Consider the following 48,419-nt stretch of genomic DNA (forward strand, 5'->3'; position numbering starts at 1 on the left):
TTAATCAGATCAAATTTCGTTGAAGAGGTACTTCCAGTAAAACAAGGATTGAAACGCTTTACAAATGTTGCGAAGGCGCTATTTGAACTTAAGTTGAAGAGGTACTTCCAGTAAAACAAGGATTGAAACCAAGACTTGCTGGGGCAATAAATAAAACCCCTGGTGATTGAAGAGGTACTTCCAGTAAAACAAGGATTGAAACTTAACTATTAATCTAATAGCACTAATTTTATATTTTGTTGAAGAGGTACTTCCAGTAAAACAAGGTTGGAACATAATTATAGCTCTATTATTAAACATAAACGTTAAAGAGGAGCCTATGGCAAATCAAATATTAAGACACCTTAAGCCACCACAACAACTAACCTTGTGAGGAGGTACAAAATGAAGCTGATTTTGAATACACCCGGGCTTTACCTTTGCAAAAGGGGAGAATGCTTTCAGATTCAGAGCGAAAATGAAAAAAGAGAAATAGCTGCAACCAAAGTCGACCAAATAATGATTACTACTCATGCAGCTCTTACAACGGATGCAATTGAGTTAGCTCTTGAATATAATATTGACATAATATTTTTAAAAAGTACGGGACAACCAATGGGGCGCGTATGGCATTCTAAGCTCGGAAGCATCAGTACAATTCGAAGAAAGCAGTTATTCCTCCAGGATAGTCCCTTTGGCCTTCAACTTGTAAAAGAGTGGATCTTAGAAAAGATGGATAATCAAATACGGCTGCTAAAAAAATTGGAGGTTAACCGCAGAGATGATGAAAAACGCGCAATAATTAAAGATGCTTTGGAAAAGATTGAAAAGCAAAAAACTAACATTATGTCGATTAATCATAATGAAACAATAAACAATGTAAGAAACATGCTTCTCGGCTATGAAGGAACTGCCGGAAGAGTATATTTTGAAACTCTTGGCAAGTTGATTCCGGAAAAATATGCTTTTGAGGTGAGAAGCCGAAATCCCGCCAAAGATCCTTTCAATTGTATGCTCAACTATTCCTACGGTATTTTATATTCCAGTGTTGAAAAAGCCTGCATAATTGCAGGGTTGGATCCATATATAGGTATCATGCATACCGACAATTATAATAAAAAGGCCCTTGTATATGATATGGTTGAGATGTACAGAGGCTATATGGATGAAATAGTTTTCCGGCTGTTTAGCACAAAGAAAATTCAGGATGATTTTTTTGACAATGTTGAAGATGGCTTCTACCTAAATAAAGAAGGAAAGCAGTTACTAATATCCGAGTATAACAAAGAATTGGAAGTTAAAATGAATTACAGGGGAAGAAGAATAGAGTTTGCCAACATTATTCAGTATGACTGCCATCAGATTGCAAACCGCATACTGAAGGAGAATATGCTATGTTGACATGGGTAATTTATGATATTGTCTCCAATAAGACAAGAAACAACATAATAAAGAAGTGTAAAAATGCCGGACTTTACCGTGTGCAAAAAAGTGTATTTCTCGGTGACCTTGAGAGCAATAAGTTTGACGAACTTAAATTGGTGCTTGACAGCATAATAGACAAGGAAGTCGATTCTGTTTATGTGTTTACAATGAGCAAGGCTGAGCTGAATAAAGCAGGTTTGTTGGGACAGGCATTTGACAAGGAGTTGGTAACTGATGAAATCATCTCAAAGTTTTTTTAATGAGAACCAATGCTATATCACACCTTCAGACATGATTGAATTCCTTTACTGCAAGAGATATATTTATTATATGAAATGCCTTGGAATTGACCAGAATGAGGAAAAACGGTTTAAAGTTATGATGGGAAGAGAAATACATAAAAAGAGAGGAGAGCAGAACAAGAATTACTTGCCGAAGAAAATTGGTTCGATGGGTAAAATGATAGGAGTAAACTTGGTTTCTGAAAAGTATGGAATAAGGGGAAGTGCAGACGAAGTCCATACGCTTGCGGATGGAACAATGGCACCATTGGATTATAAATTTGCTACATATGATGAAAGACTTTTCAAGACCTATAAGAATCAGCTTGTCATGTATGCAATAATGATAGAAGAAACTTTTGGCAAAAAAGTTCATAAGGGATATTTAGTGTATTGCAGGGAAGAAAACAGACTGGTGGAAGTTTGCGTGACAGATGAAGATAAGGACAAAATTTGTCAATATATAGATGAATACAGAAAGGTCTTGGATGGATATTATCCTGAAGCAACAAAGCAAAAAAGTAAATGCCTAGATTGTTGCTATAAAAATATTTGCATAAAAATATAAAGGAAGGAACAGAACCCGAAAGATATACAAAGAAGAGGAATATAACCACGTCAAAAATGATACATACATAAAAACGACATGGAGGACTGATATGAAAAAAGCATTAGTATTTGGGGGAAGTATTTTTGTTGGAAAGGCAATAGCAGAGAAGCTCCTGGAAATGGGATATGCGGTATATGTGTTAAATCGCGGAAATCACTCCAACCCAAAGGGGACAATACATTTAAAAGCAGACAGAAACAGTTTGGAAGAGGTTTCTAATGTATGTAAAGGAATTAATTTTGATATTGTTGCGGATTGTTCCGCGTATACTCCCAATCAAACAAAAATCGCTATTCAAGCAATTAATCATAATATAAAACATTATATACATATTAGCAGTGCAGCAGTATATATTGATGAAAATATTTATCCGTATACTGAGGAGAGTAAACGCGGCACATGTCCTGTATGGGGCGATTATTCAACGAATAAATATTTGTGCGAAGAAGTATTGTTTAAAGAGTATAAAGAAAATGGATTTCCCGTTACAATTTTAAGACCGTTTTATTTATACGGCCCTGAAACAATCTGGATAGAGAAACTTATGTAATAAGAAGATTGCTTACAGGAAATCAAATAATTGTTCCCGGAAGGGGTCTTCCGTTAATACAATTCGGATATATTGATGATTTATGTTCTGCCATCCGGCTTATTTGCGAGAATAATATTTGCTTCGGAAAGGCTTATAACATTTCCGGAAAAGAACACATATCGCTTAAAGGCTGGGTTGAGATTTGTGCGAAAGTATTAAATGTCGAACCGAAGATTGTTTTGGTGGATACGAGCAGTACCGGCTTTAAAGCAAGAGAGTGGTTCCCGTTTCGTGATGTGACTATGATAGGAAACTGCGATCGAATAAAACAAGACATTGGATTTGAACCTCAATATACGTTTGAGCAAGGAATGAAAAAAATTGTTGAATTTATTGATTTGAACCGGCTCATAGATGGGTTTGAAATTAGTGATATAGAGAAAAGCATTTTAAGCAAATTATCATAATTGCTCGTAGAAGATAGGAAATTACAAATCGTATATTGAAGGGAATGTGGGAATATACAATATTTGTATCAAAAAATAAATAGATAAAAATAAAAAGCCACTGCGAAAAAGTATCGCAATGGCTTTTTTGCATCTTATAAAGTAACTAGTTACCGTAATAATACCTAAAGGTAAAGTTTATTTGATCCTGTTCGATAACGTTAACGAGCATGCCCTGCTTGAAAACTTCCAATTCAAGATTCTTTGAGTCGGCTTCATATGTAGTATAAAGTCTGTAATACATTTTATTGTCATAAACAAAAGATGCTTCAACAGTGTCACATCCCAATACCGAACCGTAGTTTTCCTGAACAACTCTATTTAAATAATCGATTTTATCCTCCTTGCTCAATGCTCTAAAGAGATTCAAATTCTCTTCACTTTTGGCAACAAAAATCATTTTTGCTTCGTTAGGCTCAATGCCGTAAGGTTCGGGAAACATACCGTCTATCGGAAGTATGTCGAGGGATGCATCCAATTTTTCAATAATGGCTTCTCTTGAAAGTCCGGTGTTATTTGTGTTTTCTTCCTGAGAAGCAACATAAACGGTTTTGGTATCATGGTCCCAGTCCACATCGGCACCAAAGGATTCCGATACAAATCTCACCGGTACAAGAGTTCGGCCGTTGACTATTTTGCCTGGTACATCAAGGGTCACTTCTTTTCCGTTTACAAGGGCTGTTTTCGAGCCTATTTGAAGTGAAAGTGAAGTGTTACCCAATTGGCCTTTTACAGTTTTGGTAGAATCTATCCATTCTATAGATGCCCCCAAAGCTTCGAATACTATTCTCAAAGGCAGAAGAACTCTTCCTTCCTCAATAGTAGGAGGAACATCGAATTCCATAAATTTTCCGTCTACATAAACACCTACTCCTGTCAATGCCTTGAAAGTACTTGAATTTCTAATATTATCAAAGTCTTTGTCATTTATTGCTAGAACTTTATATCTGGGTGCCAATTGAATGGCTTTTTTAAGATTAACGAGGGCCTCATCTGTTCTTCCCCAAAAAGAATATACGCATGCAGTATTGTAAAAGGCTCCTGCATTATAAGGGTCAAGTTCAATTGTTTTTTTTAGGCACTCCATTGCTTCGTTAATGTTGTTTACATTAAATTGGAGGTCGCTTAACGTGATATAGAAGGATAATTCCTTCGGATTGTTCTTTATTCCGAGTTTGTAGCATTCGATAGCTTCGTAGATTCTATTCATTTCAAGCAAGGCGCCTGCTTTGAATACATATAAGGGTATATGGTTTGGTGATGCAGCAATTCCTTGGTCAAAAGTACTTAGCATTTCGTCTTTTTTGTTGAGCTCTGAATAAATAAATGCTTTTCTTATGTATCCATCTCCATAGGAAGGGGAAATGGATAATGCTTGTTCGATAGCATTTAAAGCTTCCTGATATTTTTTCTGGTATTGCAATATTTCAGCTTTTAAGCAATATAATTCCGGTTCGGGTTGAATGTTAATAGCTTTGTTGCAATAATCAAGTGCCAAGTCATAATTATCCTGGGCAATAGCACTGTAGGCTTTTATAGCATAATGGTCTGCTTCGGCAGAATTTGAGCTGTTGGCCAAAACCGGTATACCGGAACCAAGGATTGATATAGTAATGCAGATAACTAATAGGATTTTGATACTGAAGGCAATTTTCTTTTTCATTTCTTTCCCTCCAAAATTATTTTGCGGTAATGAATGAAAATTATTATAACATATTTCATAAAAACTTGTATTATATTGAATGATAAAATTACCGCAAAATATTAATTTATTCTCATTCGTAAATTACTTTTGTTGTTGGAATATAGTTGCATTTTTTGGCTTCTTTGGTATGATATTAATATGGACTAGTGTAACGCAGGAAATAAGCATGTTAGACTTCACACCTATACCGTTAAAGTGCTATTGAATTGTATGAGATTTGTGTAAATAGTATTAGTGCCAAAAATCCGGGATGATTATTTATGAATAAAGTTGTGTTTTGAAGAGGATTATTTGATTACCAACCTATATTTTAGCATGGAATTAAAAGTAGATAGTGTTCTAAGAAAACAAGACTTTAGCTATTTTAAAAATTTGGGCGAGGTGTTGTAAATGATACCGGCAGAATGAATGACGTGGTATGGGGAAATGTACTATGGCTTTGGCAATGATTGCATATATGTCCATAATGACTAAAATTGTGTGGTGATGGCAAATGAAGAGATGCATATTTCTTTTATTTATTTTACTGAGTGTAGCAATTGGTAATGTGTATGCCGATGAAACCGGAAAGAATGTGTTGAATTTTAGAAAGATTAATAAAGAACATAAAACATATTTTTGTGCGGTTGGCATTTCGGCAAACTCTTTAGGCGACGTTGCTATAGGATTTAGTGATGATTATATTAATGTCTATGATAAACATGGCAATTTTAAATATTCCTTTGCTTTTAAAGTGGATGGCAGTTATTTGTTTGAGTTTGATAATCAAAACAATATTATAATTTTTACGGCTAGAGACGGTATGCGTTATTATTTTAGCGCTGACGCAAAATTAATAAGGACAGAAAAAATCTCTGATCCGGTTGAAAGAGAACGCTATTATGAAAATCATTCAAACAAAAGAAATTTAGATGTTGATGGGATTAGTTACTCGATGAGACAGGCCTTTGGTATATGAAATTTATAAAAACAGATGCTGATGGTAATGAATTGGTAATATATGAAACCGGTTCACAGTACATCTTTAAGATATTGATTGCATTAATAATTCTGGCATTAGTCGCGTTAGTAATATGCGGATTAATTAAGACTATATCAACAGAAATGAAGAAGTATATGGAAACGTAAAACTGAATATCGAAAGCTTTAGGATGGCATTGATGCGAAGTTTTAAGTATAATGTGGTTGTATAATAAAGTTAATGTATAATTTAGTAACAAAACGGAATTCAAAAATAACTTAAAAATTGCAGGGGGAATTGATCTGTGAAGAAAATAGCGTTGGTATTGGCAATAATGAGCGTTTTAATGATGTTGACATCTTTTGCGGGTGCAGTAGAATTACCGCTAAGGGTGGAGGTAAACGGTGAAAGATTGTATTTTCCGGATGAACAGCCGTTTATTGATTCAAATGGAAGAACTCAAACACCGGCAAGATTTATAGCGGAGAAGTTGGGAGCAAATGTGACCTGGGATGGCAAAGAGCAGAAGGCAGTATTTGAGAAAGGCAACAAGAAACTTGTTTTGCATATAGGGAAAACAGAGTATGAATTAAACGGCGAAAAGAAGAAAATGGATACAGCTGCATTGTTGATATCGGGAAGGACTTTTGTACCTGCAAGATATGTGGCAGAGGCATTTGATGCTGTAGTAAGTTGGGATCCGGATATAAGGACTGTATACATAAATACGAATGTTAAACCGGCTGATAAGAGGGAAGGGACTGAGATAGTAGCTGGATTTGAGGTGCCTTTGGATACTAATTTGATTGCAATAGAGGAAGAATGGGGAGGTAGGACAGAAGCTTGTTTTGAAGTAAATTTACTAAGAGCAGATGTAGAAGGGCAGCTGAAAGATTTAAGACAAATACTTTTGCAAAGTGTGATAGTAGCACAGTGGATCAGGTTATAGCTTATGTTTCGCAGAAGAAGGAAAGAACATATTATTTACCTGATAAATACATATATGACAATAAAAGTGGAAGATATATATGGATAAAGGAATCATTTTTAGAAGATATCAATGTATTTTACTGTGCTGAAGATTTTTAAAGTGAAGTATAAAAATAAAGTGTATTTTTATGTAAATTAAGTGTTCTTATGCTGATTATGCAAGTTATATTTGCTCGAAATATATATGAGTTAAATATAGAAATTACGCAAAGAAAAATTTGAAAACCTCAAGATAAGATTGAAATAGGGTTTAAGGTAAAATATAATTGAATAATAAAGAATTATATAATTGAGTAAAAAGCTAGATTAATTATACAAGGGAGGAGTTTATTAATGAAGAAAATAGCGTTGGTATTGGCAATAATGAGCGTTTTAATGATGTTGACATCTATTGCGGGTGCAGTAGAATTACCGCTAAGGGTAGAGGTAAACGGTGAAAGATTGTATTTTCCGGATGAACAGCCGTTTATTGATTCAAATGGAAGGACTCAAACACCGGCAAGATTTATAGCGGAGAAGTTGGGAGCAAATGTGACCTGGGATGGCAAAGAGCAGAAGGCAGTATTTGAGAAAGGCAGCAAGAAACTTGTTTTGTATATAGGGAAAACAGAGTATGAATTAAACGGTGAAAAGAAGAAAATGGATACAGCTGCATTGTTGATATCGGGAAGGACTTTTGTACCTGCAAGATATGTGGCAGAGGCATTTGATGCTGTAGTAAGTTGGGATCCGGATATAAGGACTGTATACATAAATACCAATGTTAAACCGGCTGATAAGAAAGAAGGAATTGAGATAGTAGCAGGATTTGAGGTGCCTTTGGATACTAATTTGATTGCTGTAGAGGAAGACTGGGGCGGAAAAACAGAGGCTTGTTTTGAGATTAATTTGTTACGAGCAGATGTAGAAGGGCAATTGGAAGATTTAAGACAAATACTTTTGCAAAAATGTGATAGAAGTACAGTTGATGAAGTTATTGCTTATGTTTCACAGAAAAAAGAACGGAAATATTATTTGCCTGAAAAATATATATATGACAGTAAAAGTAGAAGGTATATTTGGATAAGTGAGTCCTTTATGGAGGATATATCTATATTTTACTGCTCTGCTACCTATAAACGGAGTAACGATTGAGAGGTATAAAAGAATGAAACGAATCAATAGTATTTTGATTGTTTTAATATTAATTTTGCAAATTTTTTTTATTAACGAAATTTATGCAAATGCAATTTTGTTGGAAAAAGAGGTATTAGATTCCTTGGCGAAAGCAAACCAATTTATGGTAGATAAATACAACTATGTAGGCGATTATTTTGATGAAAAATCATATTATAAAGAAAGACCATTAAATAAAAAATTAGCTGTTAGTGGCAATGAGTTAAAAGCATTCCAAGGGTTACCTATTTTTGTATATGGCTCTATAGAAGAAGGAGCTAATGAAGGTACAAAGTATGGAAATGATAGAAGAGTAAAAGATTCAGATGGTGATTACAGAGCTCTTGGATTCTCTTATATTGATGAGCCGTATCCCAATCCGGATTTTGACATCGATGAAATTACTTATGTACGTAGATGGATTAGAGAACCATGGGAGCTGCCTGATAGCGATGTGAAGGGGATTACTAAGGAATTGTCGCCAGATGATCCTAGAGATACACATAAAAACCAATATCTAGAGTATGAACCGGATAAATTTGCATCAACGTATAGTGTTATTAGACAATGGGTAAAAAACTCAAAAACCTTTTTACCCTATATGGTTGAAAAAAATACAGGCAACCGCAAATTCTTCAACAGATGTATTGAGGGACCGTTGCCCCCGGGCATAGCAGAAAATCCTGAGGACTACATATATATAATTCAACCCCCAACATATGAATCCTGGGGTGTTGGAATAGCATTCTATTATTACGGCGGAACCGGACCGGATAATATGAGTAAGCCAAACTATTATTCATACTACCAGTATTTTAGGTACAAACCTTTTATTTTGCTGGCGGATGACATTATGCCGTTATTTGAAACAATGCAATCAAGTGCTGTACCTGGCACTCAAGTGCAGATATCAGTAAAAATAGATTCAACTTTTGACAAGGTCTTAGAAAACGTGACGTATAAATGGGAGATTACATCCGGCGGCAAACCGATTGAAAATGTGATATATCTGGGGAAAAATACAGTGGATGTTGGTACTGTTAATTTGGCAGCCGATAAAACATTTAGTAATATGAAAGTAGAAGAGACATGCGGAGAAGAAGGAGAAGAAGCTGAAGAAAAAACAGAGGTAATGGGAGCTCCTGTACTCTATGCAAGCTTTACAATGCCTGAGGGAGATGTTGACATACGTTTTGAAGTGAATACAGACGAAAGCGTCAAAGAGTATAACGGTATCCATGAATCTGAGAACAGAAAAATATATGAAAGAGATTATTCAAATAATGTTATCACAAGAACGATTAAGGCTGTTAAACCAATAAATACAACAGGAGAAGCTACACTGGACTATAACGTATTAAGTAAAAAGATAAATATACCTTTACCTGACAAGAATGGTATGACTGCAGAATTGGATTTGGGTAATGGATGGCTGGTTAGCAATGTGAGCGGTAAAATAAATGTAACAAATGAGACTCCAAGATTATATAATCCGTTTGAAGTTACAGGAAATATAATACCGAGTGGAACACGTCGGGACAAAATTACCTTGAATCCTGAGTTCAGTACAACAATACACAGAAAAGATGTTACGTATGATTCGGCAACAGGACTTTATGACAATCCGGAAGAGAAAAAGTATCTTGACGGACCGGCAATGAAGGCAAAAACAGGGACTGTAAAAGCTGAAGGTACGGCAAATGCAACACGCAGATATTATTGTGGAGGATGTAAGTGGATTCCAAATAATTCTGAGGATAGCACGGATGGTACTTGGGAGTGTCCGGGACATAATGAGGATATTTCAGCTACATTTGGACATGTTACGGACCAAAGGGCAATTACGGCGAAAATATATAATGGAATGGAGTTTGTTCCACAAAAGAAGTATTTGGATGAAATAAGATCCAATACTACAAACAGCCTTTCAAAAGAAATGTTCTGGACTAGTGAGCCGTATAAGTTTAATGTGGTAAGGTGGATGGCTCATGAAAATGAAATGGGTGAACTATATGGTTGGACTGCTGTACCTGGCCGATATCAAAGAATTTTTACTCAGCAGGATAAGGCTGAAATTAAATGGGGTACTGTAAGGACAATGCAAATGGACTATGAAAAGAGCAGAGAAGCGGCAAGAAACAGAAATTATAACAAAGAAAGCTATGACAAAGCAGTTTTCGCATCGGACGAGAGCTTGAAAAGCTATCGTTATCCTATAAAGTCAGGATATTATTTCAATCCAACCGGCACTTATACATTTGAAGTAAAGACAGAAATATATAAGCCTGAAATGAAACCTACTGCCGAGCACAGAGACATTGTACAGAGCTTGATTGATTCTTTTAGATATGAGTCAAATTTGATTTATATCGATAATAACAATAGGGCAGTTAATATTCAAAATCAACCTGTGCCGGTATATGGAGGAAAACTATCGAGTGTTCCTGTTGCACTTACAGCAAAAGATCCTACCGGGGTCAATGATGCTATGCTTTTATATACAGAAAAGGAAATTGCTGTACCGGTATATGAGAAATTAGAACATAGCCAAGAAAGCGGAAAATATACTGATCCTCGATTGCTGGCAATCCTTGAAGGATATAGCGAGTCGGGAACGCAATCAAGTAAAGATAAATATAAATATCGGGAGTATATTAAAGATGGTCAAAGCATGTATAAAATAACAGAAACAACAAAGGTGACTATAAAAATTAATCCTGATAATGTTCGGTTATATACCAACCCATATATGCCTGATGGAAACTATGTTGTAAGGGTATATTTTGACAATATTAACCTTGCACGAAGCGGAAATGAATACAAAAAGCTTGGCGAGCTAAAAGGAATTGAGAATCTTGACAGAATAGAAATCACTGTTAAAGGTTCGATATTTGATGATATAAGTTGATTTTATACTGTGCTAAACAGACAGGAATGAACAAGAGGCTGACAGATATTTTGCCGAGCAAAAGGGAATTTGATTGTCGGTCTCTTTTATTTTATCACAAAGAGAGTACGGTGATTTCATATTCAAAAATAGCTGAAAGAATAAATAAAACCGGAGTTAGAGAGTTTATTGATTTTAAAAATTGCTGATGGTATAATTTACATAATTGATATCGAATCGGTTTTGAAAGTAGAGGGCTGAAGATAAATATGCAGATAAAGATAACACCGGAGCAGATGACAAGGGTAGCAGGCAAGGTGAAAGAAATATCAAAGGAATTTGATGATATTGCGCTGGAAATAAAAAGGATAACAAGCTCCATTGATTGGGAGCTTAGAAGTAAAGAGGGAATAGATTGGAAAGTATCGAGGGCACAAGATGCAGCAAGAAAGATAGCCAAGGGATTGGATGGAATGTCCCAAGACCTTATAATGGCAAGAGACAAAATGATAGATGCTGACAATAAAGCCTCGGCCACGGCGAGAAAGATGAAGACTGCAAGCTTTAAAAGTTTAGTTGCTTCTGTGGTATTGAGAAAAGGTATATCTTCAGCCATACGTGCAGGCTATTCATTATGGAACCGGCTTGTAGGCCCCGGAACTGCAAACTGCCCGAATACGTTTGCGGGAGACCCTGTAAACGTAGTATCGGGAAATTTTTATTTAACAAGAAGAGATATAACCATACCTTCGAGGGGTATGAGTCTTGAGATAACCAGATATTACAACTCCATGGACAATACGGAAGGTATATTCGGAAAAGGCTGGAGAATAGATTATGAAACATGCCTAAATAAGAAGGAAGACAGTGAGGACATAATAGTAGTGTACCCGGAAGGGAACATAAGGGTATTTGAGCATACCGGTACGGGAAGTTTCAAATCTCCCAAGGGTGTATACGACACACTTTTTAAGACCGAGGACGATATATACATATTAAAGGTTCAAAAAGGAATTACATACAAGTATGACCACGCGGGGAGCCTTATATCAATTTCCGACTCAAACGGTAACGAGATACAGTTTAAGTACAACCGGGAGGGCCTGCTGTCTTCCGTGGTGTCACCCGGCGGAAAGCTTTTGATGTTTTCCTATGAAGGCAGCAAAGTTAGCTGTATAACTGACCACACAGACAGGAAAATAAGGTACAAATACGACGAAAAAGGAAACCTCACGCAGGTGATATACAGACGGGGGAAAAATAAATCTATGCCTATGATGACATAGGACTAATTTCAATAACCGACCAGAACGGCAACACCTATGTCCAAAACACCTATGATGAAAGCGGCAGAGTGGTAAAGCAGCTTGATCATGAAAACAATGAGTTAATTATAGAATATAATGAAGAGAATCATGAAAACACCTTCAAATGGATAAAGAGCGGTATAACCCGTGTATATAAATACAATTCGGACATGCTCCTTACGGAAGTAAGATATGATGACGGAAGCGTGCAAAGATATACCTATGATGAAAACCTTAACAGGAACAGCGAGACCGACAGAAACGGCAACACAACATATAAAAAATACGATGATAAAGGTAATTTAATAGAAATAATTGCACCTAAGCCCTTCAGCTTCAAAACAAAATATAGCTACAATGAGGATAACAAACTGATAAAAGCAATTTCACCGGGCGGTGGAGAGGCGGCCTTTGAATATGATGAAAAGGGCAACCTCTTAAAACGTATCATAAAAACCGGAAGCAAAAGCTATTCGGAGTGGTCATATAGTTATGACGAGTACGGAAGAATGACAGCCTCAAAGGATGCGGAGAACAATACAACAAGCTTTGAGTACGGAGAAGATGATGTAAATAAACCGACCTTAATAAAGGATGCGGTAGGAAATACATTCAAATACGAATTTGACAAAGTAGGCCGGGTAACAGCAATAACTACAAGCTATGGCACAGCGAGACTAGAATACAATGACTGTGACCGTATAACCCACATAACCGATACAGAAGGAAATACCACAAGACTTAGCTACGACAAAGCCGGAAACATGACAGGCATTATAGCAGCGAAGCAATACGCAGAAAAAGGCACGGACGGAGCAGGGTATGCCTTTAAATATGATGCAATGGATAAGCTAATAAAGACCATAGATCCGTTGGGCAATGTCTTCTCGGTAAAATATGACGAAAACGGCAACAAGATAAAAGAAATCAACCCGAACTATTACAACCACACGGAAGATGACGGCGTAGGAATAGAATACAAATATGACACCAACCACAGAAGAGTGAAAACAATATTCCCGGATGGAAGTATGTCTAGGATAAAGTATGACCCACAGGGTAATATAGTAAAGACTATATCCTGGAAGGACTACGATAAGACTTTGGATGACGGTCCGGGTATGAGGTACACCTATGATGAAATGAACAGGCTTACATCAATAATAGACCCTGATGGAAACGTCATCAAGAAATACATATACGACGAAGACGGAAGAATAGTAAAGGAGATAGATGCGAAAGGCTACATTAGTGCAGATAATGACGAAGAGCGGTGGGGGACAATATATAAGTACAACCTTGCCGGCTGGCTTGTCGAGAAGAGGACACCATTACAGCGGAAAGACGGAGAAGTATGCTATAACATAATAGAATATGTGCATGACAGAAACGGAAGAGTAGTGCAGGAGAAAAAATCTCCGGAGTATGTGACAAAGACAGGATATCCGAAGAAATGGAACATAATAAACTACAAATACGACCCGAAGGGAAATCTGATAGAAGTAGCCGACAGCCTTGGAGCATCTGTAACCTTTGAATATGACTGTTTTGGCAAAAGGACTTTGGAGAAAATCAAGATAAATGATAAAAAACAAAGGGTAACCCGGTATGAATATAACGGTATGGGAAAACCGGTAAAAGTAATACGGGAATTGGATGGAGAAGACCTTTCCGGCTTTAGTGACGAGAAAGTTTTAGCCGAGACATTATGCAAATACGACCAAAACGGCAACCTTGTCGAAGTAATATCTCCGGAAGGCTATCTGACTGTGTTCAAATATGACGATGCCAACAGGAGAATAAAAAGCACATTGTATCAGCCGCAGAACGGGGTAAAACTAACCGGTAGTGCGTACTGTGCCCTTTTAAACACAAGAGCTAGAAGCATAAGTTATGAGTATGACCGTGCAGGTAATCTCATAAAGCAGATTTTGCCTAATGGAGGCATTATAATAAACGAGTATGATGAAATGAACAGAAAGATAAGGGTCACCGATCCTGACGGAAACACCGCCAGGGTTTTCTACGACAATTCGGGAAATGTGGTAAAATACGTTGATCCGGAGAACTATGACCCTAAGAAAGATGACGGAGCGGGCACTACATACCTTTATGACTCGATGAACCGTCTCATTGAGATAACAAATGCAGCAGGAATAGTAGTCGAAAAGAATATATACAATACCGCAGGAGAAATAATCAAGAGGATTGACTCAACAGGCTATAAATCAGCAGATAATGACAATGACAGATACGGAGTGGAATTTGGTTATGACCTGGCAAAACGTTTAGTGGATATAACAACTCCGGAAGCAAAGCTCCAAGAAAAAAAGAGCCAGCAATATACCTATGATGCGGAAGGAAACATAACCGGAATAGTTGACGGAAACGGAAACAGCACAAAGTACACTCTGGATTTGTGGGGGAAAATAACAAGCATCACAGAGCCCGACGGAACCAACATAAAATACGGTTACGACTATGCAGGAAACCTCATATCCAGCACCGACGGCAAAGGGAACACCACCCGGTACACATACAACAGCTTAAACCTCCTGTCTGAGATAATAGACCCGGATGGAAGGAAAATAACCTTTAAATACGACAGACAGGGAAGAATGGTGCAAAGGATAGGAAAGGACGGACGCAGCACATATTACACCTACAACGCGGACAATAATGTTACCAGCCGTTGGGAAGAAGAAGGACAGTTGGAAAAATACGAGTATAATATTGACGGAAGCCTAGCCGCATCAATAAGCGGTACCACTATACATACTTATACATATACCTTGGGAGGAAGACTAAAAAGCAAGGCAACAAATGGCCAAAAGGTACTCGAATATGACTACAATAAAAACGGACTTATATCCAGACTCACCGATATAAGCGGAACTCCGGTGGAGTATACATATGATATGCTGGGAAGGGTAACTGCGGTATCGAACGGAGATAAAATTTCCGCAAAATACGAATACAATATTGACAACACCATATCCCGGATACTGTACGGAAGCGGAGTATCTGCAAAATATGAATACAACCTGGATAAGAATATAACCAGGCTCTTAAATATAGATCCGTCAGGCAAAGAAATGTTTACGTACAGATATGCCTATGACGGGAACGGAAACCGGATTTTGAAGGAAGAAAACGAGAAAGTTACAGCCTACAGCTATGATGCATTAAACCGCTTACAGGAAGTAATATATCCGGGGAATATAAAAGAGAGATTTACCTATGATGCCAACGGCAACAGGCTTAGAAGAGAATTTGGAGACATACTGGAGCAGTATGAGTATGATAATTGCAATAGATTAATCCAAAGGCTTAAAAACGGACTCAATAACAGAGTATGAGTATGACGAAAGAGGAAATCTGATAAGAGAGAAAGAAGGTGGGTTAAGCAAATTATACAGCTATGACGGATTTAACAGATTGATACGTGTCCAAAACCCCGACGGAACATATATGGAAAACATATATGATGCGGAGAATTTGAGATCGATATCGATAGAAAACGGAAGATACAACAGGTATGTATACAGCGGAAGAAACATAGCATGCGAGGTGGACGAGGATTGGGGATTGAAGGACAGGATAGTCCGGGGCCATACGATATTGCAGAAGGAAGATAGCAACAAAGGTATCTACTATTATATCCACAATGCCCATGGAGACATTACTGCGCTTACCGACGGAAGAGGGGAGGTGGTAAACAGCTACAGCTATGACGCTTTCGGTAATATGTTAGAAAGTGTTGAAAAAGTAGACAACAGATTCAAGTATTCGGGAGAAGTGCATGACCCTGTGACAGGCCAATATTACTTGAGGGCAAGGTACTATAACCCAAGTGTAGGAAGGTTTATGCAGGAAGACACCTTCCGAGGCGACGGACTTAACTTATATACCTATGTTGCCAACAATCCGATAAAATACATTGACCCAACCGGACACTGTAAAGAGGGGGTCGGCTTTAATGATGTAATTAGCGATATTTTAGGTGGCAATTCGGATGGTATTATCAAAAAAATTCCGGGGTTAAATTGGATTTTAGACTATTTTAATAATGAAGGAATAGAGAAAATTGGCAATATTGAATCTGAATTTTTAACGGATGAATATTTTTATGAGTTAAATGCTTTATATAGCAAGGTTAAAAAAGAGAATAGTAAGTGGTGGGATATCTTTGGCAATGGAAAAAAAGCTGCGGCAGAAGCAGTAATAAATCGAATGATGGATGATTTGGAGGCAAATCCTGATGCTTTAGTAGATAATCCAAACTATAAGCTATTCTTTGATACCTTTGACAAAAATATCAGGCAATTAGATAGTATTACAGAACGGATGCATTACTTTAGAAATACATTGAATTCTTATAGCGGAGCGCCTACTGACTTGGATGATATGATAGACATGGCTGCTGGGGGAGAATGGAAATTGTTTTCAACCATAGGAACTGCATATCATAGATATGATTATGGTGATATTGACGGAGCTCTAAACGTTAAGTTTGTATCTGCAGATGGCAGATTTGAAGCTGTTTATAATACAGGTACCGGTAAGATAGTTACAGACCCAGCCAATATGGGTACTTATAACTATGTTCCGGGCTCGATAACCGGATTCTTTAAGCATGATAAATATGATGTGAAACCTTTTGAAAAGTGGGGGAATACTTCAGAGCTTTCATATAAAGATATCATGAATCTGCAATCGGGACACATGACTATAAAAGCACAAGTAAATTATTTTGTTGTAAAAAATTTAATAGAAATTAGAAAAACAGAATTGGAAACGAAAGGGAAATAAGAAAGGAGATTTGTATGGATATACGAAATATGTTAATTAAATTCAAGGTATATTACATAGTAGTATTGTTTACTACACTTTATTGGATTTTTGCACTAACTGCAGTATTTTATCCGAGCATTTTTATGTATGGAGGTATTTTGAGATCTATTCATGTAAAATTAATAATGGCTGCAATTATTATTAATATAATAAACTTAATACTTTTAGTAGTCATGATATGTTTTAAAGCATGGAATTTAAAACATTTGCTGATTTTATTAGGTATAAATATTTTAACTGCTATTGTAGGAATATTTTTTATAAGTTTTCCTATCAGGATGATGTAGTGAATTGAGTGTATGTATTTATCCGGGACCAGAATACAAAGAAATTAGGAAAACGCAATAAAATCTAATTAAGAAAATAGATAATATTCCCCCAAATTAAATGCGGCACTACTATTACCCCATATGCGAGTTTATTTGACGCTTACAGACAATTTACAGAGGGGGATTAAAATATGGGTAAATTTTTAGAATACATAGGTTCACAATTTGGAAATCCACGGGGGTTCGTCGGCAAATGCTGTTGTATTATTATGAATGTGATAAACAAAGCGATGTATCGTAGGGTTGTTTTAATGGTGAATTTGACAAAAGAGTCAAAGGTACTTGATATCGGGTACGGAAATGGCTATTTGTTGGAGCTAATTTACAAGCGCTTTCAGCCTCATCTGTTTGGAATAGATATATCCGAAGATATGAAGTTGAACGCGGAAAAAAGAAATATCCAGGCATTAAAGGATGGCAAATTAAATCTCATAGTGGGAGATTGCTGTGCATTGCCTTATGACAAGGACTTTTTTGATGTGGTTTCATCCATAAATACGATTTACTTTTGGAAAGATACCATAGGAGTGTTAAAAAAGATACACTGTTGTTTGAAACCCGATGGAACATTCTACAATGTGGTTTATACAAAGAAATGGTTAAAAAAATTTTTTCTACAACGAAAGGTTTTAAACTCTTTGAACCGGAAGATTTTATTGAGCTGGGCAAACAAGCCGGTTTTTCAAAGGTAACAATTGAAGATATTGTAAAAGGAAAAAGTTTTGTTGTTGTGTATAAAAAATAGCCTGCGACATTCTATTTTTTCTCATTATTTGCGAGATATCAGCAGGAAAGTCGGGAATGGAGTATGTAAATGCTCAAAATAGTTTGGAATTAAAAGGCTGGGGGAATCTGACCCTTTTTCTTGATATGAACATAAAAATGCTTTTGAATTTGCTATAAATGTGTTATTATATATGCTGTGTTTGCGTTTTGGCAAATTGATTGTATACAAAATGCAAAAAGAATAGGGAATAGTAAGAGAGGTTTATTTATGAATGTTCACTCAGGACCGAAAGCTTTAACGGAGTACATACTGTATTTAAGCAAGCATAAGGCCAATAAGCGGTTTATTATCTTGCTTGTGCAGGGGTTTCTTGCCGGATTGTATATTGCCATTGGTGCAATAGGAAGCCTTAAGGTTTCGGCAAGCGTTACAACCCCTGGGCTAGGCAATTTCTTGGGAGCAGTGGTTTTCCCTGTAGGAATTATTGCAATAATCTTAATGCAGGCTGAGCTGTTTACCAGCGACTGCATGGTTATGGTTGCTGTCTATGCAGGCCGTACAAAAATCAATAAAACCATCAGGATTTTATTTTTGATTGTATTTGCAAATTTACTTGGAGCAATTTTTGCAGCTTTTTTAACTCAAGCCTCGGGGATTTTTGACGAAGCGGTAACCAATCTGGTAATTGCTAAAGCGATTCATAAAGTGCATATGCCAATAGGCCAGTTGCTTGTAAGTTCCGTTCTATGTAATATTATCGTTTGCACCGGTGTATGCTTGGCTTACAGTTGCAAAGAAGAAATTACGAAGATTGTTGTTTTGTGGCTTACAATTAGTGTATTTATATTAAGCGGAACAGAGCACATTGTAGCTAATATGTATTACTTGTTCGCAGCATTATTTCATGGTGCAGAACTTACAGCCCAAGGTATTGCTTATCATTTAGCGGTATCCGGTGTCGGGAATTTTATCGGTGGAGGCATCATTGTATCGGGCATTAATTATTTACTGGCTTACAGGGATATAGAAAAAGTAAAAAAATAAAAATATAAAGCAAAGATTACTTGAAGTATATTTAATAAATATTACTTTTAATACCAATGGAGTATTTATCGGACTTTTCCTCTCTAAATTCTTTTAGGGGAAAGTCCGGTATATTTTTTAAATTGGGTACAAAAGTAGCATTTACTTAGTTCTACATGTTTTGCGACGGCTTCTAAAGTCAAATCTTTTCCTAAATGGTCATAAATATAGTCAATGGCCTTTCTTATATAAATATTTCGAATAGGATTTTTATTACGTTTAAGTTGCTCAATATATCTTTCAATTATTAGCCTTGCGAGTATTTTATATTCCCAAAATTCTTTATTCCAGTCAAGAATTTTTATAACAGGGGACAGTTCTCTGTTTGAATTATTCTATTGTTATTATACATTAATGGTCAGAGATTTCTTAGAATAGGGTATGATTTGATAATGCAGAAATCCACTCCAAAAAACGTTTAATTTTCGTATTAGTATAATAAATTATAAGTTTAAATAAAAAATAGATAATGGGGAGGGTTTATTTGTGGTAAACAGGGTTCTTAAATTTACTTTATTGCTTTTTGCGGTGATACTGTCAACTATTTTAGTGTGTTATTCAAGTACAACAATAATAAAAGCAAAACTTCAATCCTATAATTATCCCAATATGTACATAAGACATGCAAATTTTGATGCAAGGATAGACGAGAATGTCACGCCGGAAACGGATTCCGAGTGGGAGTTGGTTCCGGGTCTTGCCAATACCGAAGAAGGGTATGTTTCTATTCAATCGGTAAATTATCCGGGATACTACTTAAGACATTCAAATTATGATTTAAGCTTGGAAAAAAACGACGGAACTTCACTTTTCGCGGAGAATGCAACATTTAAAATAGTACCCGGACTTGCGGATTCTTCATATATTTCTTTTCAGTCCTATAATTATCCTACCAGATATATTAGGCATTATAATTATTTATTAAGATTGGATGAAATTGTGACAGTTCTTGACAGACAGGATGCAACTTTTAAAATAATCAGCGATGATACCCAAACACCTACACCAACACCTCCACCGGTACTTATAGGTGATGTAAATGCCGATGGGAAGATTGATTCGACAGACTTTACATTACTCAAAAGGTATTTGCTTAAAAGTATAACGCTTACAGAAGAGAAGATTTTAAATGCGGATACTGACGGAAACGGTGCGGTTAATTCAACAGACTTAAATTATCTGAAAAAATATATACTAAAGATTATATCTGTGTTTCCGGCACAGGGCAATAATTCCCCAAGTCCAACTCCATCAAAAACACCGGCGGCAACCCCAACACCAACACAACCATTGTTTACACCGAGCTTTAAAGATGTATCGGTGCATGACCCTTCGGTGATAAAAACCAATGGAACTTACTATGTTATCGGTTCGCACCTTGCCTTTGCCAAAACCAATGACCTAATCCAATGGCAGCAAATAAACTCCAGTGTCCGTACAGGCAATCCTTTAATACCGAATGTATTTGATGAGTTGAAAGAAGCTTTTGACTGGGCAAAAACCGATACAATGTGGGCTGGGGATATAATTCAGCTTCGGGACGGCAAGTATTACATGTACTATTGTATGTGCAAAGGAGATTCTCCGCTATCTGCTCGGTGTTGCCAGAGCTGATAAAGTGGAAGGCCCTTATAAGAATTTGGGAATTCTATTAAGATCCGGTTCGGGAAGAGGTGAGGACGGAACAAATTATAATGCCACAATACATCCTAATGCAGTTGATCCGCATACCTTCTTCGATAAAAACGGCGATTTGTGGATGGTTTACGGTTCTTATTCCGGCGGCATTTATATTCTGAAGATGGATCCTTCCACAGGTAAGCAATATTCCGGACAAGGATACGGAAAGAAATTGCTGGGTGCAAACCATAGCAGGATTGAGGGCCCATATATCCAATACAGTCCGGATACTGGCTATTATTACCTGTTCTTGAGCTTCGGAGGATTAACTGCCGATGGCGGCTATAATATCAGGGTTGCCAGATCCAAAAATCCTGATGGGCCTTATTATGATGCTGAAGGCAATAATATGATTGATTGCCGCGGCCCGGCAGGATCTTTCTTTGATGATAGAGCTATTGAACCCTATGGTGTTAAGCTAATGGGCAACTTCCGGTTTGTTGACAGCGGTATCGGCTATGTTTCACCGGGGCATAATTCAACATATTATGATGAAGAGTCGAGGAAATATTTTATTATTTTCCACACCCGTTTTCCCGGTCATGGAGAGATGCATCAGGTGAGGGTGCACCAAATGTTTATAAACGAAGATGGTTGGCCTGTAGTAGCACCCCACCGTTATGCGGGGGAAACCAAAAGACGGTATTCTCCTGAGGAAGTCATCGGCACTTATGCTATGTAAATCATGGCAAGGATATATCCGCTAATATAAAAAATTCTGTAAGAATATACCTGAATAATGACGGAACGGTTAGCGGAAGCGGTATAAACGGAAAATGGGAACTAAACGGTGAAAATTATATCAGATTGACTGTTAACGGCACGAATTATACGGGTATTGTACTAAAGCAGTGGGATGCAGGCCTTAAGAAGTATGTTATGACTTTTAGCGCAATATCTAAGAATGGAAATGTTGCAATTTGGGGTAGTCAACTATAGACAGCGAAACTAAAAAATTTTTGATTGTGGTATATGAATTGGTGGTATATAAATATATAGACATGAATATAAGGATGGTTTTATTGATAAAATATATTCGATACGCAATAATAGTAACAATAGATACAGATAAAGGATAACGGGAGGATGAAAGATGAGTAAACTATATGATAACCTAAACGAGCAAATGAATTTTGAACTGGAGTCTGCTTACATATATGCGACTATGTCTGCATATTTGGATGGACTAAACATGAGGGGGATGACACACTTTTTTGATGCGCAGGTAAAAGAGGAAATGGAACATGCAGGGAAAATTAAGAAATTTCTGCAAGATACAGGCTATGGTATAAAATATAGGCCCCTAAATCCTGGAGACGGTAAATTTGATTCTATCGAAGATGCATTCAAAAAAGCTCTTGCCCATGAGAAAACGGTAACTTCCCGTATTAATGATTTGGTAAAGCAAGCAAGGGAAGAAGGAGACCAAAGAGTACTGAATCTCTTGGCTTGGTTTGTGGACGAGCAGATTGAAGAAGAAAATATGTTTGGTGTAATTGTGGAAAGGCTAGAAAGAATTAATGGACAATGGAATGGCTTGTATATTCTTGACAATGAACTCGGTCAAAGGTAAAATAGAAATATAAAAAGATATAGGGCAAAGACGCTGTGGAATAACTGGTGTTCTTTGCCTTTCAAATTTTGAATGGCAGAAAAATCTTTTCACACAAAACACATTCAGGAAATAAAATGCATAGTACAAATACTTTAAAACTATGATATAATATAAGAAAGAATTTTTAAATATTAATTATGAATGTCCACAAATTGAAAAAATTAAAGAATACATTAATAAAATTGCTGAAAGTAATTTTATAATTGTAAAAACGTCAGATTTATTTTATTCTTTAACTAGTTAATTTATCAAAAGGTAATAAAGAAAAAAACGGTCTATACTCTCAAAAACAAAAGCTCTGAGAGAATAAGCTTTGGAATGCTGTGAAAAAATAAAGTCTCGGTCAACGAATGCTGCATATAAAAAAATATATGGAAAATATAGTGATAGTTCTTCTGCCTAAAAGGATGAAGAGACTGAAAATTTCTTTGTATGTAAAACTGGAGAGAGAAAAAAATTTTTGATTTTTCATGATTGATTTACTTGTATGTTCAATTAACTGTTAGATGGGAGAATGTGATGAATAGATTAAACCTAAAAAGTAAACTCGTTATTTTTGCCACAACATTAAAAGAAGTTTTTATATCTTCGCTGCCCCTTGCAGCAATTATGATTATTGTTTGCGGTTTTATTGCGCCCTTAGACAGCGTATCGGATTATATTAAATTATTTGTCGGTTATGCCAGTGTGGTATTTGGTCAGACATTGTTTTTGGACGGATTGAATACTAGTATTCTTCCCATAGGGAAGTTGGTAGGGGGTTCGCTGATAAAGCTTAAGAAATCAATATTTGTTATTTTCTTCGGACTTCTTTTTGGCCTGCTTGCTACTGTTGCTGAGCCTGCGCTGACTGTTTTGGCTAAACAGACAAACATGATTATGCCGATTATCAACGAAACCCTGTTTATCTGGATTATGGGTGCCGGAATTGGTGTAATGGTAGCATTTTCCCTTTTCCGAATTATGAAAGACTTAAACATTAAAATAGTTTTTGCCATATTGTATGTCATTACTTTTATATTGATTATATTTGTTCCGAATGAATTTGTTGCTTTGGCTTTTGATGGCAGCGGTGCGACCACAGGAGATATATCCGTTCCCTTTATTTTGGCTTTGGGTATGGGGGTTTCTGCTACTATGTCAAAACACAAAAGCAATGACGACAGTTTTGGTATTATCGGTCTTGCTCGGTAGGCCCAATTATTTCATTGGCCATCTACGGCATAGTTATTAATTTTCTTCATAATGGTGTACTTCCTCCCGAGCAGGTGTATGCACCGAAACTATGGGAACCATGGGGGAGATAATTTCCGGTAACCTATTGGGAGTTACCTTGCACTTTTGCCTGTTATCATAGTATTTTTACCCTTTCAGTTTTTCTTAATAAAGCAGCCGAAAAAGGAATTTGTAAAAATTTTATTGGGTACTGTTGTTGTGTTTATAGGTTTGTTGATTTTCCTGGCAGGTATTGATTATGGATTTGCATTTGCCGGCAAATATATTGGAGAGGTCTTCTTGGAACCTTCTCGACCTGGCTGGTTTAGGTGGCTGCTTCTTATTGTTGCATTTATTTTGGGTGCCGCCATTACCTTGTCGGAGCCTGCTGTTACGGTGCTGGGAGAACAGTTGGAGGAGATAACCAACGGGCACATTAGAAAGTTTACAATTCGCATGACCCTCGCTATAGGTATTGGTTTTGCCTCTTTGCTCGGGATGTTAAAGATATTGACAGAGATTAATATATTGTGGTTTTTGATACCCCTTTATGCTATTGCCCTTATTATGATGATATTTGCACCGAATCTTTTTGTAGGGCTTGCCTTTGACTCGGGAGGCGTATCCGGCGGAGCTTTAACATCTGCTTTCCTGACACCTCTCACTCTTGGAGTAGCTCAGGCTGTGGCAGCAACATCTTCTTCCGGGGGACAGTCAATTTTAGTTAATGGTTTTGGAATTATTGCATTTATTTCAGTTACCCCATTGATTGCTGTACAATTTTTAGGTATAGTGTATAATATAAATATTAAGAAGGCGGAAAAATCTCTGAAAGATGCAGAATTGAACGATATAAAAGAGTTGGCATCTCTTGCAGGTTTAGTTGAAGAACCGGACGTAGAAGCGCCAAATGTAATAGAACCAAATGTAGAAGAACCAAATATAGAAGAATCAAATATGGAACTTGAAGAGAAAAATATTGCCGAGGACATGGAAGAAATGCAGCTTGAGGTTGAGGCGGAAAAAAGCAGTTCAAAATAGAATATTTTAGAGGAGGAAAATATAGCCTTGGCTGAATATAAATTTGGTGTTGATTTTTTAACCTTAATAGCGGACAGAAAGTATAAAAAGGAAATCTTAAAACTTTTATTTGACTGTAGATGTCATCTGATTGATGTGATCTATGTTAAAGGCACAGTGAAGTCGGAATATTTTAGGGATATGTTGGGACTTGTTCCCGAGGAGAAAAGAGTAATGATTACCGGATTGATTGCAGGTAATTTATCCGGCCAATTGCTTGAGCAATTAGTTACAAAATTGAATTTTGAGAAACCAAATACAGGGATTGCGTTTGTTGTCCCCGTGGATAAGTTATCAGTATAATTGTAGGAGGATTAAAATGGACAATACTAATATGAAAGCATTGTATATTGTTGTTAATGCAGGCTTTGCCGAGCAAGTGGTTGAATATATACGTTCTCAAGGTTCTACCGGAGCCACCATAATTAATGCAAGAGGAGTAAGCGCGCTGCAAAAAGAAATTATGGGAATTAGTGTTGACAGGGAAAAAGAAGTGGTATTGACTATTACCGAAAGCGAAATTGCCGACAAAATTATGGAGGCAATAAAACTAAATACGTCATTTAAAACTGAGGCCCAAGGTATTTGCTTTGCTTTACCGGTGTCAAAGGTGGTTGGTTTGAGAAAAATTTCATCATCAGATTAAATATGCAATATCTGTGCTTTCGAGTGCCGACAGATATCCAACTCCAAGACCTTCGGGTCGGAAGTATTATGCTCGTGAAGGTAGCTCTACCTGTTCATAGAGGCATTTCTCGTATCTTTCTGAAATATTAACGAAATTTAATAATACTTGGAAAATAACGGCAGACCGAGTATTTTTTTAAAGGCTGCCGGATGAGATTTTGCTTTTTAATTGTCAACCTAAAATTCAAACTAGGTTGACAACTGATTTTTGTATGGATATAATGTGAAATGAAGTGTTATAAAGGGGGAATAGGGGCTTTATGGATTTTTATCGGAGATTGAGAATAAATTGGCCAAAGATGAGATGATTACCTTTGAGGAAGCAATGGAGCTTTCAAAAGGGAAGGTTGAAGACCAAAAGTTGTTTTTGCTGGCCGACAAGCTGTGCAAGAAGAATATGGGCTACAAGGTGGACCTTTGCTCGATAATTAATGCAAAATCGGGAGGATGTTCGGAGAACTGCAAATTTTGTGCCCAGTCGGGGCATTTCAATACAGGAGTTAAAATCTATCCATTGATTGACATTGATGATGTCTTAAAAGAGGCAAAGGAAAATGAAAAAGAAGGTGTGCACCGTTTCTCGCTTGTAACTAGCGGAAAAATCGTTTCAGATGAGGAATTTGAAAAGATTCTTAGAATATATTCGGTATTGAGAAAAGAGACAAATTTAAAGCTTTGTGCTTCGTTGGGAAGCCTAAGTTATGAGCGGGCAAAAAGGCTAAAAGAGGCGGGAGTATCCATGTACACCACAATATCGAAACTTGCAGGGAATATTATAGGGAAATCTGTAATACTCATACATACGATGACAGAATAAGTACTATAAAAAATGCGGCAAAGGCAGGGCTTGAGGTTTGCTGTGGCGGAATAATCGGTATGGGGGAGAGCATGGATCAGAGAATTAAGATGGCATTTGAGATAAGGGAGCTTGGTATCAAATCGGTTCCGATCAATGTATTAAACCCCATAAAGGGTACACCTTTGGAGAACGTAAAAAGTCTTTCTCCCAACGAGATACTTAGAACCATAGCCCTTTTCAGGCTGATAATGCCCTATGCCCACATTAGATATGCCGGAGGAAGGATGTGTTTGGGAGAACATCAGTCAAAAGGCTTTAAGGCCGGTGTCAGTGCAATGCTGGTGGGTAACTATCTAACGACGGTGGGCAATAAAATTTCGGATGACCTTGAAATGATTCAAAGCATGGGGCTTGAAGTATGAGCGGTGCTAAAGGAATATACATTATCGGTACAGATACCGATGTGGGCAAGACCGTTGTTTGTGCAGGGCTAATGTATTTATTGAAGTCGAAAGGATATGATCCCTGCTATTTTAAGCCTGTATCCAGCGGCGGCAGGGATACGGAAAATGGCTTTTTCTCTTATGATGCTTCTTTTGTAAAAGCGGTTTCAGGGTTTGATGAAGATGATAACATGATAAATCCTTTTAGATTCAGAATACCGGTTTCACCGCATCTGGCATCGGAGATGGAGGGCTTTGCGGTTGATAAAGAAATTATCCGCGATAGGTACAATAAGCTTATTGAAAAGTACCGGTATATTGTGGTTGAAGGATGCGGCGGGCTTGCTGTGCCTTTGACCAAGGATGGATATTTGCAGTTTCAACTTGTAAAAGAGATGGGGCTTGGTTGTATCCTGATTTCCCGAACCACTCTTGGCACTATAAACCATACCCTGCTTACCGTTTCTTTTGCCCAAAATGCCGGTATTCCAATTAAGGGTATAGTTTTCAGTGGTTTTTCAGGAGATGATGCGGAACGGGACAATATAGAAACAATAAGGCATTTGACCAAAGTGCCGGTGATAGGAGTTATTCCTAAAATAGAAGGAATTAATGTTGAGGATAAGGCTTTGGGAGAACTAAAATCTGTTTTTGAAAAACAATAGATATTGAAGAGTTGTTGGCAAATGTATGATTTTGAGGGTGTTTTGAAAGATATAAAAGACAAGGGACTATACAGGGAACTTCGCAGTGTTGAGGCTTCCCAAGGTACGTATACCGTTATTGACGGAAGAAAAATGCTTATTCTATCCTCAAACAATTATCTGGGATTGTGTGATGATAGTAGGCTTAAAAATGCTGCAATAGAAGCTATTCGTAAATATGGCGTGGGAGCCGGCGGCTCGAGGCTGACTTGCGGAAACTTTGTGCTGCACAGAGAGCTGGAAGAAAGGCTTGCCGGATTTAAGGAAGCGGAAGGCTGTATTGTTTTTGGAAGCGGATATGCTGCAAATATAGGAACAATATCGGGGATTGCGGACAAAAGTTGGGTCATATTCTGCGACCGCCTGAACCATGCCAGCATTGTGGACGGCATTCGCCTAAGCGGTGCAAAGCTTGTGGTGTATAAACACTGCGACATGGAGGACCTTGAAAGCAAGATTGTGCGCTACCATACCGGCAAAAGTCTTATAGTAACGGATGGGGTGTTCAGCATGGACGGGGATATGCGCCGGTAGATAGAATTGTGGAATTGGCGAAAAAATACAATCTCATGACGATGGTGGATGATGCCCATGCCACAGGTGTTTTGGGAGAGAAGGGAAAGGGGACATTGGAGTATTTCGGTGTTAAAGATGATGTTGATATTAACATGGGTACTTTGAGCAAGGCTTTTGGTGTAGAAGGGGGATTTGTCACAGGAAAGAAGAAACTTATTGATTTTCTCCGCCACAAGGCCAAAAGCTTTATTTACTCTACTGCTCCGCCGCCTCATAATATGGCTGCGGCGTTAGAGGCTTTGAATATCATAGAAACGGAGCCGCAGGCAAGAAAAGAATTGGCTGAAAAATCTGTGTGGTTAAGAAACAGGTTGATAGAAAAAGGCTTTAACGTCCCAAAAGGTATGACGCCGATAATACCGCTTATGGTGGGAGATGCGAAAATTGCAGTAGAATTTAGTATGCTGCTTTATAACGAAGGGATATATATTCCGGCTATCAGACCCCCGACAGTCCCCAAAGGAACAAGCAGGCTTAGGATTTCTATAATGGCTTCCCATTCCTATGAAGACATGGAGTTTGCCCTTAAAAATCTTGTACGTTTTGGAAGGGAGCTGGGGATAATAGCATAATGGTGACAGGGGAGGATAATGTTTTGGAAAAACGAAAGCTTGTCATGCTGCCCGGGTGGAGTATGGATTCTTCAGTGTGGAAGCCCGTTGCTCCGGTTTTAAGTGAATATTTTCAGCTTGTTTTCTGTGAATGGCATGACATAAACACCATGGAGGGCTATACCGAAAGGGTATGTAAGTTGATTGAGAAGGAGAAGGGAAATTTGTGCCTTCTGGGATGGTCTTTAGGAAGTTTGCTTGCGGTTGATGCTGCCGTCAGATACAAAGCAAGGGTTGAAAAGCTAGTTCTTGTAGGCGGGACAGCTCGGTTTACAAGGGATAAAGAGACTGGGTACTTTTGCGGCTGGCATAAAAGTGCGGTTAAGAAGATGAAAGAAGCTGTAAAAGTTGACAGGGAAAAAGCGATGGATTCCTTTTATTCTTCTCTTTTTTCTTCGAAGGAGCAGGAAAGCAAGGAATATGTGGCGTTGTTCAAAGCTGATATCGATGCAAATACAGCTTCTTTTAAGGAGCTTGAGGCCGGGCTTGACTACCTTTTGGCTGCTGATATGAGGATGCAGTTGGAAAGTATAAAAGCGGATACGCTTATCATTCATGGCGAAATGGACGCCATATGTTCCAAAGAAGCGGCTTTGTATATGGCGCAGAGGATGAAAGACAAAGCGCAAGTCTTTATCATGGAAGGCATAGGTCACGTCCCTTTTTATTCTCTACCGGAGGAATTTACAAGATTGATTTTGGAATTTATGGAGCAAGGTGATAAAAAGTGATAGATAAAAAGATTCTTCAAATGCATTTTAGCCGTAATGCAAAAAACTATGATTCATACGCGAAAGTTCAAAAGAAGATGGCAGATACTCTGCTGTGTATGCTGGACTTGGATTCAAAAAGCAGATTGGATATTCTGGATGTGGGCTGTGGCACAGGGTATCTTACGAAGCTTTTGCTTGACCGTTGGCCGAATGCCCGGATAACGGCAGTAGATATTGCACCGGGATGATTGAATATGCAAGGGACAGATTTAAGGAGAACAATGTGGAGTTTGCCTGCCTTGATATTGAGGAAGCTGAACTTAACAAAAAATATGACCTCGTAATTTCAAATGCTACCTTTCAATGGTTTAACGACTTGGGAGGTACTGTCAATAAGCTTGTCCAAAGTCTTAAAAATGACGGAGTACTTGCCTTTTCCACTTTTGGGCATATGACTTTTAACGAACTTCATTTTTCATATGAAACTGCCCGCAAAAAACTTAAAATAGGTGAAGAATTTCCGCCAAGCCAAAAATTCTGTAACGCAAAAGAGATACTTAAGATTTGCAGTGAGACATTTGAAGGGCTTGAGAGCTTTGAATTTGATACGGTCAAAAAAGAAAGCCTCGAATATGAGTATTTTTACACGGTAAGAGAATTTTTAGATTCCGTGAAAAAAATCGGAGCGAACAACAGCAACAAAGAAAGAAAGGTAAATACCGCACTTACGAAAGAAATGATACGGGTTTACGAGGAGATGTTTAAAGCAAATGGATTGGTGAGAGCAACCTATCATTGCATCTTCATAACAGCAAGAAAGAAACTTGCGGCAAATACAAGAAGGCTGGTGAATGCAGTTGTATGACTTGCAGAAAAAAGACTTGGAATATATTTGGCACCCTTGTTCGCAGATGAAGGATTATGAAGACTTTCCTCCCATTGTTATTGAGAGGGGAGAGGGACCATACATTTTTGATGTTATGGGCAATCGGTATATTGACGCGGTATCCTCTTGGTGGGTGAATCTTTTCGGACACTGCAACAAAAGAATCAATGATGCAGTCAAAAAACAACTTGACAGCCTTGAACATGTGATATTTGCAAATTTTTCCCACAGGCCTGCCATTGAGTTGGCCGAGAAAATCGTTGAAATTACCCCGCAAGGGCTAAACAAGGTGTTTTTTGCAGATAACGGTTCTTCGGCCGTTGAAATTGCGCTAAAGCTTAGTTTTCAATATCACTTGCAAACCGGAAGCTGTGAAAAGAAAAGATTTGTTGCCCTGTCCGATGCCTATCACGGGGAAACTCTTGGAGCTTTGGCAGTAGGTGGGCTGGACCTGTACAGTAAAATCTACAAGCCTCTGATTATGAGTACTATAAAAGTGTCCGGGCCTGACTGTTACCGGTGCAAATATGGAAAGGAACGCACCTCTTGTGAAGCTGAATGTTTTTGTGAAATGGAAAAGGTATTGGAAGAAAAACACAGGGAAATTTGCGGAGTAATAATTGAGCCGATGGTTCAAGCGGCGGCGGGAATGAAAATATATTCTGCCAAGTATCTCATTAAGCTTAGGGAGGCGTGTTCTTATTACAACATCCACTTGATTGCCGATGAAATCGCAGTAGGATTTGGAAGAACGGGAAAAATGTTTGCCTGTGAGCACGGCGGTATAAGTCCCGATATCATGTGCCTGTCGAAAGGGCTTACCGCAGGCTATATGCCTCTTTCGCTGGTTGTTACCACTCAGAAGATTTACAATGCTTTTTACAGCGATTATATTGAGCTTAAGGCATTTCTACACAGCCACAGTTATACCGGAAATCCTCTGGCTTGTGCCGCAGCCTTGGAATCGCTGAAAATTTTTGAGGATGACGATATTTTAAACACGAACAGGGAAAAATCCGAGTTGTTCAGAATGCTGGCAGAACCCCTTGCCCATAGCCATACCTATGTGGGAGAATTTCGGCAGATAGGATGATTGCCGCACTGGAGCTTGTTGAAAACAAGGCCCAAAAGAAGGGATTTGATTGGAAAAAACGTGTGGGATACAATATTTACAAGCTGGCTTTAAAAAAGGGTTTGCTGCTTCGGCCTTTGGGAAATGTTTTATATTTTATGCCGCCGTATGTTGTCGGTAAAAAGGATATTGAGGACATTGTAAATGGTGCTTTTCATGCGATAAACGAATATTTTGGACTTGAAGTATAAAAAGATGTTCCCATAAAAGTTATAACCTGATATAATTATTTGAAATTATATTTTATCAGGGGTATAACGATGCAAAATGAAGTATTTATTAAAAAAGAGATAGAAACTTCGAAAAGCGCCGTAGAAATTTTTAAGCTATTTTATGAGGTTCCATACAGCATTTTTTTGGACAGTTCGTTAAACAATAATGAATTGGGTGAAAATTCCATAATTGTTTTTAACCCTTTTTTGGTGTTTGTGTCAAAGGGGGACAGGATAAAACTCATAAAAGGTACTCATATCGAAGAGTATACGGAAGACCCGTTATTGCTTTTAAGAAAGCTACTTCGTAGATATAAAAATACATATGTGTCCGATTTGCCGTTTTTTAGCGGGGCAGTGGGGTATTTCTCCTACGATTTGTGTCACCGGATAGAAACGTTTAAAGATCACGGAAAAGATGATATGAACATACCCGACATGATTTTTGGGTTTTATAACAATGCAATTATTGTAGACCATAAATGCAATAAAGTATATGCCGCAGTGTCTTCAATAGGGCTTGAAGACAGAGAGGATATTAATCAAGTTTTAGAGAGAAAAATAAGCGGGATAATAAAGAGAGTATGTGAGAGCAATGTAAGAAGTACAACCGCAAAAAAAGCAACGGAATGCCAAAGTTCTGTATCTTCCAATTTTACTTTGGAAGAGTATTGCAGTATGATTGGGAAAGCGAAAGAATATATCAGAAACGGTGACATATATCAGGCTAATTTGTCCCAGCAGTTTAGGACGAATATTGGAGATTCCGAACCCTTTGATATATATGTTGATTTGCGAAAGTCAAATCCCGCGCCTTTTTCGGCGTACATGAATTTTGAGGAAATAAAGGTCTTAAGTAGTTCCCCGGAAAGATTTCTGAAAATAAACGGAAAGACTATTGAAACCCGCCCGATAAAAGGCACAAGGCCCAGGGGAAAAAGCAAAGAGGAAGATAACGAGCTTAAACATGAGCTTTTAAACAGCGAAAAAGACAGGGCAGAGCATATAATGATTGTCGATCTTGAGCGCAACGATTTGGGCAGGGTGTGCAAAATAGGAAGCGTTCATGTTGAGAAATTGCTTCAAATAGAAGAGTATTCTACGGTCCTTCATCTTGTCTCCACAGTAAAAGGGGAATTGTTGGATGATGTTGATATAATAGACTGTATTAAAGCAACGTTTCCCGGAGGTTCGATAACCGGAGCGCCCAAGATTCGGTCTATGGAGATAATAGATGAGCTGGAGCCTGTAAAAAGAAACATATACACCGGTTCAATAGGCTATATGGATTTTAACGGCAATTGTGACTTGAATATAGCCATAAGGACTATTGTCATAAAAGATAATGAAGCTTTTTTCAATGTAGGCGGAGGTATAGTGTGGGATTCCGTTCCCGAGGATGAATACCGGGAAACCCTTGACAAAGGAAGGGCTTTGCTAAAGGTTTTGACAGGGAGGTAGCAGGTGGAATGGAGTGTTTTAACGGTATCAAAATAGAGGATTTTGCGGTTTTATATGGTTTTAGTTTGTTTGAGACTTTTTTTGTAGATGAATACGGAAGGGTATTCTTACTTGAAAAGCATATTGACAGGCTGTTTAATTCAATGGCGCATTTCGGGTTTGAGACTGGTTTTACAAAAGACAATTTAATGTCCATGGTAATGGATTATATAAAAAAGTATGACTTAAAAAACGTTATACTAAGACTTACTGTCACCTATGGCAATAAGAATAAAGGTATAGAACCTGCCGTCTTTTTTTCAACGAGGGAAAACACGTATAAAAAAGCTATTTATGAGAAGGGCTTTAAACTTATGGTGTCGGGGCTTGTGAAAAATGCCGGTTCCCCTGTCATAGCCCATAAAACGGGAAACTATCTTGAGAATTATATGGAAGGCCAAAGAGCGTTAAAAAATGGTTTTGATGATGTGATTTTTTTAAATACAAAATCGGAAATAACGGAGACATCAAAGAGCAATATATTTTTTGTCCGTGACGGCAAATTATATACTCCCCACGTAAGCAGCGGGCTGCTGCCGGGGATTATAAGGCAGTGGGTGCTGAAAAAATCCAAAGAGATAGGCGTTATTTGTGAGGAGGGCCGTTATTCATTGGAATTGCTTCTTTCTGCAGAAGAAGTATTTGTCACCAACTCCGTTATCGGCATTGTGCCTGTAAATAGCATAGAAAATAAAGGGATTGGAAGTGAAATTCCGGGGAAGCTAACCGGTTTATTAATGAGAGAACTTGAAAATGTCATGTAGATGGATTGATTTCACTGCCCAAAACCCCATACATTAGAATAAATCTCAAGCATCAATTCTTCCACACGCTTATAATCGGGATTATCGGGAAGAGAAGTGTTTTCTGCCGCTAATCTGAATCTGCGTTCATACTCATCAACCATTTCAAACAACTCGTTATAAGAGTACTTTCCTTTACGTATATCAAGCAAAAACTCCCGTTCTTTTTCTCTATAAGTGTTAATTCCTTTACCTTCGAGGATTTCCGTTCCGGTAATCAACAGCCGGATTAAGTGCATGGCATGTTTGTTAAGGTGAAGTTCATCTTTTTTGTTGTTTCTGTGATTTAGTTTTGAGTAATTCTTCACAACGTTGCTCATATCCGAATAGATATTTTTAAGGTCTCTTAGGGGGTAGTGCTTAAGGTTTATATCAATAAATATTTCTGTGTCCATTTCTTGTTTGTCTGATTGGTCAATGTAAAGGTTAATTTCTTCATTTGTAAAACTCTTGTAAGTTCTTTTTAAGTGCTCCATTTGGCCCAAAATACTGTCAAGAATATGCTGCTCCTTTTCTGCTTGAGGGTAGCTGTCTCTTGCAAGAGCGTTCTTAAGCCTCCTTAGCTGGGCTGTTGCATAATTGCCAAAGCTGTGTATTGCCTTTTTAGAAAAAAATAAATCAGCATTATCCCTTAAAAGCTGTCCTTCCTTTGTTATGACAAGAAGATGATCATCTCTTGTGCCTAAAATCTCGAGAACATTTGGGTTGCTATCCAGACACAGACTAATAAACTTTTTGAGCCCGTAAACCACGGTGTCTGTTGTCCTGTCTTCGAACTGCTCAAAACTTGATAATCCTAAAAGGTCTTGTTTTACTTCTATTGTGACGCCTCTGATATCGATATCGCTGGTATCGACATTTGTTCCATAGGCAATGGACCCTGCTGTCGTTAGAATTAATATGTTTTCTCTAAGGCGGGGGTCTGTTCTTAGAAATTCATATTTATCGGTATTTAACATGTCTTTTATGTCTTGTATATCCATAAACTTACTCCTTTTATTTTACGGAATATTTTTTATTCAATTTCAATGATTTTTAGTTTTTTCAGTATTTCGTTCTGCATTGGCAATCCTTCTTTCATTGTATTGAAATTGCAAAATTACCAAATCGTCACGAACGCATAATGGCTGTTTTATTAAAATAATACTATAGTTAAAAAGCCAAGTCCAGTAATATAGTGAGTATCATATAGGAAACGGCAACAGGGACTTGAATCTTCGTGAAATGAAAATCTTTAACAATTTTATTTTTTCTTTTCAAGGAAATACTTAAATGATAAAATGATATTTGTTAACAATAATATTAAAATTGATTTAGTCATAATTTGGACAAGGGTAAAGCTTTATCTAAATTACTTTGACATATGCCAATCCAAGGCTTTATATTCTTGTTTTGCAGGAGGTATTAAACTATGGCATTTGATTTTAAGAAAGAATACAAAAAGCTTTACATGCCGAAAACCGAACCTGAAATAATTGATGTTCCGGAGATGAATTTTATAGCAGTACGCGGAAAAGGTGATCCCAATGAAGAGGGTGGGGCGTATAAACAGGCCGTCAATGTTCTTTATGCAATTGCATACACGATTAAGATGAGTAATAAAAGCGGACACAATATAGAAGGTTTCTTTGAATATGTTGTGCCTCCCTTGGAAGGATTCTGGTGGCAGGAAGGTATAGAAGGGGTGGACTATAGCCAAAAGGACAAATTTAATTGGATTTCGGTGATACGCCTGCCGGATTTTGTATCGAAAGAAGATTTTGAATGGGCAAAAGAAGAAGCGGCCCGCAAAAAGAAAATAGACTGCTCTTTAGCGGAGTTTCTTACCGTTAAAGAAGGACTTTGTGTGCAAACTTTGCATTTGGGCCCTTTTGATGATGAGCCCAAAACAGTTGCAAAGATGGATGAATATTTGATAAAAGAAGGATATGAAAAGGACTTTTCAGAGGAACGGCTGCACCATGAGATATACCTGTCTGACCCCCGCAAGGTTGAACCGGCAAAATATAAGACGGTTATACGGCATCCGGTAAAGAAAATAACGAAATAACTGATTCAATAACCTTTTATATCCGCGTAACCTTAAATGAAAGTACATTAAAATTCTATTTTTGACGAAGTATTAAGATGAAATATATTTTTAAGCCATATAACAAGCCGACAGGTTGAATGGATTGGAGAATCCAAAACGGCAAATCTTCATTCCTGGGGGTAAGATATGTTTCTGGAATTTATAAAAGGTTATGGGATGTTGCTTTCCTATTTTGCTGTCTGTGCTTCAAGTGCGCTTGTTTTGCGTCGCTTTGTTCCAATGCCCGATGAACTTTTCCGCAAGATTTTGCACATGATACTTTTAGGCTCTATATTCGGATGGATATACGCTTTTGAAACATGGTGGGTATCGGCGATTGCGGCAATAGTATTCATATTGATGGTTTTCCCGATTCTTGCATTTGCCGAACGCATACCCGGCTATTCCAAATTGCTTATAGAGCGCAAAAAAGGTGAGATTAAAAGAAGTCTGATAGTGGTGTTTGTTATGTTTGCCATACTGATTTGTCTTTGCTGGGGATGGCTCGGGGAAAGATATTTAGTCCTGGCATCGGTTTTGGCATGGGGATTGGGCGATGCGGCAGCAGCACTGGTGGGAAAACGCTTCGGGCGTCATTTCATCAGAGGAAGACTGGTTGAAGGATGCAAGAGTCTTGAAGGTACTTTTGCTATGTTTGTTGTATCCTTTATTTCGGTGATGATTGTCTTGATGGTGCATGGTAAAGTAGTGCGGTACGCTTGTATACCGATTTCGGCGGCAACTTCCGCGGTTTGTGCGGTTGTAGAGCTTTATACAAAAAACGGTATGGATACACTGACATGTCCTTTGGCTGCGGCAGCAGTTTTGATACCGTTGGTTCAATTGTGGGGGGTATGATATTATGAAATCAAAATCAGGGGAGCGTACACTTCTGGCTTCTGTGTTGATGAGCTCACCGGGACCTTTAGTTGTGGGAACGGCGCTTTTTTTGGGCGTTCGTCTACGCAGTTTGCAGACTTTGTACGGCGTACGGCAGAACTGGGTGCAATAATTGTGTCATGGATAGTGTTCCGTATTGTAAATAAAAAGGATGAGCTGGATGCAGCATACAAAGATAAGTTGGAACGCACTGCAAATATATGTGTAGGAGCGGCAATGTGTCTGTCGGGGGCTGCTATGTTGTTCATTGCACTGTTTTCTCCCGGCTCAAAAAAGGGAAATGTTATTCCGGGCCTTGTAATTGCAGTGCTTGGGGTAATAACAAACACATGGTTTTGGCTTAGATACCGTAGGCTCAATCGTGAAAAGCCCAATGCAATACTTGCTGTGCAAAGCAGGCTTTACTGTGCAAAGGCTGCTGTGGATGCCTGTGTAACCGCTTCCCTGACGTTTGTTGCCGTTGCACCTGCAAAGCCTGTGGCATGGTATGTTGACTTGTTGGGTTCGGTAATTGTTGCATTTTATCTCATTATAAACGGTGTTATTACAATACGCGGCAAGAATAACGTGATGAATTGGAAGCAAACTCCTTAGAGAAGTTTATTAAAAGAAATTTTGAACAAGCAGTTTTGAATTTCAATAGCTATATTGGCAAGTTTGTAAGCTTGTTTTGTGGTATAATGGTTTTTTAGAGATGAAGAAGTCCGGCGAAATTTAGAAAGGAGTTATCGGGAATGTATAAGGAATTCAAAAAATTTGCTTTAAAGGGCAATGTGATTGATTTGGCTATTGGTGTCATAATGGGAGGAGCTTTTAGTAAAATTGTATCCTCTTTAGTGGATGATGTTATAATGCCCTTGCTCGGAATTATTTTGGGACGCATAGACCTGACATCGTTAAAGCTAGTTATAAGACCGGCCTCGGGAGATATTGCAGAGCTTTCGCTCAAATACGGACAGTTTTTGCAGTCAGTGATAGATTTCTTAATTATAGCCTTGTCAATTTTCTTTATGATGAAGTTGTTGTTTTTGCTTAGGAAAAAAGAAGAAGAAAAACCGAAGGCTTCGGAGCCTTCTAAAGAAGAGCTTTTACTTACAGAGATACGTGATTTGTTGAAAGAGAGAAATTAAAATTCACAGGTTATTAACCGGAAACGGCAAAAAAGAAGTACCCCCTATTGTCAGAGGTACTTTTTTAATCTTATAGTAAAATATTTGACTGATTAATATCAATTACTTTTTGGTAACTGGAAATTCGTTAAGTGATTTAGTTAAATATCTCTTTAATATTGTCAAATCGGTTGAATTTACCGAACCGTCGCCGTTTAAATCTGCTGCTTCTATAGGAACATCCAGTTTAGTAATGAATTTTATAAGATATCTTTTCAATATCGTAAAATCGGTTGAATTTATTTTTCCGTCGTTATTCAAATCACCATAGTTGATATCCGGTGCCGTATCCTCGTATTCGTAAAGATTTTCCGGAAGCTCGTCCAGAGTAATTACATATTCGCTGTTGTAGATTGTGTTTAGAAGTGTAGGGTCGTTGTATCTGGAGCTCATGAGGAAGTCACCGTACCATGGGCAGAAATACAGCCACCAAGCACCCTCATTAACTATGTTTTGGATGTCGGGAATGATGTCATTTTCAGTCAATGCAACCATCTTTGTGTCGTTAGTGTAATCTACAAGTTTCAGGAATAATGATGTTGCGGCACTTGTGCCCCAAGTGTTGGGTGAACCTTCATATTTGTCATATCCGACAATATCCACATACTCATCTCCGGGATACCACTCATAGGAGTTGGCATATGTATAAAGATTTACTTCCCATATTAAATTGTGAAGACCATACTTTTCAGTAAGAGTTGTGTAAAGAAGCTTCCAGAGCTCTTTGTAAACCTCTGCGCCTGCAGAACCCCACCAGAACCATGCGCCGGAGCCGTCGGTGTTGTTGTAGCCTTCGGCTTCATGGAAAGGACGGAAAAGCACAGGAATATTTTCCTCCTGAAGAATTAGGAGCTGCTCGGCAAGGTCTTCAATTGCCATCATCAGGTAAGCATGTTCCTTTGTTGTTTCATCAAGGCAATTAGCGGTATTAAAGCTGCTTGTCGGTTTGTATGTACAGTTTGTCCAGTCCACTTGCTCTCCTGGTGTATAGCTTGTAAAATCCTTGGGAACATTTATATGCCAGCATGCTGTCGCAATACCTCCGCGATTTTTTACCCAGTCAATGACGCGGGAGGTTGTACCGTCTTCCCATCCGTACAGAGGATTGTAGTTCATGAAATCAAAGCCTCTGATTGCAGGATATTTGCCTGTCTTATCATAAATATAATCGAATTCAAGTTCATAATTACCGTCATTTCCGCTTCCGTAAATTTCCTGCTGGCCGGAAATAACATATTTTCCGTATACATCGGTAAGATATTTCATAAGAGCTCTTGCTTCAGGAGTTGCATTCGGATCGCATGGAGTCGGATCTATTATATGGTCAGGCATGTCGGCATAGTCAAAGTATATTTTGTCGTACAGTATAAAACCCCAGCTTCCGGAAGTACCAATCTCAATGGTTGCTTTACCGGCTTCAAGATAGAAGTATCCGAAACTGTAATCAATCCATTCGCCTTTGTTTGGAATAAAGTAATTGCTGTATGATTTGCCGTTGATGCTGACAACTTGCATTCTGGTCTCATCTATATTGCCGAGATACATCCAGCATCTTGTTGAAAGCTCGTACATAGCGTTTTCAGGAACTGTAACTTCCAACTTTATTGTTCCGGAGTTAGCTACCCATACAAATCCATCGCCGGAATATCCGGGATATTGAGTTCCGTAGACATTGGTAGTAATGACAGCACCGTTACCGAGATTGCAATCTTCTGCTTCAACGTCTACAGGAAGGGAATGGGCAGCATAAGTTGAAACGGGAATGGCTAAAAGAACGGAAAAAACCATTGCAAGCGTTGTTAGTAGGCATAATGCCCGCCCAGAAATTCTTCTCATAAAATACACCCCTTAAATATTAAAAATTTTATTTTAATAAAAAATAAAAATATCTTCATTAATAATAATTAGTAAAAGCTTTTATTTTTCGTGTACATAAAAAGAAACTATGCTACTTGAGAAATTGATGGGAAAAGTTCTGGGAAGTATATTATTTATAAAAGACCATTGTTTGGTGTTATGCAAAGATGCAAAACTATTCATACTAATAAAATTTTAACATATTCAAAAGATTATATCAATTGTCCAATAATGTATCCGGGCGCACGAGAGGATGTCTTTACATTTACAAAAATGGCTTTGCTGTTGTATAATAAGCTTGCACTGTCTCGGTTGGCCTAAATGCAAACCGATGAAAAGCAAACAGGAAATGAGAAAAGAATATGAAAAAAATAGTTATTGGAATATTAGCCCATGTGGATGCAGGAAAAACAACATTATCGGAGAGTTTGCTTTATGTAAGCGGGAAAATAAGGAAACTTGGAAGAGTAGACAATAAAGATGCCTACTTGGATACCTATGAATTGGAAAGGGCCAGGGGCATCACTATTTTCTCCAAACAAGCCGTTTTTGATATAGATGATACCCGGATTACTTTGCTGGATACTCCGGGACATGTGGACTTTTCGGCAGAAATGGAGAGAACCCTCCAGGTGCTGGATTATGCCATTTTGGTGGTTAGCGGTGCGGACGGAGTGCAAGGACATACCAAAACTTTGTGGCATCTTCTTGAAATCTATAAAATACCGGTGTTTTATTTGTCAACAAAATGGACCAAAGCGGCACGGACAGGGACAAGATAATTAACGAAATAAAAAACAGTTGGATGATAGATGCATAGAATTTAAAGAAAGCAACACTGAAGATTTTTTTGACCAGTTGGCCATGTGTGATGAAACGATGATGGAAACCTATCTGGCAAAAGGATATATAGAAACCTCGCAGATTAGTGCAGCTGTAAGAGAACGAAAGGTATTTCCGTGTTTTTTGGGTTCGGCCTTGAAATTGGAAGGCATTGAGGAATTTATCAGGGGTGTTATGAAGTATGTCATAATTCCTCGCTATCCCGATGAATTTGGTGCCAAGATATTCAAAATAACAAGGGATGAGCAGGGCAACCGCCTTACCCATATGAAGCTGACCGGCGGGAAACTCAAAGTAAAAGATGTGTTGACAAACGGTACATGGGAAGAGAAAGTGAATCAAATCCGCATTTATTCCGGAGAGAAATTTGAAACGGTAAGTGAGGTGGATGCAGGTACTGTATTTGCGGTAACCGGGCTTACCCAATCCAGGCTGGGAGAGGGTCTTGGGATTGAGAAAGCTTCAGGTGCACCGCTTTTAGAGCCTGTGCTGCAGTATCAAATCATACTTCCGGAAGGCTGTGACCCAAGGGTAATGCTGCCCAAACTTAGGCAAATTGAAGATGAGGAACCGGAGCTTCATATTGTCTGGGATGAACAGCTCCAGGAAATTCGGGTTCAGGTCATGGGAGAGGTGCAGATTGAGATTCTGCAAAGCCTCATACGGAGCCGTTTTGGAGTTGAGGTAGGTTTTGATGCCGGAAGGATTGTATATAAAGAGACTATTGCCAATACTGTTGAAGGAGTGGGACATTTTGAGCCCCTGAGGCATTATGCAGAGGTTCACCTGTTACTGGAGCCGGGGGAGAGGGGAAGCGGCCTTAAGTTTGAAGCTGACTGCAATGAGGATGTTTTGGGCAAAAGCTGGCAGCGGCTGGTTTTAACCCACCTTGAAGAGAAAGTTCATAAAGGAGTTTTGACAGGTTCGGCGATTACAGATATGAAAATTACTTTGGTATCCGGCCGGGCCCACAACAAGCATACACAAGGCGGCGACTTCAGGGAGGCAACCTACCGTGCGGTGCGCCAAGGTTTGAAAGAGGCGGAATCCATATTGCTTGAGCCCTATTATGACTTTCAACTGGAAGTGCCGGAAAAAATGGTGGGAAGGGCCATGACGGATATTGAGAAAATGCACGGCACATGTGAGATATCACAAATAAACGGTGATAAGGCAGTTTTGGTGGGCAGCGCTCCTGTTGTTACCATGAGGAATTATCAGAAAGAGGTTGCAGCCTATACCAAAGGCTTGGCAGGCTGTTTTGCAGCTTGAAAGGATATGAACCGTGTCACAATGCGCAAGAGGTCATAGAACGTATTGGATATGATTCGGAAAGAGATGTGGAAAATCCCACAGGCTCCGTATTTTGCGCCAATGGTGTCGGCTTTTTGGTAAGTTGGGATGAAGTAAAGAATTACATGCATCTGGAAAGCTATTTTCAGAAAAAAGACGATGATGAAGATTTAACCGCACACCGGATTTTGCATTCAAAGGAAAAAGCGATAAGTTTGGAAGAAATTGATGAAATTATGAATAAAACCTTCTATGCAAATCAGGGAAGGAAGTCTGTCTGGAAGAAGCAAAAAGCAGCAGGAGAGAAGTATTATAGACCTGTAAATTATACAAAAAGGCAGGAGGAAACCAAAGAAGAGTATCTTCTTGTTGATGGCTACAACATTATCTATGCGTGGCCCGAATTAAAAGAGTTGGCAGAAGAAAATTTGGATAGCGCGAGAATGAAATTGCTTGATTTATTAAGCAATTATCAGTGGATTCGAAGATGTCATGTCATTGTGGTATTTGATGCTTACCGCGTTGAGGGGCATCAGGAGGAAATAATAGATTATTATAATATTCATATGGTGTACACAAGAGAGGCGCAGACGGCGGATCAATATATTGAGAAATTCGCCCATGAAAACAAGAAAAACTATAATATAACGGTTGCCACATCCGATGGCTTGCAGCAGATGATTGTAAGGGGAGAAGGGTGTACGCTGTTTTCTGCCAGAGAACTTAAGGCCGAACTTGAAGATGCCAATAAAAGATTAAGACAGGAATATCATCAAATACATCGGATAGACCGCAATTATCTAGTTGATGCATTGTCTTCGAAAGCAAAACAGCATATGGAAGATATTATTGAAGACATTAATAAAGAAGAAAAGGATAAGTAGTTTATAATAATTCAAACTGGTTTTTCTTATACTTTAAAATACCTTCATTCCTGAGCTTGCTAAGCTCTGCCGACATTGCACTTCGGTCAACCGACAGGTAATCTGCAAGTTCCTGGCGGTTAAACGCAATGGAAAAACAATTGCTTCCGGCTTTCTGTGCCTCGGCGGAAAGATAGGCCAATAGCTTTTCTCGGGTGGTGCGTTTTGAAATAAACTCAATTTTCTGCGTCAAAGAAATATTTTTCATTGCAGTAATGTGTAACATATTTTGAATCAGTTGCTTATGAAAAGCGCAGGTTGTGGCACAGGGATTGGCAAGCTTGCGGCAATCGATAAATAGAAGGTCACTTTCGGTCGTTGTGATTACGCTGACCGGAAGTGTTTTTATTTGAGCACAGGCAAAAGACTCGGCAAACAGGTGGCCTATGCCTATTTTGGCGAGAATGCTTCTGTTGCCGTAATAATCATCCTGAACAATCTGAACCTCTCCCGACAAAACTATGCCAAAAGAATTAATGGTTTCACCGCTCATAAAAACAGTCTCGTTTTTTTCATAATGCGTAAGTTCTCCGGCCAAACAAGATAAAAGTGAGAGCAAGTCCGATTCTTTAATTCCTTTAAATAAATTAACTTTTTTTAAAATTTCCAAATATTTTTTCATAAAAACCTCTTTTTGTTGTATTTCCAACAGACTTATTAGTTTCAGTATAGTAAACTAAAAACGTAAAGTCAATGAAATAAATATTTAAAAGTATAAAAATTAGGAGGTAAATAAAATGATTCGTAGAATAATCAAAATTGATGAAGATAAATGCATAGGATGCGAATTGTGTGTAAATGCTTGCCACGAGGGAGCCATAGGAATGGTGAACGGAAAGGCGAAACTTTTGAGGGATGATTACTGCGACGGTTTGGGAGACTGCCTGCCGGTTTGCCCTACAGGAGCTATCAGCTTTGAGGAACGCGAAGCGGCAGAGTACAATGAAGCTGCTGTACAGGAAAATATGAAGAAAAAGCAGAATCAAAGCCTGCCTTGCGGATGCCCAGGTAGCCAGATGAAAACTATCAGCAGGGAAAATCATCCGAAAACTGTCCGCACCGATGTTGATGAAAATGTGAGCCAGCTTTCCCAGTGGCCCGTTCAAATCAAACTTGTACCGGTCAATGCACCATATTTTGAAGATGCAAATCTTTTGATTGCAGCGGACTGCACGGCATATGCTTACGGTAATTTCCACGACAAATTTATGAGAAATAAAATAACTTTGATTGGTTGTCCGAAGTTAGATGAAGGGGATTATGCCGAAAAGCTTACTGCAATTATCAAAAACAACAATATCAAAAGTGTCACAGTTGTGCGGATGGAGGTTCCGTGCTGCGGTGGTATCGAAAATGCGGTCAAAAGAGCCCTTATAAATAGTGGAAAACTTATACCTTGGCAGGTTGTGACAATTTCAACCAATGGTGAAATTCTAGAATAAATGGTTTCTAAACCTTGTTTATAAACCTAAAATAAAAAAGCATAAAAGGAGGAAAAACAATGAGCATGTTTTGTTATCAATGTCAGGAAACTGCAGGAGGAAAGGGCTGCACAGTACGCGGGGTGTGCGGCAAGAATGAGGAGGTTGCAAAGCTTCAAGACCTTTTAGTTTATACTGTTAAAGGTATTTCAGATATTGTTGCCAAGGGAAAGATTGATGTTGTAAAACTTGGCGATACAAACTATGAAATATTAAACAGCCTGTTTATGACTATTACCAACGCGAATTTTGATGATGTATCGATTGAAAAACAGATAAGAAAGATGCTTGCCGTAAGAGACGAAATGAAAAAGTCCGTACCGGCAGAGGGCCTTCACGATGCGACGGTCTTCTCTGTTGATTCTAGAGAGTCAATGTTAAAAAAAGCGGATTCTGTAGGTATATTGTCCACAGAAAACGAAGATGTGCGTTCATTAAGGGAAATGATTACTTATGGTGTCAAGGGTATGGCAGCCTATGCCGAGCATGCAAAAAATATCGGAAAAGAAGACAAAGAAATCTATGCCTTTATATATGAGGCTTTGGCGGCAACTTTAGACGATAATCTTTCGGTTGATGACCTTTTTGCGCTGACACTGAAAACCGGCGAATATGGTGTAAAGGTTATGGCGCTTTTGGATGAGGCAAACACATCCAGATTCGGAAATCCGGAAATCACCGAGGTCAATATCGGAGTTAGAAAGAACCCGGCCATCCTTATTTCCGGGCATGACCTTACAGATCTTGAACAGCTTTTAGAGCAGACAAAAGGAACGGGTGTTGATGTATACACCCATAGTGAAATGCTGCCGGCCCACTACTATCCTGCTTTCAAAAAGTATGACAATTTCGTGGGCAACTACGGAAACGCATGGTGGAAGCAAGTGGAAGAATTTGAGTCCTTCCGCGGACCTATTCTGTTTACTACAAACTGTATTGTCCCGCCAAGGAGCGAAGAGGTCAGAAGAAGAATATTTACAACAGGTTCGGCTGGTTTCCCGGGATGCAGGCATATTGAAGCTGATGCAAACGGTAAAAAAGACTTTTCTGAGATTATTGAGCTTGCAAAAACTTTGCCTGCCCCTGATGAAATTGAAACGGGAAGTATTGTTGGGGGATTTGCCCACAATCAGGTGATGGCTGTTGCCGATAAGGTGGTTGAAGCTGTCAAATCCGGATCTATCAAAAAGTTCTTTGTTATGGCCGGATGTGACGGGCGCATGAAATCCAGGAGTTATTACACCGAGTTTGCCCAAAACCTTCCGAGCGATACTGTAATTTTGACGGCAGGATGTGCTAAATACCGTTATAACAAGTTGGGATTGGGAGATATCGGCGGTATTCCGAGAGTGTTGGATGCCGGCCAGTGCAACGATTCATACTCTTTGGCAGTTATTGCGCTGAAACTTAAAGAGGTATTCGGATTGGATGATATCAACCAACTTCCGATTGCCTTTAATATAGCGTGGTATGAACAGAAAGCTGTGATAGTTCTTTTGGCCCTCTTGTATCTGGGTGTGAAGAATATCCATCTCGGACCTACATTGCCGGGATTCCTTTCACCGAATGTGGCAAAGGTATTGGTAGAGAAATTCGGCATCGCAGGTATTGGCAGTGTTGAAGACGATATCAAATTGTTTATGGCTTAAATAATGCATGAAAGACAAAGGGTCAGTCAGGAGTGATTGACCCTTTGCTTATTTGGCCTCTTGGAATGAAATGAAAGAGGCAAAAGCGAAGGGACTCGATGTCCCGAGCTTTTATTTGTTGTTTTTGAAAAGCTTCCTTAATACCTTTCGGTTCTGAATACATTTTCATCTTTATATTCGCTGTCTATTTGCCACATTAATATAATTTCTGCCAATCTTTTTGATTATGCGGCTATATTGACATCTTATGAAAACTGTATTAGAATTATTAATGCTTTTTAAGTAAGCCTAAGCTTTGCCACCGGGTAAAGTTTTCAGGGCGTTCTGAAACATTCCGTTAGGTCTTAGAAGGGATGTTTAAGGACGCCTTTTTGATTTACACTCTTAGAGTGAAATGAAATAGATAAAAGTAAAGAGTCGCGATGTTCCATGCTTTTGCTTTGATGGAGGATTTCAGATGCAGAATAATATATTTAAAAATTTTATAAAGTATGTGAGCTTGAATGTCCTGGGGATGATAGGGCTTTCCTGTTATATTTTGGTAGATACATTTTTTATATCAAAAGCATTGGGGTCTTTGGGTATTGCAGCACTTAATTTTTCTATTTCGATTTATAGTTTAATTCATGGTGCTGGATTGATGATCGGAATTGGGGGTGCCACAAGATACAGTATATTAAAGTCACAAAAGGAAGGGAAAAAGGCAGATGAGGTGTTTTCCATTTGTTTGAAGTTGGGGTTGATTATAGGACTTATCTTTGCAATTATAGGTATATTTGGAGCAAGGTCTTTGGCCTTGATTTTAGGTGCGGATGCATCTACATTTTCGCTGACAAAAACATACCTTAAGACAATACTATGCTTTGCTCCGTTTTTTATCGTTAATAACATTATGCTTGCTTTTATACGTAACGATAATAATCCCAATTTGTCAATGATTGCGATGATGTTGGGAAGTTTTTCTAATATTATTTTGGATTATGTATTTATGTTTCCACTTGGAATGGGAATGTTTGGTGCAGCATTTGCAACGTGTCTTGCTCCAATAATCAGTATGGGCGTACTGTCAATTCATTTTATAAAGAAGAGAAATGACTTTAGATATACTAAGAGCAAAATGGTTTTGTCCTCTATGTGTGATGTGCTGAGTTTAGGGCTATCCTCTTTTATAAGTGAGGTTTCTTCATCTATTGTTCTTATAACCTTTAATCTGGCGATTTTAGGGCTCAAGGGTAACTTGGGAGTTGCTTCCTATGGAATTGTTGCCAATATAGCACTTGTGGGAATTGCGGTGTTTACAGGAATTGCACAAGGTATACAGCCCATTGTGAGTAAAGAATATGGATTGAAAAATCACAAAGCAATAGGAAAAGTACTGAAATTTGCTCTGATCACTTCGCTTACGGTAGCTACGACTATATATTTGAGTACGTTTTTTAATTCTGACAGTATCATCGCTGTCTTTAACAGTGAACAGAATCCGGAAATTGCCCAGATTAGCAAAACCGGACTTAGAATCTATTTTATCGGTTTTTTCTTTGCAGGCATCAATCTGATTATGGCTATGTATTTAAGTGCTGTAGAACAGGCAAAGCATGCATTTTTCATTTCTATTGCCCGGGGCTGTATTATTATTGTTCCTCTTGTTCTTTTATTAAGCAAGTTATGGCAAATGACGGGTGTATGGATGTCCTTTGTTTTGACGGAATCTATCGTAACTTTTGTATCTGTTTTTATTTTTTGCAAAAGAAAAAGAGTAAAAATTAATGAATAACCGGCAATGTTTGCTTATATGAAAATATCATGATGATTTTAAGAATGGGAAGGATATTTTCCATTTATGTAGAATAAATATAAAATAATGTGTTTATCTAATGTAGACGCCTGATAAATATTTGCAGATTATTTGCAGCATTGAAAGGAGCGGTAATGTGCCCACACGATATTTCCCTGCACTTTCAATAAACTCATTGTTTATTGTTGGAATTATGCAGGCATTTAAAGCAATTATATTATTCAATATAAAAAACATATCATTATTTTCTTTTGCTATAAAAAACCTGTCTTATTTTAAAGAAAATCTCGGCAAAGCTAGAAAGAATGCTTTATCCCCAATGACAAATTAATAAATATATTCGGAATTTATAAGGTGAATTTGATTGAATATAAGCCAATTAACCTTTTGCGGCTTATTTGCAGCCTGATATTGAAATATTGCAATTATATGCTAAAGAGTTTGTTTTAGG

General features: G+C 38.2%; 34 protein-coding genes and 8 pseudogenes. 37 read left to right on the forward strand and 5 right to left on the reverse strand.

What is annotated here, in order from left to right:
• Window positions 1-384 precede the first annotated feature (384 nt).
• The 5 genes from cas1 to JCM21531_RS17715 all read left to right on the forward strand — a co-directional run bounded on the left by cas1 (window position 385) and on the right by JCM21531_RS17715 (window position 3,294).
• Window positions 385-1,380 carry a CRISPR-associated endonuclease Cas1 gene (gene cas1 / locus JCM21531_RS08120; RefSeq protein WP_038288958.1) on the forward strand — a complete coding sequence of 332 codons (996 nt, stop codon included), beginning with the start codon at window positions 385-387 and terminating at the stop codon, window positions 1,378-1,380.
• Window positions 1,374-1,664 (forward strand): CRISPR-associated endonuclease Cas2, encoded by a 291-nt coding sequence (gene cas2 / locus JCM21531_RS08125; protein ID WP_038288960.1) that lies wholly within the window; start codon window positions 1,374-1,376, stop codon window positions 1,662-1,664. Before cas1 ends, cas2 begins: the two co-directional genes overlap by 7 nt.
• Window positions 1,639-2,253, forward strand: coding sequence for a CRISPR-associated protein Cas4 (cas4, locus tag JCM21531_RS08130; protein WP_038288961.1), 615 nt, complete (start codon window positions 1,639-1,641; stop codon window positions 2,251-2,253). Before cas2 ends, cas4 begins: the two co-directional genes overlap by 26 nt.
• 91 nt (window positions 2,254-2,344) lie before the next feature.
• Entirely contained in the window at window positions 2,345-2,845 is a 501-nt protein-coding gene (locus JCM21531_RS17710; RefSeq protein WP_059387191.1) for an NAD-dependent epimerase/dehydratase family protein, read from the forward strand.
• Window positions 2,846-2,853: 8 nt separating this feature from the next.
• Entirely contained in the window at window positions 2,854-3,294 is a 441-nt protein-coding gene (locus JCM21531_RS17715; RefSeq protein ID WP_059387192.1) for a GDP-mannose 4,6-dehydratase, read from the forward strand.
• A gap of 145 nt (window positions 3,295-3,439) precedes the next feature.
• Here JCM21531_RS17715 and JCM21531_RS21395 read toward each other — a convergent pair whose 3' ends face one another.
• Window positions 3,440-4,996 carry a stalk domain-containing protein gene (locus tag JCM21531_RS21395; protein ID WP_094184765.1) on the reverse strand — a complete coding sequence of 519 codons (1,557 nt, stop codon included), beginning with the start codon at window positions 4,994-4,996 and terminating at the stop codon, window positions 3,440-3,442.
• A 589-nt stretch (window positions 4,997-5,585) separates the two neighbouring features.
• Here JCM21531_RS21395 and JCM21531_RS21400 point away from each other — a divergent pair.
• The 7 genes and pseudogenes from JCM21531_RS21400 to JCM21531_RS08195 all read left to right on the forward strand — a co-directional run bounded on the left by JCM21531_RS21400 (window position 5,586) and on the right by JCM21531_RS08195 (window position 19,292).
• Window positions 5,586-5,996, forward strand: a complete 411-nt coding sequence (locus JCM21531_RS21400; RefSeq protein ID WP_243467426.1) for a hypothetical protein — start codon at window positions 5,586-5,588, stop codon at window positions 5,994-5,996.
• A 307-nt stretch (window positions 5,997-6,303) separates the two neighbouring features.
• Window positions 6,304-7,088, forward strand: a pseudogene (locus JCM21531_RS08155) (stalk domain-containing protein).
• Between the two features lie 234 nt (window positions 7,089-7,322).
• Window positions 7,323-8,123 (forward strand): copper amine oxidase N-terminal domain-containing protein, encoded by an 801-nt coding sequence (locus JCM21531_RS08160; RefSeq protein WP_038288963.1) that lies wholly within the window; start codon window positions 7,323-7,325, stop codon window positions 8,121-8,123.
• A 100-nt stretch (window positions 8,124-8,223) separates the two neighbouring features.
• Window positions 8,224-11,052, forward strand: a complete 2,829-nt coding sequence (locus JCM21531_RS08165; RefSeq protein ID WP_243467429.1) for an Athe_2463 domain-containing protein — start codon at window positions 8,224-8,226, stop codon at window positions 11,050-11,052.
• 248 nt (window positions 11,053-11,300) lie between these two features.
• A pseudogene (locus JCM21531_RS08175) lies at window positions 11,301-16,334 on the forward strand (RHS repeat-associated core domain-containing protein); the annotation flags it as partial.
• A 1,318-nt stretch (window positions 16,335-17,652) separates the two neighbouring features.
• Window positions 17,653-18,213 (forward strand): class I SAM-dependent methyltransferase, encoded by a 561-nt coding sequence (locus JCM21531_RS08190; RefSeq protein ID WP_038288970.1) that lies wholly within the window; start codon window positions 17,653-17,655, stop codon window positions 18,211-18,213.
• Between the two features lie 302 nt (window positions 18,214-18,515).
• Window positions 18,516-19,292, forward strand: coding sequence for a formate/nitrite transporter family protein (locus JCM21531_RS08195; RefSeq protein ID WP_038288971.1), 777 nt, complete (start codon window positions 18,516-18,518; stop codon window positions 19,290-19,292).
• Window positions 19,293-19,375: 83 nt separating this feature from the next.
• Here the strand turns inward: JCM21531_RS08195 and JCM21531_RS24410 are convergent, their stop codons facing one another.
• The gene (locus JCM21531_RS24410) at window positions 19,376-19,648 is read right to left on the reverse strand and encodes an AraC family transcriptional regulator (protein ID WP_094184766.1); all 273 of its coding nucleotides are present in this window, start codon (window positions 19,646-19,648) and stop codon (window positions 19,376-19,378) included.
• A 232-nt stretch (window positions 19,649-19,880) separates the two neighbouring features.
• Between JCM21531_RS24410 and JCM21531_RS25070 the strand changes: the two are divergent.
• The 15 genes and pseudogenes from JCM21531_RS25070 to JCM21531_RS18325 form a co-directional block, all read left to right on the forward strand.
• Window positions 19,881-20,297 (forward strand): annotated as a pseudogene (locus JCM21531_RS25070) (AbfB domain-containing protein); the annotation flags it as partial.
• A 54-nt stretch (window positions 20,298-20,351) separates the two neighbouring features.
• Window positions 20,352-21,950: pseudogene (locus JCM21531_RS24415) on the forward strand (family 43 glycosylhydrolase); the annotation flags it as partial.
• 154 nt (window positions 21,951-22,104) lie between these two features.
• Window positions 22,105-22,584, forward strand: a complete 480-nt coding sequence (locus JCM21531_RS08205) for a ferritin (protein ID WP_038288973.1) — start codon at window positions 22,105-22,107, stop codon at window positions 22,582-22,584.
• A gap of 561 nt (window positions 22,585-23,145) precedes the next feature.
• Window positions 23,146-23,820, forward strand: coding sequence for a DUF1538 domain-containing protein (locus tag JCM21531_RS21415; RefSeq protein ID WP_243467430.1), 675 nt, complete (start codon window positions 23,146-23,148; stop codon window positions 23,818-23,820).
• Between the two features lie 147 nt (window positions 23,821-23,967).
• Window positions 23,968-24,882 carry a DUF1538 domain-containing protein gene (locus JCM21531_RS21420; protein ID WP_243467431.1) on the forward strand — a complete coding sequence of 305 codons (915 nt, stop codon included), beginning with the start codon at window positions 23,968-23,970 and terminating at the stop codon, window positions 24,880-24,882.
• A 27-nt stretch (window positions 24,883-24,909) separates the two neighbouring features.
• Window positions 24,910-25,224: a hypothetical protein gene (locus tag JCM21531_RS08215; protein WP_038288975.1), complete on the forward strand. Its 315-nt coding sequence runs from the start codon at window positions 24,910-24,912 to the stop codon at window positions 25,222-25,224.
• Between the two features lie 16 nt (window positions 25,225-25,240).
• Entirely contained in the window at window positions 25,241-25,567 is a 327-nt protein-coding gene (locus JCM21531_RS08220) for a P-II family nitrogen regulator (RefSeq protein ID WP_038288977.1), read from the forward strand.
• 438 nt (window positions 25,568-26,005) lie between these two features.
• Window positions 26,006-26,829 (forward strand): annotated as a pseudogene (gene bioB / locus JCM21531_RS08225) (biotin synthase BioB).
• A complete protein-coding gene (gene bioD, locus JCM21531_RS08230) occupies window positions 26,826-27,515 on the forward strand; it encodes a dethiobiotin synthase (protein ID WP_117407241.1) in 690 nt (229 codons plus the stop codon). Before bioB ends, bioD begins: the two are co-directional and overlap by 4 nt.
• A gap of 21 nt (window positions 27,516-27,536) precedes the next feature.
• A pseudogene (gene bioF, locus JCM21531_RS08235) lies at window positions 27,537-28,702 on the forward strand (8-amino-7-oxononanoate synthase).
• A 23-nt stretch (window positions 28,703-28,725) separates the two neighbouring features.
• Entirely contained in the window at window positions 28,726-29,472 is a 747-nt protein-coding gene (locus JCM21531_RS08240) for an alpha/beta fold hydrolase (RefSeq protein WP_243467432.1), read from the forward strand.
• Between the two features lie 98 nt (window positions 29,473-29,570).
• A pseudogene (locus tag JCM21531_RS08245) lies at window positions 29,571-30,319 on the forward strand (methyltransferase domain-containing protein).
• Window positions 30,306-31,663 (forward strand): annotated as a pseudogene (gene bioA / locus JCM21531_RS08250) (adenosylmethionine--8-amino-7-oxononanoate transaminase). Before JCM21531_RS08245 ends, bioA begins: the two co-directional pseudogenes overlap by 14 nt.
• A gap of 69 nt (window positions 31,664-31,732) precedes the next feature.
• The gene (gene pabB / locus JCM21531_RS08255) at window positions 31,733-33,145 is read left to right on the forward strand and encodes an aminodeoxychorismate synthase component I (RefSeq protein ID WP_038288980.1); all 1,413 of its coding nucleotides are present in this window, start codon (window positions 31,733-31,735) and stop codon (window positions 33,143-33,145) included.
• An 8-nt stretch (window positions 33,146-33,153) separates the two neighbouring features.
• Window positions 33,154-33,948: an aminotransferase class IV gene (locus tag JCM21531_RS18325; RefSeq protein WP_094184767.1), complete on the forward strand. Its 795-nt coding sequence runs from the start codon at window positions 33,154-33,156 to the stop codon at window positions 33,946-33,948.
• A gap of 11 nt (window positions 33,949-33,959) precedes the next feature.
• Here JCM21531_RS18325 and JCM21531_RS08265 read toward each other — a convergent pair whose 3' ends face one another.
• Entirely contained in the window at window positions 33,960-34,970 is a 1,011-nt protein-coding gene (locus tag JCM21531_RS08265; RefSeq protein WP_038288981.1) for a nucleotidyltransferase domain-containing protein, read from the reverse strand.
• Between the two features lie 428 nt (window positions 34,971-35,398).
• Here JCM21531_RS08265 and JCM21531_RS08270 point away from each other — a divergent pair, with 428 nt between their 5' ends.
• From JCM21531_RS08270 to mscL, 4 genes are all read left to right on the forward strand, one after another.
• Window positions 35,399-36,037, forward strand: a complete 639-nt coding sequence (locus JCM21531_RS08270) for a GyrI-like domain-containing protein (RefSeq protein ID WP_038288982.1) — start codon at window positions 35,399-35,401, stop codon at window positions 36,035-36,037.
• Between the two features lie 168 nt (window positions 36,038-36,205).
• Window positions 36,206-36,916, forward strand: a complete 711-nt coding sequence (locus JCM21531_RS08275) for a diacylglycerol/polyprenol kinase family protein (RefSeq protein ID WP_038288986.1) — start codon at window positions 36,206-36,208, stop codon at window positions 36,914-36,916.
• Between the two features lie 141 nt (window positions 36,917-37,057).
• Window positions 37,058-37,552 carry a cation efflux transmembrane domain-containing protein gene (locus JCM21531_RS08280; protein WP_243467433.1) on the forward strand — a complete coding sequence of 165 codons (495 nt, stop codon included), beginning with the start codon at window positions 37,058-37,060 and terminating at the stop codon, window positions 37,550-37,552.
• A 140-nt stretch (window positions 37,553-37,692) separates the two neighbouring features.
• A complete protein-coding gene (gene mscL, locus JCM21531_RS08285) occupies window positions 37,693-38,088 on the forward strand; it encodes a large-conductance mechanosensitive channel protein MscL (protein ID WP_038288989.1) in 396 nt (131 codons plus the stop codon).
• Between the two features lie 102 nt (window positions 38,089-38,190).
• On the opposite strand, the gene JCM21531_RS08290 is transcribed toward mscL, so the two are convergent.
• Window positions 38,191-39,963 (reverse strand): glycosyl hydrolase, encoded by a 1,773-nt coding sequence (locus tag JCM21531_RS08290; RefSeq protein ID WP_038288990.1) that lies wholly within the window; start codon window positions 39,961-39,963, stop codon window positions 38,191-38,193.
• A gap of 383 nt (window positions 39,964-40,346) precedes the next feature.
• Between JCM21531_RS08290 and JCM21531_RS23675 the strand changes: the two genes are divergently transcribed.
• The 3 genes from JCM21531_RS23675 to JCM21531_RS23685 are packed head-to-tail and all read left to right on the forward strand — an operon-like array spanning window position 40,347 to window position 43,004.
• The gene (locus JCM21531_RS23675) at window positions 40,347-40,766 is read left to right on the forward strand and encodes a GTP-binding protein (protein ID WP_279379010.1); all 420 of its coding nucleotides are present in this window, start codon (window positions 40,347-40,349) and stop codon (window positions 40,764-40,766) included.
• A gap of 19 nt (window positions 40,767-40,785) precedes the next feature.
• Window positions 40,786-42,099, forward strand: a complete 1,314-nt coding sequence (locus JCM21531_RS23680) for a translation factor GTPase family protein (protein WP_279379011.1) — start codon at window positions 40,786-40,788, stop codon at window positions 42,097-42,099.
• Entirely contained in the window at window positions 42,096-43,004 is a 909-nt protein-coding gene (locus JCM21531_RS23685) for an NYN domain-containing protein (protein WP_279379012.1), read from the forward strand. Before JCM21531_RS23680 ends, JCM21531_RS23685 begins: the two co-directional genes overlap by 4 nt.
• A gap of 1 nt (window position 43,005) precedes the next feature.
• Here the strand turns inward: JCM21531_RS23685 and JCM21531_RS08300 are convergent, their stop codons facing one another.
• Window positions 43,006-43,665 carry a Crp/Fnr family transcriptional regulator gene (locus JCM21531_RS08300; protein WP_038288992.1) on the reverse strand — a complete coding sequence of 220 codons (660 nt, stop codon included), beginning with the start codon at window positions 43,663-43,665 and terminating at the stop codon, window positions 43,006-43,008.
• Between the two features lie 115 nt (window positions 43,666-43,780).
• On the opposite strand from JCM21531_RS08300, the gene JCM21531_RS08305 reads away from it, so the two are divergent.
• The 3 genes from JCM21531_RS08305 to JCM21531_RS08315 all read left to right on the forward strand — a co-directional run bounded on the left by JCM21531_RS08305 (window position 43,781) and on the right by JCM21531_RS08315 (window position 47,947).
• On the forward strand, window positions 43,781-44,485 hold the full coding sequence (locus tag JCM21531_RS08305) for an ATP-binding protein (protein ID WP_038288993.1): 705 nt from the start codon (window positions 43,781-43,783) through the stop codon (window positions 44,483-44,485).
• A 59-nt stretch (window positions 44,486-44,544) separates the two neighbouring features.
• Complete coding sequence (gene hcp / locus JCM21531_RS08310) at window positions 44,545-46,173, forward strand: hydroxylamine reductase (protein ID WP_038288995.1); 1,629 nt, start codon at window positions 44,545-44,547, stop codon at window positions 46,171-46,173.
• A 457-nt stretch (window positions 46,174-46,630) separates the two neighbouring features.
• The gene (locus JCM21531_RS08315; RefSeq protein ID WP_038288997.1) at window positions 46,631-47,947 is read left to right on the forward strand and encodes an MATE family efflux transporter; all 1,317 of its coding nucleotides are present in this window, start codon (window positions 46,631-46,633) and stop codon (window positions 47,945-47,947) included.
• Window positions 47,948-48,419 lie beyond the last annotated feature (472 nt).

The organism is Acetivibrio straminisolvens JCM 21531 (genome assembly GCF_000521465.1).
Taxonomy (GTDB): Bacteria; Bacillota; Clostridia; order Acetivibrionales; family Acetivibrionaceae; genus Hungateiclostridium; species Hungateiclostridium straminisolvens.

Excerpts from the sequence above, each read along its gene's own strand:
- bioD (WP_117407241.1), top strand. The coding sequence starts at position 26,826 with ATGAGCGGTGCTAAAGGAATATACATTATCGGTACAGATACCGATGTG.
- JCM21531_RS08220 (WP_038288977.1), top strand. The coding sequence starts at position 25,241 with ATGGACAATACTAATATGAAAGCATTGTATATTGTTGTTAATGCAGGC.
- JCM21531_RS21395 (WP_094184765.1), bottom strand. The coding sequence starts at position 4,996 with ATGAAAAAGAAAATTGCCTTCAGTATCAAAATCCTATTAGTTATCTGC.
- cas4 (WP_038288961.1), top strand. The coding sequence starts at position 1,639 with ATGAAATCATCTCAAAGTTTTTTTAATGAGAACCAATGCTATATCACA.
- JCM21531_RS08205 (WP_038288973.1), top strand. The coding sequence starts at position 22,105 with ATGAGTAAACTATATGATAACCTAAACGAGCAAATGAATTTTGAACTG.
- JCM21531_RS08315 (WP_038288997.1), top strand. The coding sequence starts at position 46,631 with ATGCAGAATAATATATTTAAAAATTTTATAAAGTATGTGAGCTTGAAT.
- pabB (WP_038288980.1), top strand. The coding sequence starts at position 31,733 with ATGCAAAATGAAGTATTTATTAAAAAAGAGATAGAAACTTCGAAAAGC.
- JCM21531_RS08270 (WP_038288982.1), top strand. The coding sequence starts at position 35,399 with ATGGCATTTGATTTTAAGAAAGAATACAAAAAGCTTTACATGCCGAAA.
- JCM21531_RS08265 (WP_038288981.1), bottom strand. The coding sequence starts at position 34,970 with ATGGATATACAAGACATAAAAGACATGTTAAATACCGATAAATATGAA.
- JCM21531_RS08275 (WP_038288986.1), top strand. The coding sequence starts at position 36,206 with ATGTTTCTGGAATTTATAAAAGGTTATGGGATGTTGCTTTCCTATTTT.
- mscL (WP_038288989.1), top strand. The coding sequence starts at position 37,693 with ATGTATAAGGAATTCAAAAAATTTGCTTTAAAGGGCAATGTGATTGAT.
- JCM21531_RS17710 (WP_059387191.1), top strand. The coding sequence starts at position 2,345 with ATGAAAAAAGCATTAGTATTTGGGGGAAGTATTTTTGTTGGAAAGGCA.
- JCM21531_RS08190 (WP_038288970.1), top strand. The coding sequence starts at position 17,653 with ATGGGTAAATTTTTAGAATACATAGGTTCACAATTTGGAAATCCACGG.
- JCM21531_RS08160 (WP_038288963.1), top strand. The coding sequence starts at position 7,323 with ATGAAGAAAATAGCGTTGGTATTGGCAATAATGAGCGTTTTAATGATG.
- JCM21531_RS18325 (WP_094184767.1), top strand. The coding sequence starts at position 33,154 with ATGGAGTGTTTTAACGGTATCAAAATAGAGGATTTTGCGGTTTTATAT.
- JCM21531_RS08290 (WP_038288990.1), bottom strand. The coding sequence starts at position 39,963 with ATGAGAAGAATTTCTGGGCGGGCATTATGCCTACTAACAACGCTTGCA.
- JCM21531_RS21415 (WP_243467430.1), top strand. The coding sequence starts at position 23,146 with ATGAATAGATTAAACCTAAAAAGTAAACTCGTTATTTTTGCCACAACA.
- hcp (WP_038288995.1), top strand. The coding sequence starts at position 44,545 with ATGAGCATGTTTTGTTATCAATGTCAGGAAACTGCAGGAGGAAAGGGC.
- cas1 (WP_038288958.1), top strand. The coding sequence starts at position 385 with ATGAAGCTGATTTTGAATACACCCGGGCTTTACCTTTGCAAAAGGGGA.
- JCM21531_RS08195 (WP_038288971.1), top strand. The coding sequence starts at position 18,516 with ATGAATGTTCACTCAGGACCGAAAGCTTTAACGGAGTACATACTGTAT.
- cas2 (WP_038288960.1), top strand. The coding sequence starts at position 1,374 with ATGTTGACATGGGTAATTTATGATATTGTCTCCAATAAGACAAGAAAC.
- JCM21531_RS08300 (WP_038288992.1), bottom strand. The coding sequence starts at position 43,665 with ATGAAAAAATATTTGGAAATTTTAAAAAAAGTTAATTTATTTAAAGGA.
- JCM21531_RS23675 (WP_279379010.1), top strand. The coding sequence starts at position 40,347 with ATGAAAAAAATAGTTATTGGAATATTAGCCCATGTGGATGCAGGAAAA.
- JCM21531_RS08305 (WP_038288993.1), top strand. The coding sequence starts at position 43,781 with ATGATTCGTAGAATAATCAAAATTGATGAAGATAAATGCATAGGATGC.